At 72.1% G+C, this 56,484-nt stretch carries 50 protein-coding genes (1 of these 50 cut by a window edge); 33 read left to right on the top strand and 17 right to left on the bottom strand.

Features of this window, described 5'->3' with window-relative positions:
• From ACGF3I_RS05300 to ACGF3I_RS05280, 5 genes are all read left to right on the top strand, one after another.
• Positions 1–137: the 3' end of a 2,3-dihydro-2,3-dihydroxybenzoate dehydrogenase gene (locus ACGF3I_RS05300; RefSeq protein ID WP_393129238.1), read on the top strand. It extends 655 nt beyond the left edge of the window; the window shows 137 of its 792 coding nt (coding positions 656–792); the start codon falls outside the window, past its left edge; it ends in the stop codon at positions 135–137.
• Between the two features lie 125 nt (positions 138–262).
• On the top strand, positions 263–1,468 hold the full coding sequence (gene dhbC, locus ACGF3I_RS05295; RefSeq protein ID WP_393129237.1) for an isochorismate synthase DhbC: 1,206 nt from the start codon (positions 263–265) through the stop codon (positions 1,466–1,468).
• A complete protein-coding gene (locus ACGF3I_RS05290) occupies positions 1,465–3,087 on the top strand; it encodes a (2,3-dihydroxybenzoyl)adenylate synthase (protein ID WP_393129236.1) in 1,623 nt (540 codons plus the stop codon). Before dhbC ends, ACGF3I_RS05290 begins: the two co-directional genes overlap by 4 nt.
• Positions 3,088–3,184: 97 nt before the next feature.
• On the top strand, positions 3,185–3,817 hold the full coding sequence (locus ACGF3I_RS05285; protein ID WP_393129235.1) for an isochorismatase family protein: 633 nt from the start codon (positions 3,185–3,187) through the stop codon (positions 3,815–3,817).
• 3 nt (positions 3,818–3,820) lie between these two features.
• Positions 3,821–4,048, top strand: a complete 228-nt coding sequence (locus ACGF3I_RS05280; protein WP_393129234.1) for a phosphopantetheine-binding protein — start codon at positions 3,821–3,823, stop codon at positions 4,046–4,048.
• A 130-nt stretch (positions 4,049–4,178) separates the two neighbouring features.
• Here the strand turns inward: ACGF3I_RS05280 and ACGF3I_RS05275 are convergent, their stop codons facing one another.
• The gene (locus tag ACGF3I_RS05275) at positions 4,179–4,838 is read right to left on the bottom strand and encodes a class I SAM-dependent methyltransferase (protein ID WP_393129233.1); all 660 of its coding nucleotides are present in this window, start codon (positions 4,836–4,838) and stop codon (positions 4,179–4,181) included.
• Between the two features lie 340 nt (positions 4,839–5,178).
• Between ACGF3I_RS05275 and proP the strand changes: the two genes are divergently transcribed.
• Positions 5,179–6,735, top strand: a complete 1,557-nt coding sequence (gene proP / locus ACGF3I_RS05270; protein WP_393129232.1) for a glycine betaine/L-proline transporter ProP — start codon at positions 5,179–5,181, stop codon at positions 6,733–6,735.
• A gap of 56 nt (positions 6,736–6,791) precedes the next feature.
• Positions 6,792–7,982 carry an MFS transporter gene (locus ACGF3I_RS05265; RefSeq protein WP_393129231.1) on the top strand — a complete coding sequence of 397 codons (1,191 nt, stop codon included), beginning with the start codon at positions 6,792–6,794 and terminating at the stop codon, positions 7,980–7,982.
• Between the two features lie 62 nt (positions 7,983–8,044).
• Here the strand turns inward: ACGF3I_RS05265 and ACGF3I_RS05260 are convergent, their stop codons facing one another.
• Complete coding sequence (locus ACGF3I_RS05260; RefSeq protein ID WP_393129230.1) at positions 8,045–9,781, bottom strand: MFS transporter; 1,737 nt, start codon at positions 9,779–9,781, stop codon at positions 8,045–8,047.
• A gap of 219 nt (positions 9,782–10,000) precedes the next feature.
• Between ACGF3I_RS05260 and ACGF3I_RS05255 the strand changes: the two genes are divergently transcribed.
• Positions 10,001–11,158 (top strand): winged helix DNA-binding domain-containing protein, encoded by a 1,158-nt coding sequence (locus ACGF3I_RS05255; protein ID WP_393129229.1) that lies wholly within the window; start codon positions 10,001–10,003, stop codon positions 11,156–11,158.
• Positions 11,159–11,167: 9 nt separating this feature from the next.
• Here the strand turns inward: ACGF3I_RS05255 and ACGF3I_RS05250 are convergent, their stop codons facing one another.
• Positions 11,168–11,920, bottom strand: a complete 753-nt coding sequence (locus ACGF3I_RS05250; RefSeq protein ID WP_393129228.1) for a helix-turn-helix transcriptional regulator — start codon at positions 11,918–11,920, stop codon at positions 11,168–11,170.
• A gap of 117 nt (positions 11,921–12,037) precedes the next feature.
• Here ACGF3I_RS05250 and ACGF3I_RS05245 point away from each other — a divergent pair, with 117 nt between their 5' ends.
• The 3 genes from ACGF3I_RS05245 (at position 12,038) to ACGF3I_RS05235 (ending at position 16,382) form a co-directional block, all read left to right on the top strand.
• On the top strand, positions 12,038–12,919 hold the full coding sequence (locus ACGF3I_RS05245) for an NAD(P)H-binding protein (RefSeq protein ID WP_393129227.1): 882 nt from the start codon (positions 12,038–12,040) through the stop codon (positions 12,917–12,919).
• 722 nt (positions 12,920–13,641) lie between these two features.
• Entirely contained in the window at positions 13,642–14,922 is a 1,281-nt protein-coding gene (locus ACGF3I_RS05240) for a phosphatase PAP2 family protein (RefSeq protein ID WP_393129708.1), read from the top strand.
• A gap of 251 nt (positions 14,923–15,173) precedes the next feature.
• Positions 15,174–16,382 (top strand): serine hydrolase domain-containing protein, encoded by a 1,209-nt coding sequence (locus ACGF3I_RS05235; RefSeq protein ID WP_393129226.1) that lies wholly within the window; start codon positions 15,174–15,176, stop codon positions 16,380–16,382.
• Between the two features lie 82 nt (positions 16,383–16,464).
• Here ACGF3I_RS05235 and rph read toward each other — a convergent pair whose 3' ends face one another.
• On the bottom strand, positions 16,465–19,074 hold the full coding sequence (gene rph / locus ACGF3I_RS05230) for a rifamycin-inactivating phosphotransferase (protein ID WP_393129225.1): 2,610 nt from the start codon (positions 19,072–19,074) through the stop codon (positions 16,465–16,467).
• Between the two features lie 367 nt (positions 19,075–19,441).
• Between rph and ACGF3I_RS05225 the strand changes: the two genes are divergently transcribed.
• The 3 genes from ACGF3I_RS05225 to ACGF3I_RS05215 all read left to right on the top strand — a co-directional run bounded on the left by ACGF3I_RS05225 (position 19,442) and on the right by ACGF3I_RS05215 (position 20,866).
• Positions 19,442–19,615 (top strand): hypothetical protein, encoded by a 174-nt coding sequence (locus ACGF3I_RS05225; protein WP_393129224.1) that lies wholly within the window; start codon positions 19,442–19,444, stop codon positions 19,613–19,615.
• A 336-nt stretch (positions 19,616–19,951) separates the two neighbouring features.
• A complete protein-coding gene (locus ACGF3I_RS05220; RefSeq protein WP_393129223.1) occupies positions 19,952–20,218 on the top strand; it encodes a hypothetical protein in 267 nt (88 codons plus the stop codon).
• Positions 20,219–20,608: 390 nt separating this feature from the next.
• Complete coding sequence (locus ACGF3I_RS05215) at positions 20,609–20,866, top strand: hypothetical protein (protein WP_393129222.1); 258 nt, start codon at positions 20,609–20,611, stop codon at positions 20,864–20,866.
• Here ACGF3I_RS05215 and ACGF3I_RS05210 read toward each other — a convergent pair.
• Positions 20,863–21,561, bottom strand: a complete 699-nt coding sequence (locus ACGF3I_RS05210) for a TetR family transcriptional regulator C-terminal domain-containing protein (RefSeq protein ID WP_393129221.1) — start codon at positions 21,559–21,561, stop codon at positions 20,863–20,865. The genes ACGF3I_RS05215 and ACGF3I_RS05210 overlap by 4 nt on opposite strands.
• A gap of 89 nt (positions 21,562–21,650) precedes the next feature.
• On the opposite strand from ACGF3I_RS05210, the gene ACGF3I_RS05205 reads away from it, so the two are divergent.
• From ACGF3I_RS05205 to ACGF3I_RS05190, 4 genes are all read left to right on the top strand, one after another.
• A complete protein-coding gene (locus ACGF3I_RS05205; protein WP_393129220.1) occupies positions 21,651–22,115 on the top strand; it encodes an ester cyclase in 465 nt (154 codons plus the stop codon).
• Between the two features lie 17 nt (positions 22,116–22,132).
• The gene (locus ACGF3I_RS05200; RefSeq protein WP_393129219.1) at positions 22,133–22,609 is read left to right on the top strand and encodes a DUF3237 domain-containing protein; all 477 of its coding nucleotides are present in this window, start codon (positions 22,133–22,135) and stop codon (positions 22,607–22,609) included.
• Between the two features lie 156 nt (positions 22,610–22,765).
• A complete protein-coding gene (locus tag ACGF3I_RS05195) occupies positions 22,766–23,659 on the top strand; it encodes an NAD(P)H-binding protein (RefSeq protein ID WP_393129218.1) in 894 nt (297 codons plus the stop codon).
• Positions 23,660–23,739: 80 nt separating this feature from the next.
• Positions 23,740–24,105, top strand: coding sequence for a darcynin family protein (locus tag ACGF3I_RS05190; protein WP_393129217.1), 366 nt, complete (start codon positions 23,740–23,742; stop codon positions 24,103–24,105).
• 21 nt (positions 24,106–24,126) lie between these two features.
• Here the strand turns inward: ACGF3I_RS05190 and ACGF3I_RS05185 are convergent, their stop codons facing one another.
• From ACGF3I_RS05185 to ACGF3I_RS05170, 4 genes are all read right to left on the bottom strand, one after another.
• Positions 24,127–24,642 (bottom strand): hypothetical protein, encoded by a 516-nt coding sequence (locus tag ACGF3I_RS05185; RefSeq protein WP_393129216.1) that lies wholly within the window; start codon positions 24,640–24,642, stop codon positions 24,127–24,129.
• A gap of 77 nt (positions 24,643–24,719) precedes the next feature.
• Positions 24,720–25,760, bottom strand: a complete 1,041-nt coding sequence (locus ACGF3I_RS05180) for a hypothetical protein (protein ID WP_393129215.1) — start codon at positions 25,758–25,760, stop codon at positions 24,720–24,722.
• Between the two features lie 274 nt (positions 25,761–26,034).
• The gene (locus ACGF3I_RS05175) at positions 26,035–27,204 is read right to left on the bottom strand and encodes a macrolide family glycosyltransferase (RefSeq protein WP_393129707.1); all 1,170 of its coding nucleotides are present in this window, start codon (positions 27,202–27,204) and stop codon (positions 26,035–26,037) included.
• Positions 27,205–27,287: 83 nt separating this feature from the next.
• A complete protein-coding gene (locus ACGF3I_RS05170) occupies positions 27,288–27,941 on the bottom strand; it encodes a CatB-related O-acetyltransferase (protein WP_393129214.1) in 654 nt (217 codons plus the stop codon).
• Between the two features lie 98 nt (positions 27,942–28,039).
• Here ACGF3I_RS05170 and ACGF3I_RS05165 point away from each other — a divergent pair, with 98 nt between their 5' ends.
• Positions 28,040–28,666, top strand: coding sequence for a TetR/AcrR family transcriptional regulator (locus ACGF3I_RS05165; protein WP_393129213.1), 627 nt, complete (start codon positions 28,040–28,042; stop codon positions 28,664–28,666).
• Positions 28,667–28,703: 37 nt separating this feature from the next.
• Here the strand turns inward: ACGF3I_RS05165 and ACGF3I_RS05160 are convergent, their stop codons facing one another.
• Both ACGF3I_RS05160 and ACGF3I_RS05155 read right to left on the bottom strand, forming a co-directional pair.
• The gene (locus tag ACGF3I_RS05160; protein WP_393129212.1) at positions 28,704–31,649 is read right to left on the bottom strand and encodes an AAA family ATPase; all 2,946 of its coding nucleotides are present in this window, start codon (positions 31,647–31,649) and stop codon (positions 28,704–28,706) included.
• Positions 31,650–31,864: 215 nt separating this feature from the next.
• Positions 31,865–34,030, bottom strand: a complete 2,166-nt coding sequence (locus ACGF3I_RS05155) for a M4 family metallopeptidase (RefSeq protein ID WP_393129211.1) — start codon at positions 34,028–34,030, stop codon at positions 31,865–31,867.
• A 104-nt stretch (positions 34,031–34,134) separates the two neighbouring features.
• Here ACGF3I_RS05155 and ACGF3I_RS05150 point away from each other — a divergent pair, with 104 nt between their 5' ends.
• Entirely contained in the window at positions 34,135–34,392 is a 258-nt protein-coding gene (locus ACGF3I_RS05150; RefSeq protein ID WP_393129210.1) for a hypothetical protein, read from the top strand.
• A gap of 140 nt (positions 34,393–34,532) precedes the next feature.
• A complete protein-coding gene (locus tag ACGF3I_RS05145; RefSeq protein ID WP_393129209.1) occupies positions 34,533–35,390 on the top strand; it encodes an ANTAR domain-containing protein in 858 nt (285 codons plus the stop codon).
• Positions 35,391–35,574: 184 nt separating this feature from the next.
• Here the strand turns inward: ACGF3I_RS05145 and ACGF3I_RS05140 are convergent, their stop codons facing one another.
• Positions 35,575–36,024, bottom strand: a complete 450-nt coding sequence (locus ACGF3I_RS05140; RefSeq protein WP_393129208.1) for an SRPBCC family protein — start codon at positions 36,022–36,024, stop codon at positions 35,575–35,577.
• Positions 36,025–36,265: 241 nt separating this feature from the next.
• Between ACGF3I_RS05140 and ACGF3I_RS05135 the strand changes: the two genes are divergently transcribed.
• The 6 genes from ACGF3I_RS05135 (at position 36,266) to ACGF3I_RS05110 (ending at position 42,987) form a co-directional block, all read left to right on the top strand.
• The gene (locus ACGF3I_RS05135) at positions 36,266–36,685 is read left to right on the top strand and encodes a phage holin family protein (protein ID WP_393129207.1); all 420 of its coding nucleotides are present in this window, start codon (positions 36,266–36,268) and stop codon (positions 36,683–36,685) included.
• On the top strand, positions 36,682–37,056 hold the full coding sequence (locus ACGF3I_RS05130) for a DUF3618 domain-containing protein (RefSeq protein WP_393129206.1): 375 nt from the start codon (positions 36,682–36,684) through the stop codon (positions 37,054–37,056). The genes ACGF3I_RS05135 and ACGF3I_RS05130 overlap by 4 nt, the downstream gene beginning before the upstream one ends.
• Positions 37,053–37,319 (top strand): DUF4235 domain-containing protein, encoded by a 267-nt coding sequence (locus ACGF3I_RS05125; protein WP_393129205.1) that lies wholly within the window; start codon positions 37,053–37,055, stop codon positions 37,317–37,319. The genes ACGF3I_RS05130 and ACGF3I_RS05125 overlap by 4 nt, the downstream gene beginning before the upstream one ends.
• Before the next feature lie 191 nt (positions 37,320–37,510).
• Complete coding sequence (locus tag ACGF3I_RS05120) at positions 37,511–39,061, top strand: M23 family peptidase (protein ID WP_393129204.1); 1,551 nt, start codon at positions 37,511–37,513, stop codon at positions 39,059–39,061.
• 65 nt (positions 39,062–39,126) lie between these two features.
• The gene (locus ACGF3I_RS05115) at positions 39,127–40,788 is read left to right on the top strand and encodes a peptidase M23 (protein WP_393129203.1); all 1,662 of its coding nucleotides are present in this window, start codon (positions 39,127–39,129) and stop codon (positions 40,786–40,788) included.
• A 183-nt stretch (positions 40,789–40,971) separates the two neighbouring features.
• The gene (locus ACGF3I_RS05110) at positions 40,972–42,987 is read left to right on the top strand and encodes a glycosyl hydrolase family 32 (protein ID WP_393129202.1); all 2,016 of its coding nucleotides are present in this window, start codon (positions 40,972–40,974) and stop codon (positions 42,985–42,987) included.
• Positions 42,988–43,069: 82 nt separating this feature from the next.
• On the opposite strand, the gene ACGF3I_RS05105 is transcribed toward ACGF3I_RS05110, so the two are convergent.
• Positions 43,070–43,291, bottom strand: coding sequence for a hypothetical protein (locus ACGF3I_RS05105; protein WP_393129201.1), 222 nt, complete (start codon positions 43,289–43,291; stop codon positions 43,070–43,072).
• 134 nt (positions 43,292–43,425) lie between these two features.
• Positions 43,426–44,442 (bottom strand): hypothetical protein, encoded by a 1,017-nt coding sequence (locus tag ACGF3I_RS05100; protein WP_393129200.1) that lies wholly within the window; start codon positions 44,440–44,442, stop codon positions 43,426–43,428.
• Positions 44,443–45,264: 822 nt separating this feature from the next.
• Here ACGF3I_RS05100 and ACGF3I_RS05095 point away from each other — a divergent pair.
• Both ACGF3I_RS05095 and ACGF3I_RS05090 read left to right on the top strand, forming a co-directional pair.
• Positions 45,265–46,107, top strand: coding sequence for an SDR family oxidoreductase (locus tag ACGF3I_RS05095; protein WP_393129199.1), 843 nt, complete (start codon positions 45,265–45,267; stop codon positions 46,105–46,107).
• Between the two features lie 192 nt (positions 46,108–46,299).
• Positions 46,300–47,154, top strand: a complete 855-nt coding sequence (locus ACGF3I_RS05090) for a class I SAM-dependent methyltransferase (RefSeq protein WP_393129198.1) — start codon at positions 46,300–46,302, stop codon at positions 47,152–47,154.
• Positions 47,155–47,188: 34 nt separating this feature from the next.
• On the opposite strand, the gene ACGF3I_RS05085 is transcribed toward ACGF3I_RS05090, so the two are convergent.
• A complete protein-coding gene (locus ACGF3I_RS05085; protein WP_393129197.1) occupies positions 47,189–48,685 on the bottom strand; it encodes an IMP dehydrogenase in 1,497 nt (498 codons plus the stop codon).
• A 408-nt stretch (positions 48,686–49,093) separates the two neighbouring features.
• On the opposite strand from ACGF3I_RS05085, the gene ACGF3I_RS05080 reads away from it, so the two are divergent.
• Together ACGF3I_RS05080 and ACGF3I_RS05075 are read left to right on the top strand one after the other, a co-directional pair.
• A complete protein-coding gene (locus tag ACGF3I_RS05080) occupies positions 49,094–49,654 on the top strand; it encodes a hypothetical protein (RefSeq protein ID WP_393129196.1) in 561 nt (186 codons plus the stop codon).
• Positions 49,655–49,806: 152 nt separating this feature from the next.
• Positions 49,807–51,063 carry a DUF4241 domain-containing protein gene (locus ACGF3I_RS05075; RefSeq protein ID WP_393129195.1) on the top strand — a complete coding sequence of 419 codons (1,257 nt, stop codon included), beginning with the start codon at positions 49,807–49,809 and terminating at the stop codon, positions 51,061–51,063.
• A 38-nt stretch (positions 51,064–51,101) separates the two neighbouring features.
• Here ACGF3I_RS05075 and ACGF3I_RS05070 read toward each other — a convergent pair whose 3' ends face one another.
• Positions 51,102–51,548, bottom strand: a complete 447-nt coding sequence (locus tag ACGF3I_RS05070; RefSeq protein WP_393129194.1) for a MarR family winged helix-turn-helix transcriptional regulator — start codon at positions 51,546–51,548, stop codon at positions 51,102–51,104.
• A gap of 249 nt (positions 51,549–51,797) precedes the next feature.
• On the opposite strand from ACGF3I_RS05070, the gene ACGF3I_RS05065 reads away from it, so the two are divergent.
• Positions 51,798–55,241 (top strand): hypothetical protein, encoded by a 3,444-nt coding sequence (locus tag ACGF3I_RS05065; RefSeq protein WP_393129193.1) that lies wholly within the window; start codon positions 51,798–51,800, stop codon positions 55,239–55,241.
• Between the two features lie 177 nt (positions 55,242–55,418).
• Entirely contained in the window at positions 55,419–55,919 is a 501-nt protein-coding gene (locus ACGF3I_RS05060; protein WP_393129192.1) for a hypothetical protein, read from the top strand.
• Between the two features lie 57 nt (positions 55,920–55,976).
• Here ACGF3I_RS05060 and ACGF3I_RS05055 read toward each other — a convergent pair whose 3' ends face one another.
• The gene (locus ACGF3I_RS05055; RefSeq protein ID WP_393129191.1) at positions 55,977–56,354 is read right to left on the bottom strand and encodes a DUF2752 domain-containing protein; all 378 of its coding nucleotides are present in this window, start codon (positions 56,352–56,354) and stop codon (positions 55,977–55,979) included.
• Positions 56,355–56,484 lie beyond the last annotated feature (130 nt).

The raw sequence follows: 56,484 nt of genomic DNA, 5'->3' as shown, positions 1-56,484 counted from the left end.
ACCGCACCGGTATCCCGCTGCGCCGCATCGCCGAACCGCGCGACATCGCCGACGCCGTCGTCTTCCTGGCGTCGGACCGGGCCCGCCACATCACCATGCAGGAGCTCTACGTCGACGGCGGCGCCACCCTGCGCTGAGCCGCCGCTCCGCGTGCCGAGGCCCCGCCCCGCGCTCAGACCTCACCCCGGCCCACGCCTCCGCTCGCCCTCCCACCGCTCAACTCCACCGCATCCGCCTGGATCCATCGAGAATTGGAGCCCCCGTGCCGACGGCATCCGAAGTCGCCACGCACATCCCCACGGCCGAGCCGGCCCACCCCGCCGTAGGAGCCGCCACCTCGCTCCTGGACGCCTACACCCCCGGCGCCCGCTTCCTGGGGACCCCCACCCGCACCCTCGTCGGTCACGGCGTGGACCGCGAAGTCCCGCACGACGAACGGCCGTTGGCCGAACGCGTCGCGGCCACCCTCGCCGAGGCCAGGGCGGCGGGCCAGGCCGGCCCCGTCGTCATGGGCGCACTGCCCTTCGACCCGGCCGCGCCGGCCGCGCTGGCCGTCCCGGAGACCGTGCGCACCGCACCGCCGCTCTGCGCCGACCCGCTGATCGCGCTACCCCCGGACCGGCCCACCCCCACCGACTGGCAGATCCGCGCGGTGCCCTCGCCCGAGGCGTACGCCGCGGGCGTCGCCGCCTCCGTCGAGCGCATGTGGCAGGGCGAGTTCAGCAAGGTCGTGCTCGCGCGCACCCTCGAACTCACCTCGCCCGACCCGCTCGACGTCCCGCTGATGCTCCAGCGCCTGGCCCGCCGCGACCCCTCCGGCTACACCTTCGCGCTGCCCACCGGCACCGGCCGGACCCTGCTCGGCGCGAGCCCGGAACTCCTGGTGTCCCGGCACGGCAACCGCGTCGTCTCCAACCCGCTGGCCGGCTCCACGCCCCGCAGCGCCGACCTCGCCGAGGACGTGCGCCGGGCCGCCGCGCTCCTGGAGTCCGCCAAGGACCTGCACGAACACGCCGTCGTCGTGGACGCCGTGCACCAGGCGCTCGCCCCGTACTGCGTCGACATGGTCGTGCCCGGCAAGCCCACCCTGGTGCGCACCGCCACCATGTGGCACCTGTCCACCACGGTCACCGCCACTCTGGCCTCGCCCGCCACCTCGGCGATGGAACTCGCCTGCGCGCTCCAGCCGACCCCCGCCGTGTGCGGCACCCCCACCGCCGTCGCCCGCGACGTCATCCGCGAGACCGAGGGCTTCGACCGCGGCTTCTTCACCGGCATGGTCGGGTGGGGCGACGCCGACGGCAACGGCGAGTGGGTCGTCACCATCCGCTGCGCCGAGGCCGAGGAGCGCTCCCTGCGCCTGTACGCCGGCGCGGGCGTCGTCGCCGCGTCGGTCCCGGAGGCCGAGACCGCCGAGACCGCCGCGAAGTTCCGCACCTTCCTGCACGCCGTCGGAGCCGAGCTGTGACGGACCGTCAGGCGCCCACCTGGCCAGCGGAGTTCGCGGAGCGCTACCGCGCGGCAGGCTGGTGGCGCGGCGAGACCTTCGGCCGGATGCTGCGCGACCGGGCCACCGCCCACCCCGACCGCGTGGCCGTGGTGGACCCGGCGGCCGACCGCCGCTGGACGTACGCCGAACTGGACCACCGCGCCGACCGGCTCGCCGCCGGGATGGTCGCGCGCGGCATCGCCAAGGGCGACCGCGTCGTGGTCCAACTGCCCAACACCGCCGAGTTCTTCGAGGTGGTCTTCGCGCTCTTCCGCATCGGCGCCCTGCCGGTCTTCGCGCTGCCCGCGCACCGCGAGAGCGAGATCGGCTACTTCTGCGCGTTCACCGATGCCGTCGCCTACGTCATCGCCGCCGAACACGGCGGCTACGACTACCGCGTCCTCGCGGCCGAGGTGCGGGCCCAAGTACCCACCCTGCGCCATGTGTTCGTGACCGGGGGAGACCCCGGCGCGTTCGAGGCGCTGGCCGACGTGCCGGCCGAACCCGTCGACCTGGACGGCCCCGCCCCCGGCGACCTCGCCTTCCTCCAGCTGTCGGGCGGCAGCACGGGGGTGCCCAAACTCATCCCGCGCACCCACGACGACTACATCTACTCGCTGCGCGGCTCCAACGAGATCTGCGGCGTCACCGAGGACAGCGTCTACCTGGTCGCGCTGCCCGCGGCGCACAACTTCCCGCTGTCGTCGCCCGGTTCGCTCGGCGCGCTCTACGCGGGCGCCCGCGTGGTGCTCTGCCCGCAGCCCGCGCCCGAGACCGCGTTCGAGCTCATCGAGCGCGAACGGGTCACCCTCACCGGCCTCGTACCACCGCTCGCCCTGCTGTGGACGGACGCCGCCCCGAGCACCCCGTACGACCTCTCCAGCCTCGACGTCCTCCTGGTGGGCGGGGCCAAGTTCAGCGAGGAGGCGGCCCGCCGGGTGCGTCCGGCCCTGGGCTGCACCCTCCAGCAGGTCTTCGGCATGGCCGAGGGCCTGGTGAACTACACCCGCCTGGACGACCCCGAGGAGACCATCGTCACCACCCAGGGGCTGCCGATCTCCCCGGACGACGAGATCCGCGTGGTCGACGACCACGACACCGACCTCCCCGACGGCGAGACCGGCCACCTCCTCACCCGCGGCCCGTACACCATCCGCGGCTACTGGAAGGCGCCCGAGCACAACGCGCGGTCCTTCACCGCGGACGGCTTCTACCGCACCGGCGACGTCGTACGACGCACCCCGACCGGCCACCTCGTGGTCGAGGGACGGGCCAAGGACCAGATCAACCGGGGCGGCGAGAAGATCGCGGCGGAGGAGGTAGAGAACCACATCCTCGCCCACCCCTCGGTGCACGACGCCAACGTGGTGGGCGAACCGGACGACTACCTCGGCGAACGCACCTGCGCCTATGTGATCCTGCGCCGCGAGGCCGAACCCCTGAAGCCGGTCGCCATCAAGCGGTTCGTCCGCGAACGCGGGCTCGCCGCCTACAAGGTGCCCGACCGGGTCGAGTTCGTCACGGTCTTCCCGCAGACCGGCGTCGGCAAGATCTCCAAGAAGGACCTGCGGGCCGCGGCGGTCGCCCCCGCCGAGTAACCCCGCCCCGCCAGGCTCCGGCCCATCTCACCCCGCCCCACCTCGCCGCACCCCCCGCCCCACAAACCCCCCTTTCCCGAACGGAACGCCCCGCACCATGGCCCTGCCCGCCATCGCCTCCTATCCCATGCCGACCCCCGGGGACCTGCCCGGCAACCGGGTCGACTGGAAGGTCGAGCCCTCCCGCGCCGTGCTCCTCGTGCACGACCTGCAGAACTACTTCCTGGCGGCCTTCGACACCGAGGCCGCGCCGGTGCCCGAACTCCTCGCCAACGTGGCCCGGTTGAAGCGGGAGGCCGACCGTCTAGGCATCCCCGTCCTCTACACCGCGCAGCCCGGCGGCCAGAGCCCCGAGGAGCGCGGCCTCCAGCAGGACTTCTGGGGCCCGGGCCTGCCGGCCGACCCGCACGCCGAGGCCATCGCCGACGCGGTGGCCCCCGGCCCCGGCGACACCGTGCTGACCAAGTGGAAGTACAGCGGATTCGTCCGCACCGACCTGCTGGAGCGGCTGCGCGAGCAGGGCCGCGACCAGGTGGTCATCACCGGCGTCTACGCCCACATCGGCGTCCTGATGACCGCCTGCGACGCCTGGATGCGGGACATCCAGGCCTTCCTGGTCGCCGACGCCGTCGCCGACTTCTCGGCCGAGGACCACGCGATGGCGTTGCGCTGGGCGGCCGGCAAGTGCGCCGTCGTGACCACCACCGACACCGTCCTGGAAGGCAACTGACCCATGGCACTGACTCTGGAACAGCTGCGGGCCGATGTCGCCGACGTCCTCGGCGAGGACCCGGCCGACATCCCGCTCGACGAGAACCTCGTCGACTACGGCCTCGATTCGGTGCGCCTGATGACGCTCGTGGGCCGCTGGCGCGAGACCCACGGCGTGGACACGGCGTTCGCCGACCTCGCGGAGAAGCCCGCCCTTGAGGAGTGGGCAAGGCTCCTGGGCCTCGCCTGACCGCCCTGCACCACGAAGCGCCGTGCGACCGGCCCCCCCGACCGGCACGGCGCGCGCCGCATGCGACCGGCCCCCCCACCGTACGGCGCGCGCCGCATCCGGCCGGACGCCCCGGCTGCCGCCGTGCGGCTCAGCCGGCCCGACGCCAGACCAGCGTGTAGCGCCAGAAGAGCCGCCGCCGCAACCGGGCCCCCGGCAGCAGCCGGCGGGCCCCGTCGGCGATCTCGGCGAAGGTCATGTCCGCGGCCCGGGTGGGCGCGGTCATGGAGACCGGCCGAGGGGCCCTGCGGCCCCGGTTCTTGAGCCATGCCATCACCACGTTCATCACCATCGCCGCCAGGCCCAGCAGATGGTCCCCCGGGGTGCGGGCCCGGGCGAGCCCGACGACCACCAGGGTCCCGCCGGGCGCAAGCCGCCGGCGCATGCTCACCAGCGCCTCGGCGAACGGCAGGTGGTGCAGCGTGGCGACACAGGTGATGACGTCGAACGGGCCCGGCGGCAGGGCGCCCCGCGCGTCCCCCACGGTGAAGGTCACCGCCGACGCCGGCGGTGTGAGCGCCCGCGCCCGGGCCACGATCGAGGCATCCGCGTCCACAGCGCACACCGAGTCGGCCCGGTGGGCGAGCAGCCGGGCCAGGTCGCCGCTGCCCGAGCCGATGTCCAGGGCGCTCCCGAAGGAACGGGGCAGTTGACGCAGGATCCAGCGGTGGTAATGGGCGTTGTGGTCCCACGGGTGGGCCGCGTGGAAGCGGTCGAGCGCCGCGAAGAAGCGGTCCGTCGGTTTTGGCATGCCGATAGTTGACCATTCGCCCGTTCGGCCGAAGGCCGCCGGTTCGGGGCGGGCGGGGCGGGTGGGGTTACGGGGCCGCGGTACGGGAAGGCGGACCGGGGCAACACGCCGCGTTCGCGCTCGCGGTGCGCACAGGGCGCCCGCAGTGGAGAGTTGGGGTACGTATGCCACGTACCGGACATGCGTCCGTTGCGCGGAAGGTACTCCGTACCGCCCGCGCGACACGGTCCGGACCACCGACGACGACGCACAGGTGCCCATGAAATCAAGCAGGCGGGGGCCCACACCCCCGGGTCAGCAGGGTCGCGGGTTCGGCTCGGGAAGTCCGCAGACCGAGCGCATGGTGCGGACGTTGCTGCGCCGGCGCAAGAAGAGCCTGAGCGCGGACGACGTCATGGTGGCCGACAAGCCGGCCGTCCGCCGGGCCGTGTCCGCGGCGGCCCTCGGCAACACCATGGAGTGGTTCGACTTCGGTGTCTACGCCTATGTGGCCGCCACCCTCGGCAAGGTGTTCTTCCCGTCGAGTTCGCCCGGCGCCCAGGTCATCTCCACGTTCGCCACGTTCGCCGCGGCCTTCGTCGTGCGGCCGATCGGCGGGCTCGTGTTCGGGCCGCTCGGCGACCGGGTGGGACGCCAGAAGGTCCTCGCCGTCACCATGATCATGATGGCGGCCAGCACCTTCGCGGTGGGCTTCCTGCCGGGCTACAACTCGATCGGACTCGCCGCCCCGATCCTGCTCCTCGTCTGCCGTCTCGTGCAGGGCTTCTCCACGGGTGGCGAGTACGCGGGCGCCACCACGTACATCGCCGAGTACTCGCCCGACCGCATCCGCGGCTTCCTCGGCAGCTGGCTCGACTTCGGCACCTTCGTCGGGTACTCACTCGGCTCGGGACTCGTCACCGTCCTGACCGGCGTCCTGTCGGAGCAGCAGATGCTCGACTGGGGCTGGCGCATCCCGTTCTACATCGCCGGGCCCCTCGGGCTCATCGGCCTCTACATGCGGCTCAAGCTCGACGAGACGCCCGCGTTCCAGGAGGCCGAGGAACGAGGGCGGCAGGCGGCGGCGCGCGGCGGAGCCACGCCCGAGGAGGAAGAGCGCCTGGAGCAGGCCCGCATGTCCGGACGCGGACGCCTCAAGGAGGTCTTCACCCACCACTGGCAGGCCATGCTCGTGTGCATCGGCCTCGTCCTGCTCTACAACGTCACCAACTACATGGTGACGTCCTATCTGCCGACCTATATGAGCACCACCCTGGGCCAGTCCGAACTCACCGCCCAGCTCCTCGTGCTCGCCACCATGGTCCTCGTCGTCCTCACCATCACCGCGGTGGGCCGCTCCTCGGACCGGTACGGGCGCCGGCCGCTGTTCCTGTGGGGCGGGATCGCGATGGTGGTCCTCGCGGTGCCCGTCTTCCAGCTCATCCGGCAGGGCGGCATCGTCCTGCCCGCCATCGGCTGCGTCGTCCTCGGCCTGCTCCTGGTGTGCTTCGCGGGCACGAGCGCCGCCACCCTGCCCGCGCTCTTCCCCACCCATCTGCGCTACGGCGGACTCTCGCTCGCCTTCAACCTCTCCGTCTCCGTGTTCGGCGGCACGACCCCGCTCATCGCCTCCGCCCTGGTCAACTCGACCGGCAACGAACTCGTCCCCGCCTACTACCTGATGGTGGCCGGCGTGATCGGGGTGATCTCGGCGCTGTTCCTGCGCGAGACCGCGGGCAAACCGCTGCGCGGCTCGTCGGCGATGGTCGAGTCCGAGGAGGAGGCCCGCGAGATGGTGGCGCGCAGCCGCACCCACGCGGGCCGCAGGGCGCGGGACGTCTGGCTGCAACTGCGCCAGGGCCATCTGCCCCATCTGCACCACACCGACGAGCGGGACCGCAAGGACCGGCGGGACTGACATGACCCGCACCCGCGTCCCCGGTCCGCCCCGGGCGCGCCGTCACCGGCGGTGCCATGAACGGTGATCTCCGCCGATGGCGTCCCTGCCTGCTCGCCGGAGCGGTGTTCGCCGTCTGCATGGCGGGCACCACGCTGCCGACCCCGCTCTACGGCCTCTACCAGGACAAGTTCGGCTTCTCCGAGCTGATGGTCACGGTGGTGTACGCGGTGTACGCCTTCGGGGTCATCGGCGTCCTCCTGCTCGCCGGCAACGTGTCGGACACCGTGGGCCGTCGGCCCGTACTGCTGTGGGGACTCGGCTTCGCCGCCGCGAGCGCGGCCTGCTTCCTCGGCGCCTCCGCACTGGGCTGGCTGTACGCGGGCCGGCTGTTCTCCGGCCTGTCCGCCGGTCTGTTCACCGGGGCGGCCACGGCGTACGTGATGGATCTGGCGCCCCGCGGCGGCGCCGCGCGCGCCACGTTCGTGGCGACGGCCGCCAACATGGGCGGGCTCGGCTGCGGCCCGCTGCTCGCGGGGCTGCTCGCCCAGTACGCCGACTGGCCGCTGTACCTGCCGTTCATCGTGCACCTGGCGCTGGTGGCCTGCTCGGTCGCCGTCGTCCTGTGGCTGCCGGAGACCGTACGCGCACCACGCCCGCTGAGCTCCGTGCGGACCCAGCGGCCGGGGCTGCCCGCCCAGGTGCGCCCGGTGTTCGTGCCCGCGGCCATCGCGTCCTTCGTGTGCTTCGCGCTGTTCGGGGTCTTCACCTCGGTGAGCCCGGCCTTCCTCGCCGAGTCGCTCGACGTCCACAACCATGCCGCGAGCGGGCTCGTCGTCGCGCTCGCCTTCTTCGCCTCGACCGCCGGACAGCTGGCCGTCGGCCGGTTCGGGCTGCGCCGCTCGCTGCCGGTGGGCTGTGTCACCCTGCTCGGCGGTCTCGCGCTGCTCGCGGGCGCGCTGCGCTGGGATCTGCTGCCGCTGATCGTGCTGAGCGCGGTGGTCGGCGGCTGCGGGCAGGGGCTCACTTTCCGCGCGGCCCTGTCGGCGGTGGCCGAGGCGTCCCCGGAGGACCGGCGCGCGGCCGTCATCTCCACCCTGTTCGTGGTGGCCTACACCGGGATCTCGTTGCCGGTGATCGGGGTGGGCCTGCTGGTCGGGCCGCTCGGCCTGGAGGGGGCGGGGCTCGTGTTCATCGGCTGCATGGCCCTGCTCGCGTGCGGGGCGGCCGTCTATCTGGTGCGGCGGCCGGTGTCCGAGCGGCAGTGAGGCCCCGGGCGGCGCGGATCTCTCCGCGCCCCCGGGGCCTCACCTGTGCGCCGCCGTACGGCCTACAGGGCCGGCACCGGCAGAGCCAGATCCACCGTCACCGGGCCGTCGCCGCCGTGATGGGTGGCCGAGGACGCGAGCGGCGCGTGGCCGGCGGCCGTCGCGGCCAGCACATAGGCGCCGCCCCGCGGAACCGGCACCGCGTACCGGCCGCTCTCGTCGGTGTGGGCGGAACCCGCCTGCCGGCCGCGGTGGTCGATCAGGGTGACCTTGGCGTGGGCCACGGGCGCGCCGGACGCGCCGACGACCTGCCCGTGGAAGGCGGCCAGCGCCTCGGTGACCCGTTCCAGGACGGCGTCCTCCTCGCTGCTGGCCCGCAGTTGGGGCTTGGCGGAGGGACGGCCCTTGGGCAGGAACACGGCGAGCACGAGCCCGCCCGCCACGGCGGCCGTCGCGATCAGGAACGAGACGCGGAAGCCGTGCATGGTCGGCAGCGCCACCGGACCGAAGTCCTGCGAGGTGTTGGCCAGCACCATGCCGATGACGGCGCTCGACACGGACGTGCCGATGGAGCGCATCAAGGTGTTGAGCCCGTTGGCCGCGCCGGTCTCGGACGGGTCGACGGCGCCGATGATCAGCGCCGGCAGCGAGGAGTAGGCGAGGCCGATGCCCGCGCCGACCACGACCGAGATGACCACGGTCTGCCAGGCCGCGCTCATCAGGCCGAGCCCGGCCCCGTACCCGATGCCGATGATCAGCATGCCGAGGATGAGGGTGGTCTTCGGCCCGTACTTGGCCGAGAGGCGGGCGTAGACCGGGGCGGTCAGCATCATCGTCAGACCCAGCGGCGCCACGCACAGACCCGCGACCACCATCGACCGGCCGAGGCCGTAACCGGTGGCGGAGGGCAGCTGGAGCAGCTGGGGCAGGACGAGCGAGATGGCGTAGAAGGCGACGCCGACCATGGTGGAGGCGAGGTTGGTGAGCAGTACCTCGCGCCGGGCCGAGGTGCGCAGGTTGACCAGCGGCGCCTTGACGCGCAGCTCCATCACGCCCCACAGGGCGAGGACCAGGACGGAGGCGCCGAGCAGTCCGAGCGTGGTGGTCGAACCCCAGCCCCAGTCACTGCCCTTGGTGATCGGGAGCAGCAGCAGGACGAGGCCCGCGGAGAGGCCGAGCGCGCCGAGTACGTCAAAGGTGCCCTCCGCCTTGACCCTGCTCTCCGGGACGAACGCGAGCGTGAGCGCGATGGCCACCGCGCCCAGGCCCGCCGAGCCGAAGAACAGCGCGTGCCAGTCGGCGTGCTGGGCGACCAGGGCGGCGAGCGGGAGCGCGAGCCCGCCGCCCACGCCTATGGAGGAACTCATGAGGGCCATGGCCGAGCCGAGCTTCTCGCGGGGCAGCTCGTCGCGCATGAGGCCGATGCCCAGCGGGATGGCGCCCATCGCGAAGCCCTGGAGGGCGCGCCCGGCGATCATCACGACGAGGTCGCTGGTGAAGCCGGCGACCAGCGATCCGACGACCATGATGGCGAGGCTGGTCAGGAGCATGCGGCGCTTGCCGTACAGGTCGCCGAGGCGGCCCATGATCGGGGTGGCCACGGCGCCGGCCAGCAGCGTCGAGGTCATGACCCAGGTGGCGTTGGAGGGCGAGGTGCTGAGCAGCTCGGGCAGGTCCTTGATGACCGGCACGAGCAGGGTCTGCATCACCGCGACCGTGATACCGGCGAAGGCGAGGACGGGGACGACACCGCGGGTGCCGCGTGCTGCGGCCTGCTGGTCGGTCGTCGGCTGGGACATTACGGAGCCTCCGGAGGCGGGGTGGGGTCGGCGGCGGCACCTGGCGGTACGTGTGGCTTGAACCTGTTTCCCTGGGCGACTATTCCTGCGGATGCTTATGAATTCCGTATGTGCGCCAAACTTGACCTCGATGGCCAACGCTTGACCATCTCATTGCCCGCCGTGGCGACCGCGCGACGGTGCTGGCCGGGTGGGAGCGGCTGCGGCAGAATCCCGGCCATGAAGATCAGCGAGCGGGAGCTCAACCGTGCCACCCTGAGCCGTCAACTGCTCCTGGAGCGAGCCTCGTTGAGCCTGCCGGACGCCATGAGGCAGCTGGTCGCCCTCCAGGCGCAGCACCCGGCCTCCCCGTACATCGCGCTCTGGAACCGGCTTGAGGACTTCGACCCCGCGGCCCTGGACGAGGCCTTCGCCCGGCGCTCCGTCGTCAAGGCCACGCTGATGCGGATCACCCTGCACGCCGTGCTCGCCGAGGACTACCCGGGTTTTCGCGCGGCGCTGCGGCCCACGCTGTACGCCTCCCGCCTCGGGTACCGCTACGCCGCCGCCGGTCTGACACCGGCGGACGCCGACGAGCTGATCCCGGAACTCCTGGAGTTCGCCCAACAGCCGCGCACCATGGCCGAGATGAAGACCTGGATCGAGGGGCGGCTCGGCGCCGAGCGGCTGGAGGGCGGCTGGTGGGGGCTGCGGGCGTACGCGCCGCTGCACCACGCCCCGACCGGTGGGGCCTGGTCCTTCGGGTACCGCCCGTCCTTCATCGCGGCCACCGCCGACGACCCCCGGCCCGCGCCGGCCGGCCCCGAGCCGGACCTGGACGCGCTGCGGGCTCTGATCGTCCGGTATCTGACCGGGTTCGGGCCCGCGTCGGTGGCCGACATCGCCCAGTTCGCGATGGTGCGGCGAACCGCCGTGCGCGAGGCCCTGCGCGCTCTGGACGACACCGTCGAACACCTTCAAGGACCGGACGGGAGCGCCCTGTTGGACCTGCCCGGCGCGCCCCGCCCGTCCGCGGACACCCCGGCCCCGCCCCGGCTCATCGGCATGTGGGACAGCGTTCTGCTGGCCCACGCGGAGCGCGGCCGCGTGATTCCGGCCGCCCACCGCGCCACCGTGATCCGCACCAATGGTGATGTGCTGCCCACCCTCCTCGTGGACGGTTTCGTCGCCGGGGTGTGGCGCCCCACCGACAAGGGGATCGAGGTGACCGCCTTCGAGCGGCTTCCCCGGGCCACCTGGGACGCGCTCGCCGACGAGGCCCGCTCGCTGACCCACCTCCTCGCCGCCCGCGAGGCGATGCCCTACAGCCGGCACCACCACTGGTGGGCCAAGCTGCCCAAGGGCGGCACGGTACGGCTGCTGCCACCGGCGCGGTGAGCCGGCCGGTCAGGGTCCGCTGCGGCTGCCGTCCGGATCGGCGGCTGCCGTCCGGCCCCCGGGCGCGCGGCCGAAGTCCGTGGTCAGCCAGTGCTCGATGGAGGGGTCGGGGAAGTCGCGGGGCGGATGCGTGCCCGCCACCGCGGCGACGTCCGCCACGCGGTCGAGGCGGAACGCCCGCCAGTCGTCGCGGTCGACGTCGAAGGCGATGAGGTACCACCGTCCGGCCCGCAGGAAGTGGCGATACGGCTCCACCAGGCGCGTCGATGCCACCCCTGTGCGATCGGTGTAGCGGAACCGCAGCCTGCCGTCCGCGGCCACCGCGTCCGCGATCACGCCGACGGTCGCCGCGGTGAGCGTCGCCGCGGGCTGTTCCAGCACCTCCGTCGCCAAGTCGGTCGCGGCGGCACGCCGACGCAGTGGCCTGGGCAGGATCTGGTCGAGCTTGAGCAGCGCGCTCGACGCCACGTCCTCGTCGGGGGACCAGGCGCGGACGAGCCGCAGCCCCGCCACCATCGCGCTGATCTCGTCGGCGGTGAACAGGAGCGGCGGCACCCGCACGTCCGGGACCAGCCGGTAGACGCTGCCGGGCCCCGGCCGGGCCTCGACGGCGTAGCCGAGCCGCCGCAGCCGCCGCACATCGCGCCGAACCGTCCGCACGCTCGTGCCGAGCCGCTCGGCGAGCTCGCCGGCCGCCCACTCGCCACCGCCCCGCAGCAGGGTCAGCATGGTCAGGGTTCTGCTCGTCGGATCGGGATCCATGGGTCCCAGCGTGCCAGGAGAGGAGGACAGGAAGGGGCCGCGTCTGGTCCTAGCCTGGGGCAGCGGGGCACGGCCGCGGGCCCCGGCCCGGACACCGCACGGGAGGAAGAAGCAGCCATGAGGATCGCCGTCACCACCCCGACCGGCAATGTCGGCCGTCATGTCGTCGCCGCCCTGGTGCGCGCGGGGGTCCGACCCCGGGTCCTGCTGCGCGACCCCGGTCGGCTGGCGCCCGGTCTTCATGAAGAGGTGGACGCCGTGCGGGTCGACCAGTACGACGCCGACGCGGTCGCGGCCGCCACGCGCGACATCGACGCCCTGTACTGGGTGGACCCCAGCACCGCCAGTGCCGACCCGCTCGCCGACTACGCCCGGGCCACCGCCGCCGTCGTCCGCGCGGTCACCGAGAACCGGATCGGACGCGTCGTCTTCCAGAGCAGCGTCGGCGCGGAGAAACGCCACGGGGCCGGGGAGATCGACGGACTGGCCCACACGGAGACCGCCCTGGACGCCACCGGCGTCCACGTCACCCACCTGCGCTGCGGCTACTTCTTCACCAACCTCGACCTTCAGCTCGACGCCGTACGGGCCGGCCGCCTTCACGTGGTCCTGCCCCTCGACCAGCCCATGGCATGGGTGGCCCCGCGCGACATCGCGGAGGTGGCCGTCACCCGGCTCCTCTCGGACGCCTGGTCCGGGCGGTGCGTCCAAGCGGTGCACGGCCCGGCCGACCTCACCTGGCGCGAGGTCGCCGAGATCCTCACCGCCGCCACCGGTCGCCCGATCGACGTCGAGCGCATCACCGACGACGCGATGCACGCCCAACTCCGCGACGCGGGCATGCCCGACGGCATGGCCGACGCGGTCCTCGGCATGTCGACCGGCCTCCGCGAGGACTTCGTCCCCGAACAGCCGCGAACCGTCAGGACCACGACACCGACCACCCTCGCGGCCTGGGCCTACGACCATCTGCGTCCACTGATCGCCGACGGCGGCTGAAAGTTTCCTTTCGGGGTGGACGCTCTGTTCGGGTAATTCAATTCGTGTGGGCTGCTCATAATTCCCGGCGAATCGCGGCGCCGCATTGGGTGGTATTTCTCTGCCGAATGCCGGTCAGGGAAGGGTGAATAGCCGCGCGATGTGTTTCCGGGGCAGCGGCCTCTCCCGGAGCAGCGGACCGACATGACGCGCGGACCGCCAACCCCCGGGCAGCCCTGGCACGGCCCCGCCCCTCGATCCGCGCTCGACCACTTCCGCACCGGACTTCGGCAAAATCGTGCCTGCAATCGGTAGCCCTCTCCGCCGCGGTGCGCACGTCATCACAGGGCGTCGCGCGACGGGTGCGGTCCGAAATGCACGCCGGTCAACGCGATGTCCCCAGGGGCGTCAACTCGCCGATGGGCGGCCGGTGATGATCGCCGCGACGCGGGGGAGCGGGTCGGCGCGGCTCTCGGTGCCTCGCGCGTCCCGCGAGCGCGGGCCCGGTCGTCCCTGATGTACCCGTGCGCAGTGAACACACCCGCCTCACTCGGATAACATGATCGGCGCTGATGACGATCGTCCTCGGCGCCCGTCCTTCACCGGAGCCCCGCCATCCAGCACGAAGAGTGACCCGCCAACTGACATCTAGCACATCGGCCAAACAATTGACTTCCATATCATCGCGAACGCCTTCGCGAATAAACAATAAAATTCCGTCCGCGTGGCGCCGGCCACGGGTGCTGCTGTGGGCTGCGGTGGTCGTGGTGGCCCTCGGGTTCCTCATCGTGCTGGAAATCGCGGCGCGTCATTACGGCCAGCCGGGGCCGATCACCAATCAGGCGAAAGAGGTGATCTTCGCCCCGAAATCCGGACCGCTGCTGTACGCCAGCATGGCACTGATGATGGTGGTGCTCACCTGGCGACAGAGACTCATCGCCCTCGCCGCCGCGGTCGGCATCGACATCGTTTTCTTTCTGGTCCGCTGGGCCGTCGACGCCAAGATGATGTTCGGAAACGGCGCCCTGTGGGTCATTCTGGCCTGCGTCGTCATCGCTTTCACGCGTCGCGTCGGCCAGGAACGAGTGCTGCTCCTCAAGGGAATCGGTCTTGGTCTGCTGCTGGTCGCCGGCCGCAAGACCGGTGACACCTGGCTGCTCATCACGTCGAAGACCCGTCCGACCGTGCTCGACCAGTACGTGGCGACCGCCGATCACGCCCTGGGCAATCCGTCCTGGCTGGTGGGCCGGTTCGTCAGGTCCACCGGCACCGTCGGCGCGCACATCCTCGACTACGTCTACATCCAGCTCGCCGTGGCCGCGGTCATCGTCGCGCTCTACCAGCTGCGCCACGTGTCCACCGAACGGCGCTTCCCGGCCCACCACCTCGTGCGTACGTTCCTGGTGATCGGCCTCCTGGGGCCCGCGTTCTACATGATCTACCCGGTGGTCGGACCCATTTTCGCGTACGGTGCGGACGGCGGGCACTGGGCGGTGGCGAATGTGTGGCCGAACTCGGCCTCGATCAGCGTGCCGCACCACATGCCGTTCAACGAGTACACCCCGCGCAATTGCATGCCCAGTCTGCATACCGCCTGGGCGACCACGATCTTCATCCATTCCCGCAAGGGCCCGAGGCTGCTGCGCATCGCCGGTGCTTTCTGGCTGATCGCGACGCTGGGTGCGACGCTGGGATTCGGTTATCACTACGGCACGGACATCATCGCCGGAGTGGTCTTCGCGCTCACGATCGAGGCGGCACTGCGCGCGCTCGCGCGCGGCTGGGACCGGTCGGGAACGCAGCTGGTGGTTTACGGCTCGGTGGTCTTCACCGCCCTGCTGCTCTCCTATCGCTACCTTTCGATGACGATGGCCCAGCACCCGTGGGTGTTCGGACCGCTGTTGCTGCTCGCGACGCTTTCGGTCATCCATCTCTTCATCCGGACCACGAAGGCCTGGGAACCGCGGGCCGCGATCGTTCGGCAGCGCGAACCGCAGCCAGGGCCCCAGCCAGAACTCGTGTGAGTTCCGGCGCGGCGGACAAATCCGGCGGCAGGAAGAAAAGGCCGGGGCGCACCGCCCCGGCCTTTTCTCATGCCCTTTTCTCACCCTCCTTCCTGGCCTGCCCCCGCCCGTTCCCGTACGAGGCATGGAACCGAATGAGTGGACTCTCCGGAACACGGCTTCGCCAGGCCCCTCGCGGCGTCCCCGCGTGGTCATGCTCAGTCCGATCTTCACGACCGTGACTGAAAGACGTGACCGAAAGAGGCGTATCCATGCGTCGTACCCCCCGCCGCCGGCTGTTCGCCGCCACGCTTCTGGTGGCGTCCGTCCTGGCTCCGATGGCGCCCGCTTCCGCCGCCCCCGCGACCGCCGTCGGCACCATCGACGCCGTCCGGCACGACCAGGACGACCACGAGCACGGCGGACTCGGCCACCGGCTGACCGCCCGGTTGGACAAGGCGATCGAGGACGTCCGCCGGCAGGCGAACATCCCCGGCGTCGTCGTCGGGCTGTGGATGCCGGGCAAGGGAAGCTACGTCCGGGCCACCGGTGTGGCCAACACCGACACCGGCCGGCCGATGGCCACCGACTCCTTCGTCCGGATCGGCAGCGAGACCAAGACCTTCACGGTCACCGCACTGCTGCAACTCGTGGACGAGCACCGGGTCCGCCTCGACGACCCCATCGCCGAGTACATCCACGGTGTGCCGAACGGCAGGCAGATCACCCTGCGCCATCTCGCCGAAATGCGCAGCGGCCTGTTCCCCTACAGCTCGGACGCGGACTTCGTCCATGACCTGCTGAGCGACCCGCACCGCACCTTCACCCCGCACGAGGTGCTCGCGTACGGCTTCAAGCACGAGAACACCTTCGCGCCGGGCGAGGAGTTCCAGTACTCCAACTCCAACCTGATCCTGCTCGGTCTGGTCGTGGAGAAGGTCACCGGACACCGCCTCGCCGACGTGATCCACCACCGGATCGTGGACCCGGTCGGCCTGCGCGGCACCCTGATGCCGCACGGCGCGGAATTCCCCCAGCCGCACCCCCACGGCTACACCGACCAGACGCTCAGCGGCGAGACCGCCGACTCGACGCACTGGAACCCCAGTTGGGCCTGGGCGGCCGGCTCGATGATCTCCAACCTGGAGGACCTGCGGCGCTGGGCGAAGGTCGTCGCCACCGGTGAACTGCTCAGCCGCGAGACCCAGGCCCAGCGCCTCAAGACGCTGCCGACCGGCTTCCCCGGAACCAGCTACGGGCTGGGGATCCTCAACGCCAACGGATGGATCGGGCACAACGGGTCCATCCCGGGCTACGAGACCGTGACGGTCTACCTGCCCGCCGAGAAGGCCACGATGGTCATCATGATCAACACCGACTCGACCGCCGGCGGCGCGGAGCCGTCCACGCTGCTGGCCCGCGCGATCACCGGGATCATCACGCCCGACCACGTCTACGACGGCGCGGTCGTGACGCGCTAGGACCACAGGTGCTGTGCCCGGGCGCGGTGCACCCGGGCACAGCACGTCCTACGCCTCCTCGGCTCCTACGCCTCCTCGGCTCCTACGCCTCCTCGGCCAAAATCTCGATGAAGCCGTCCGTCCCGTGCACCCGGATCCGCTGCCCGTCCCGGATCAGCCGGGTGGCCCGTTCCACGCCCACGACGGCGGGCAGTCCGTACTCGCGGGCGATCACCGCGCCGTGCGTCATCAGCCCGCCCACCTCGGTCACCAGGCCCGCGATCCCCACGAACAACGGCGACCAGCTCGGGTCGGTGAACGTCGTGACCAGGATGTCGCCCGCCCCCAGGACCGCGTCCGCCATGTCCAGGATCACCCGGGCCCGCCCCTCGACGGTCCCGGCGGAGACGGGTAGTCCCACCAGGGCCCCGGCCGGCACGTCGTCGCGCCGGTAGGCACCGGTGAGCGCCTCGCCGTCCGAGGTGAGCACCCGGGGCGGGGTGAGCGTCTCGTACGTCCGGAACGTCTCCTTGCGCCGCTCGATGAGCCGTTCGTCCACCCGGCGGGACGCCACGACCTCGCGCAGTTCCGGGAACGTCAGGTGGAAGGCGTCCTCCGGCTCCGCCAACACCCCGTCCCGCACGAGGCGTTGGGCCTCCGCCATGAGGGCCTTCTTGTAGACGAAGTAACGGCTGACGATGTTGTACTTCGGATACTCCCGGTACCCGATGAAGGCGCGCACCTGGTCGATCATCCGCTGGGTGTCGGCCGCCCTGCGCTCACCGTCCGGCAGCGCCCGCAGCCGGGTGAGAACGTCCTGCTCCTTCTCTCGCGCCCTCCGCAGGCCCTGCTCGAACCGGCGCGCGGCGGCGCCCGGTTCGAAGTTCCGGACGTTGTCGAGGATCACCGGTACGAGAGTGCTGGGGCGTTCGCTCCAGCGTGGCCGGGTGATGTCGATCTCGCCGACGCAGCGCATCCCGTACCGGTCGAGATAGGCCTCGATGGCCGCGCGTGCCTGCGCGCCGCCCTTCACCTGCGTCAGCCCGTCGAGGAAGTCCTCGTCCTCGACGTTCTGGAGGTACGCCACCACCTCCGGGTGTGGACGGACCGCGTCCGCGACGTCGAGCAGCGCGAGCCCCATCTCCGAGGTGATGTTGTCGGGGGCGGAGAGCGTGAGGGTGTCCGCCACGTTCTTCTCGCCGAGCCACTCCTGCAGCCGGTCGTTGAGCCACCAGGTGGCGTCCATCCCGGCCATGATGGCCGGGAAGTTCGGCGGCGCGCTGACCACGCGCTTGTGCTCCTCGAAGGCGTCGAGCAGGAAGTCGAAGAGGGCGGGCCCGGTCTTGTCCCGGATGCCGCGCTCCAGTTCGGCGAGGGACGCCCGGCTGCGCTCGATCAGTTCGGCCACGATCGCCGGATCGGGTTGGGCCGGCAGGGCGGTGTCAGTGGGCGAGGGCTCGGAGGTCGTGTCCCGAGCCGGATCCGACGCGCCGAAGTCACCTCGACCGATGACGGTCTCCAGCGCGTCCCGGGTCAACGGGTCGCCCCTGCCCATGAGTTCGAGGAGACCGGCGCGGCTCTCCGGCTCGGCGAGGCGCGGGGTGACGTCGACGAACAGCCGCCCGCCGGCCTCGTGCATGGGCACCATGGCCGTGTGCTGCCACAGGGACACGCCGAGCGGCTTCATGGTGTCGGTCATCATCTGCTGATGGCCGACCGAGAGGTACACACGGTGGTCCTGGTCGTCGCGCTCGGGGACGGGGAACAGGGTCGTGATGGGCCGGCTCTGCACGATGTGGAAGCCGTCGCCCACCCGGCACCATTCGATGTCCTGCGGGCTGCCGAAGTGCGCCTCGATCCGCCGGCCGAGCCGCACGAGCCGTACGGCCTGATCATCCGTCAGGGACGGTCGCTCCCGCTGCTCGGGGTCGACCGCCACCTCCTCCGTGCCGCCCGACGGCAGGGCCCGGACCGCCCGTTCCTTGGCGGCGATCGTCCGTTCGATCACCTCGTCGCCCCGCACCCGGAAGACGTCCGGGTTCACCAGACCGGACACCAGCGCCTCACCGAGGCCGAATCCGGCGTCCACGGTGGCCACCGTGCGGTTGCCCGAGACGGGGTCGGCCGTGAACAGGATGCCGGACGCCTCCGGCAGCACCATGCGCTGCACGACCACCGCCATGTGGACCGTGCGGTGGTCGATGCCGTTGCGCTGCCGGTAGCTCACCGCCCGCTCGGTGAACAGCGAGGCCCAGCACCGGCCGATGTCCTTCAGAACGGCCGCCGTGCCCAGGACGTTCAAGTAGGTGTCCTGCTGTCCGGCGAAGGACGCCGTGGGCAGGTCCTCGGCGGTCGCGCTCGACCTGACGGCGTAGGCGGCGTCCTCGCCGTGCCGGCCGAGCGCTGCGGTGACGGCCACCGCGATGTCCTGCGGGACCTCGCTCTCCTCGATGGTCCGGCGAATCTCCGCGCTGAGCGTGCGCAGCCCTTCCCGGTCGTCCGGGCGCAGCCCCGCCAGCCGGTCGAGCAGTTCGCCGAGCGACGCCGCCCGCTCCACGACCCGGCGGAAGGCCGCCGTCGTCACACAGAAACCGCCGGGCACCTCCACACCCTCGATCCGGGAGAGCGCGCCCAGGTGGGCGGCCTTGCCTCCCACCATCGCGATCCGGCCCTCGTCGATCTCCTGCAGATCCCACACGTACTGCTCGTCCACTGCGATCCCTCCGAGGCGGCCGTCGGTCCGTACCGCGGTATGTGATCGAACCACCGGCGCCCCCGTCTCCGTCGAACCTCTTGCCGTGCGTGTCCTGGTCGCGGGCCCACCCCTGCCGTCCGTGGTTTGCGCAGGTGGGGGCCTCGGCCGACGATTGTGCGCCGTACCGGGGGCCTTGCCGCAAGCCCCCATGTGCGCTATACCTTGAGACAGGCGAGGAGATGGTTCTCCTCGCCTTTCGTGTTTCCGCGGCCCGTGCGAGCCGGGCAGGCCTTCCGCCGTCGGAGGGAAGTGGCCGGGACGGGCGGGGGTTCCCGCTGGTGAGCAGGGGGTACCCGCCGGGCATCAACCGGATAGGGGAGATGCCATGCTGGCCATAGGCGCGGCGGTACTGTTCGCGATCGCGTTCCTGATCAACGCCGCGGACATGTCGACCAATGATGTGTTCACTTCCACGAACGTCATGCTGATCGGGCTGGCGCTGCTGGCCCTGCACGTGGCGGGCATCGGCAGCGGCTGGGCGGGCCGCCGCCGGCGCTAGACGCCCGCGACCACCCCCGGTACGGCGCCCGCGGCCTGAACGCCCGCGGGCGCCGCGCTGTGCGGGCGAAATGGTGGCGGGGGGTCGAGGGTGCAGGGTGCTGAACGCAGGACCACTAATGTCATGTCCCCGACTTTGCCGTCGTTCCGGAATGGAACACCGTGCCACGGTGAACACGAAAGACGGGTCGCCTTTCTGGGGGCGCGCGTGGTTTAACTCGCAACTGGTTAATGCTCCCGCGCGCCCGACCGTCCCCCGTATTGCCTACGGGTATCGGTGATAAAACTGTCGTTGTCCAACCCGTAGGACAGTGGTGAAGAACAGAAAGGTGGAGTCATGATTGAAGGCGTCAAGCGTGCCGTCGCTCTCGGTGCTGCTACGGCCGCACTCGCCGCAGGAGTGGCTTTCTCCTCGGTCGGAGTCGCCGAGGCGGCGCCGCAGCACACGGTCGCTGCGGCCCACGGCGGCAAGCAGAAGTGCCACGTAGTGAAGGGGTACTGGACGAAGACCTGGCACAAGCCCACGCGCGACCGGCACGGCCGGGTCCACCCGGGGTACTGGACCAAGACGTGGCACAAGGCGCACAAGGTCTGCCACCGCTAAGCAGCCGGGAAGCCTCGCAAAAAGTTGGCGAGGCATCTCCCAAGAGGTCATAAAAAACGGCGCGGCGCTTTCTGTCGAAACCTGACGGAAGGCGCCGCGTCGTTCTTCTGTACGCCCCATCTGTGAATTACCTGTGGGGCGAGTGCGGGGTGGGTGTATTAGGGCGCGGGGGATGTAATTGAATTCGACATCCCAAAGGGGCACGCGGTCCCGTGCATGGCAGTGCTGTTTTGTCCGTTGCATGGCGACGTCGCAGGGCGACGAAGAAAACCGCGCACGGGCGCTCTTGAGGCGTAGCTCGACCGCGCGGCGGCCGGATTGTCAGTGCCTGCCTCTAGCGTCGGAGAGGTGGGACCGGAGCGGCCGGGGCCAGCAAGCGAGGGAGTGGTCATGGGCAACATCAGCATCGACAAGGACGCGCTCCCGCGGCTGCTCGCCGACGGCTCGACGCGTCACGGCTCCTCGTACCAGCAGGCCTTCGCCGAACTGGCCGACACCCACCGCGGCGAGGCCCCCGCCCGCATCGTGCCACTGCTGCGCCGCGCCGCCGATCGGGCGCTGCTCGGCTTCACACCGGCCGACCTGTACGAGCAGGCCGAAGCGATCAGCACCGGCCGGCCGTACGAGCTGAGGATCACGCTCACCTAGGAGCGCGGGCGACCCGCACGCACGGGCGTCAGGAAGCCGTCGATCACCCGGCGTGCCCGATCCACCGCACCGGCTTCGCCGAGGCGCAGCGCGGTGTTGGTCGCCGTCAGGACCGCGTCGATCTGGAAGGCGGTGAACTCCGGGTCCAGCGCGGCGATCTCGTGCGCCTCCGCCGCGTACCGCAGTTCGCCGGCGAGCAGGGCGAGCCATCCGCTGCGGTGGGCCAGGAGCGCGTCGCGCACCGCGCCGGGCCTGCTGTCGAAGTCGGGGAGGGCGGCCGCCCAGAAGCAGCCGCCGGGGAACAGGGGCGCCTCGGCGTAGGCGGTCCACAGGTCCGTCAGCGCGCGCAGCCGCGCCGCTCCCGGCCCGGCGGCCCGCGCCGGAAGGACGACGGCCTCGGCGAACGCCTCGCGGGCCGACTCCGCGACCGCGAGCTGGACTTTCTCCTTGGTCGTGAAGAGCGTCTGAATGCCGCTCTTGCTGAGCTCCAGATCGCTCGCGAGGCGGCCGATGCTCAGTCCGCTCAGCCCTTCGAGCGAGGCGATGTCGACGCCGCGCCGGGCGATCCTGCGCCGTGTGCGCAGACCGCGCAGCAGGCGCTGGTCCGTCACGTCCTCGACCGCTGCCGCCGGCCGTGCTGCTCCGGCGTCCGCCGCCGCGCCGCGTGAACTCCGTTGCCCTGTGCGCTCGTTCATCGACCCCATCCTCCCATGCCAAGCTCTTGCCCAAGAGTACGACCGATCGTATGTTTAGGTTCCTTGATGACTTCAGAGGAGGCTCTCCTATGGACGGACCACGCATGATGGAGCTGGCGCAGGCCCTCGCCGTGGCCAAGAGCAGACAGGACGTGCCCGCAGCCCTCAGGCTGCTGCACCCCGAATTCGTGCTGGAGGTACCGCCGTTCGGCACCACGGCGCGCGGCCCGGCCGAGAACGACCGGGCGTTACGACGGTTCTTCGCCTCGTTCCCGGACTACGAGGTCACCTTGGACGGCCATGCGAGCGACGGCGCCACCCTGGTTTCCTGGGGTACGGCCCGGATGACCATGACGGGCAGCCGGTTCGGGGTCCACCCACGAGGGGAGCGGGCCGAGGTCCCCGTGTTCATTCAGTTCACCTTCAAGGACGACCTGATCGCGGGAGAACGCTTCTTCTTCGATCTGGCCACCCTGTGCGCACAGTCGGGTGTCTCGACGGACGCGGTCCGGCGGACGCTCTTCCCCCTTCCCGCGAGCGGCGGCTCGGCATGACGGCGCCCTGCCCCCGAATGAACGCGTCCGGCGGGATCCGTACCGCGCACCTCTTCGACATGGCCGTCGATCTCTGCCCCCAACTGCCCTTCGGCAAAGGCCCGTTCGGCCGTCGTGTCCTGTTCGGCGCGGCGGGCGGCACCTTTCACGGGCCCGAGCTGCACGGCGAAGTCCTCCCCGGCGGCGGGGACTGGGCGCTGTTCGACGCCGAGGGAACCATGCGCCTCGATGTGCGCCTGACGCTGCGCACCCATGACGGCGCCCTCCTGCACATGACGTACGGGGGCCGCTGGGTCGCCCCGCGCCCGGTGCGCGAGGCGCTGGCCGACCCTTCGGAGCGGCACCGGATCGACCCCGCGCACTACTACTTCAGGACCACCCCCCTCTTCGAGACCGGCGCCGAGTCCTACGCGTGGCTCAACGGCATCGTCTGCGTCGGATCGGGGCGGCTGGTGGAGCGGGGCATCGCCTACACCGTCGATCAGGTCCTCTGACGGCACCGACCGGGGCGGCGGAAAAGGCAGACCGGAGCCTCTCACCAGCATAATTCCACTTCGAGCAATGATGTCGTGCCAAAGTTTCCCTTGTGGTCACACGGGTGCGCTCCACAGGATGAGTGCGTACCGAACCGTGCGACCTACGAGGTTTTCATGATCGTCATTACCGCTCCGACCGGGAACATCGGTCGTCATCTGCTCACCCGCCTCCTGGAGTCCGAGCCCGGCACGGGCGAGGAACTCCGGGTGATCGCGCGTGACCCCGCCCGGCTCACGCAGGAGGTGCGGGAGCGGGTGGACGTCGTCACCGGCTCGCACGGCGACCCGGAGGTGCTCGACCGGGCCTTCGCCGGGGCGGACGCCGTGTTCTGGCTGGTGCCGCCGGACGCGTCCCTGACCCCGCACGACGGGTTCAGCGGTTTCACGCTCCCCGCCGTGCGGGCGTTCGCCACCCACGGCGTGCGCCATGTCGTGGGCGTCTCCGCCCTCGGCCGTGGCACGCCGCTCGCCGACGAGGCCGGCCTCGTCACCGCGTCCCTGAAGATGGACGACCTGATCGCAGGCAGCGGCGTCGCCTACCGGGCCCTGGCCAACCCGTCGTTCTTCGAGAACCTCCTCGAAGAGGTCGAGTCCATCCGGGACAAGGGCGTCTTCGTGGACGTGGTCGAACCGGACCGCAAGGGCCCGCTCGTGTCCGTCGCCGACATCGCGGCCGTCGCCGCTGGCCTGCTCGTCAACCGCTCCTGGACCGGCGTCGACAGCGTCCCCGTACTCGGCCCGCAGGACCTCTCGCCGAACGACGTCGCCCGCATCATGACCGAGCAGCTCGGCCGCCCGGTCCGCTACGAGCGCCAGCCGTTCGACGAGCTCTACACGACCCTCATCGGCTACGGCCTCGACGACACGTTCGTCCAGGGCATCGTCGACATGAAGCGCGCCAAGGACGCGGGCCTCGACGCCGGTGTCACCCGTACCCGCGCCACCGCGTCGCCCACCAGCTTCGAGCAGTGGTGCGCCCGGGTCCTCAAGCCCGCGGTCCTCGGCTGAGCCTCGCCCGCCAGGGGCCGGACCGGATACCGGTCGCCGCCTCAACACCCCTCACGATCAGCACACTTGGAGGCACACCCATGCCCGCCGACACGGCCCAACCGCCCGTCACCGCGTTCATGCTCGTCAAGACCACCCCCGAGTGGCTCGCCCTGAGCGTCCCCGAACGCATCGAGGCCTTCACCACCCAGGTTCTCCCCGCGATCAAGTCCAGGACCAGCGGCGTCCGTTCACGCTTCTACGACACCGAGTTCTACTCGGCGCGCGTCACCGATGTGTGGGTGTGGGAGGCGGACGACCATCAGGCGTACCAGCTCCTCATCGACGCCCTGCGCGAAACCCCGTTCTGGGACCGGTACTTCGAGGTCGTCGACCTTCTCGTCGGCACCGAGAACGGCTACGCCCGCACCTATGGGGTCGAGGCCGTCGCCACGATCGAGACCTGAGGGCCGGGGCCCGGCGCCCGCTCATGCGTCCAGGATCCCCAGGTCCTCCCGCATCAGCGTGCGCATCGCCACCAGACGTGGCTCGGCCTGCCGGACCGTGATGAGCAGCTGCTCGGGGCTCTCCCCGTCGCGCCCGAGACCGCGGTCCACGCGCTTGGCCCCGGCGTCGACCTCCGCGAGAACCCTGTTGAGTGCCCGGGACGCCTCCATGACGCGCAGCGGAACGATCATCTGGGCCGCCGCGTAGCGGTCGCGGTACTCCCTGCGGGACTCTTCGAGCCGGGTCCGGTCCTCGTCGGTGTACACGCCGTCGCGCATGCGGTGCAGGGCGTCCTTGAGGAGCGTGTGGAACTGCTCCGAGGACCGGTTCATCGCGGTGTACGCCTCGCGGCGCTCCTCGAACGACCGTCTGCGCTCGGTGAGTTCGGCCTCGGCGGCGCGTTCGCGGGCGTTGAAGCGCTGCGGAAGCACCGCGCCGAGCAGTGCCCCGCCGAGGCCCGCCGCAGCGGTGATGGCCGTGGCCAGCGCGTCCGACATGCGGGGACCCTATCGTGCCGCGCTCGGCGCAACGCCCGGGCGTCCGGCACCCGGAGGGCGCCCGGGCGGGCGCCGTCTCACTCGATCTCGAAACGGGGGCGCGCCGGAACGGCCGGATCCTGCACCGGAGTCGGGGCCGAAACCGGTGCCGGTACGGGCGCCTTGCGGTGGTTGTGCCAGATCTCCTCGTCGGACTCGGAGTCCGTCTCGCTGTCGCTGTTGTCGCTCGCCTTGATCGCGGGACCCTTGCGGTCGACCTTCTGCCGGTCGTTGAACTGCTTGATCTTGTCCTGCAGCAGATTCGGGTTCTCCAGGATCGGCAGACCCACGCCCGGGGCCTCAAGACCCGTGGCCGCCTTGTACAGGCCGCGGGCGAAACTCGTGCAGTTGAAGCTCAACAGGTTGTACGCATGGGAGCTGTTGGCGCTCGCGTACCTCTTGACCGCCTCGGCCTGCGCCTCCGTGAGCCCGATCGGGTCCAGCTTGGCGCTCGCGCGGTCGGGCTTGTCGTGGTCCACCAGCACGGTGCCGGGGACCGTTTTGAGGGCTTCGAGACCGTTGGGGGTCGTGGCCGGGAAGAAGCCGTACGTGGTGCACTGCGCCTTGCGGCCCGGCTGCTTCGAGTACAGGGCCACCCAGGCGTGTCCGAAGCCGCCCGCGGAGAAGTCGGCCCGATGGGACCGGCTGGATTTCGACACCTGGATCTGCAGGAGGTACTTGGGCCCGGTGGCCTCCGTGGCCTCACCCAGCTCCGGCGGGACGCCGGCCTCGGTCTGGGGCGCGTCCTCGGTCCGAGGGGCCGCGCCCGGCTGCTGGGCCGGGGCGGCGGGCGCGGCCGGGCCCGCCGGTACGACCTGCGCGGCCGGGATCGGAGCGGCCACCTGCCCGTCCGCCGCCTCGCCCTCAACCACCCGCTGCACGGCCGGAGTTGACGTGGCCCGAGGCTGGGCCCAGGCGTGGCCGGTGGTCCGGAGCGTCTGGATGACGGCGGTGTTTCCGGCGCCGGCCTGCAGGGCGAGGAGTCCGGGCGCACCGCCCCGGCCGGTCGGACGGGACGGGGCCGCGGTGGGCCGAGGCGCCTTGCCGTTGACGGCGCGGGCTCGTTCGTCGGCGTGCATCGGGTCCTTTCACGGGCTGCCTCGTACGGCATCGGGTCCAGGTGCCGAACGCCGTTCGCCACGGTGTGGCCCGGCCATTGGCCACGGTACCGGGGTGATCGTTTCAGGCCGCGCTAACGTTCGCCTAACCGCCGTCGGCGCAAGGGGCGAAATCCGGACCGGGCACCGGTTCCCGAGGCGTGAGGCGCTCGGGCAGGCGGCATGCGGGGCAGGTGGTGCAGGAGCGCGCGGCCGTGCCGGCGTCGCCGAGCGGGGTGGAGATGCGGCGCCGGCCTCAGAGCCCGGGGTCTTCGGCGGCGGTCAGGACGGCCTCGATCAGGTCGGCGGCGCGCTGGGTGCCGCCCTCGGCCCGGGCCGCGGCCCGCAACTGCTCGGACCGGTTGACGCGTTCCGGATCCGTGACCAGGTCGTCCAGAGCCGCGCGGAGGGTCTCCGCCGTGGCGTCCGCGGTGTCCACACGGCGGGCGACGCCGAGTTCCACGAGCCGGTCGGCGTTCATGAACTGCTCGGCTCCCTGCGGGACGGCGATCATCGGAACGCCGGCGAGGAGCCCTTCGCCGCAGCCGCCCATGCCGGCGTGGGTGACGAAGGCGTCGGCCTGTTCCAGGATCGACCGCTGCGGGACCCAGGAGTGCACTTCGACGTTGGGCGGGACGGCGCCGAGTTCCGCGGGGTCGGTGTACTTGCCTATTTGCAGAACGACGTGCCAGCCGGGCAGGCCGCCGAAGGCGGCGATGCACTGGCGGTAGAACGCGGGTCGGTTCGTGTATGCCGAACCGAGCGAGACGAGCAGTACCTTGTCCGCGCCGGCCGGGCGTGTCCAGCCGCCCGTGTCCGCCCGGGTGTCGAAGCAGGGTCCGACGAAGGTCACCGTGTCGGCGTCGACCCGGTCGGCGTGCGGCTGCATCGCGCGCGGGATCAGGGCGAGGGTCCGGGAGGGCGGGCCGCAGAACGCGTCCACGTCCGTGGTGGTCGCACCGCAGTCGGCGAGCCACCGCGTGAACCTGTCCCGGTACGCGTCGGCGCCCGGCAGCTTGCGCAGCTGGGCGCCGACCTCCTCCTGATAGCCGTCCCAGCCGACGAACGTCGGGGACAGCTGCACGAGGGGACGGCCCTGGGCCTCGGCGAGGGCCCGTCCGGCATGGGCGCCGATGTCGTAGAGGTACAGGTCGGCCGGATCGTCGTCGTAGGCGGCGCGCAGCTGGGGCAGCGCCTGGACGGCGTCGTCGAGGAAGAGGCTCGCCGCGGCGATGGGATCGGCGGGCCAGTTGTTGTCCGCGACGGGCAGCGTGGAGGTGCAGGGCACCAGCTCCGCGCCGGCGGACTCGATCCGGTCCGCCACGAACGGGTCGTTGGCGTAGGTGACCCGGTGTCCGCGGGCCACCAGCTCCCGGATGAGCGCGAGACCGGGCAGGACGTGGCTGACGATGGGGACGCCGACCATCGCGATGTGGGCGGGGCGACGGGACAAGGGCGATCACTCGATTCTGGCGCGGGACGGGCGGGCGGGAAGGCGAGGTCTCGGGATCAGGGCCGCTCGGTCTGCGCGGCGGCCTCCTCCAGTTCGGCGACGGTTCCCGACATGATCGTCCGCACGTGCCTGGTGATGTGCCGCACGGGCCAGTCCCACCACGCCACGTCGAGGAGCCGGGCGATGTCCGCCGCGTCGTAGCGGGTGCGGATGAGCCGGGCCGGGTTGCCGCCGACGATGCCGTAGTCGGGAACGTCACCGGTGACCACGGCGCCGGCGGCGACGATCGCGCCGTGACCGATGCGCACACCGGGCATGACCGTGGCGCCGTGGCCGAACCACACGTCGTTGCCGACGACCGTGTCGCCCCGGCCGGGCAGGTCGGTGATCAGGTCGAAGTGCTCCGTCCAGGGCCCTCCCATGGTGGGGAACGGGAAGGTGGACGGGCCGTCCATGCGGTGGTTGGCGCCGTTCATGAGGAACCGGGTGCCCGTCCCCAGCGCACAGTACTTGCCGATGACGAGCCGCTCCGGACCGTAGTGGTACAGGACGTTGCGCGTCTCGAAGGCGGTCGGGTCGTCCGGATCGTCGTAGTAGGAGAAGTCACCGACCTCGATCAGCGGCGACTTCACGAGCGGCTTGAGCAGCACCACGCGCGGGTGCTCGGGCATCGGGTGGAGCACGGTGGGATCAGCGGGCACGGGCGGCATCGAGGAGGCGGTTCCTCTCCAGTGAGTCCAGAGCGACAACTGTCGCGTTAAGATGCTGGCACAGCCTTGGCCCCTGATCAACCGGATACCGAATGCCGATGACAGACCCCCATGACACGACGCCGGACCGCCGTCCGGGTGGGCGCACCGCCCGGGTCCGCGCCCAGGTCCTCGACGCGGTACGCGCCGAACTCGCCGAACGCGGTCACGAAGGACTCACGATGGAGGGCGTCGCGACGAGGGCCGGCGTACACCGCGCCACGGTCTACCGGCGCTGGCGCGATGTCGGCGGCCTGCTCGTCGACGTCATTTCCGCCGCCGGGGAGATCGACTGGCAGCCGCCGGACACCGGCTCGCTGCGCGGCGATCTGACGGCCCTCAACGGGGAGATCCAGGAGTCACTGGTCGTACGGCCGTCGCTCGCCGTCGCCCTGATGGCCGCCTCCTTCCACTCCGAACAGGCCGCACGGGCCCAGACGCAGCTGTGGGCGGACCGGTACGCCCAGTGCGAGATCCTCGTCGAGCGCGCCGTCGAGCGCGGCGAACTCCCCGCACCGCACCCGGACGCGCGGAGCCTGCTGATCGCGGCCACGGCTCCGCTCTACCACCAGCTGGTGCTCCTGCGCGCCGACCCGGACCCGCGGCTGCCGGAACGAGCCGCCGAGGCAGCGGTGCTGGCGGCCGCCGGGGGTGCCTTCCGCGTCCGGCGGGAGGAGGGCGTGTGATCCCGTACCGCCAACTCGGGGGAGGGGGACGGGCGTTCTATGCCGTGGGTCGCGCCATCATCACCATGCGGGTGATCTCCACCCGCGACTTCGCGCCCAGCTTGCGATAGGCCCGGGTCAGGGCCGCCTCCACGGTCTTCACGCTGACGACGAGGCCCGCCGCGATCTCGCGGTTGCTGGCGCCCTGCGCAACGCGGGCGACCACGCTGCGCTCGGTCGACGTCAGACGGTCCGACCAGGAACCGCCGTCCGGCAGGCCTGCCGGACCGTCCTGGACGCGGTCGCGTTCGGCGCGGGTCATGGCGATCCAGGGGCGGGCGTCCGCCTTGGTGAAGAGGCGCAACGCCCCGGCGTAGGCGGACCGGGCGGCCTCCTCGTCGCCGAGCAGGCGCCGCACCCGGCCGAGCGCCACCCGGCTGCGCGCCTCCTCCAGGAGGTGCCCCGTCGCCCGTAGCCGTACGGTGGAGCCTTCCAACTTCCTTACTGCGAGGGCCAGTTCGCCCCGCTCGACGTCGACCGCCGCACTCGCGCGGTCCAATGTGGCGAGGATGCCGAGCCGGCCGAGGCGCTCCGCCTGACGCCGGGCCGCGGCGATGACCGCAGCCGCCTCGTCCGGCGCGCCGTCGGCCGCCAGGGCCTCCGCGAGGTCGGCGTGCCAGCGCCGCGTCGCCGGGTCGCCCTGGCCCTGGGCGGTCTCCAACTCGGCAACTCGAGCGAGGAGTTCGACCGCCTGGGAGCTCTGCCCGCTGAACAGCCTGACCCGGCCCGCCGCGTGCAGTGCCCGGGGCAGGAAGAGCCGGTCGTCGTCGTCCTCGCTGTACCGGCGGGCCGTCTCCGCCGCGCTCAGCGCCTGACGGAGGCTGCCGCCGGCCGTCTCCGCGAGCGAGACCGCGTACCAGGCGGGGCCCTGGCTGAGACCTGCCTCCTCGACGATGCGCAGGCTCTGCCGGGCGATGTGCAGGGCAGGTCGGCAGCGTCCGCGCTGGATCTCGACCTGGGCCAGCCCGATCAGGCACTGGCTCAGACTGTCGGCCGAGCCCCGCTGGCGCAGCCGGTAGACGAGGGTGCGCAACTCGGCCCGCGCGGCGTCGAGTTCGTCCCGTACCAGATGGAAGCGGTACTTGAGGTAGACGGGCCCGTTGTGATGCGTCATGGCGTGTACGTCGTGCGGCGCCGCGAGGGCCGCGGCCAGGGTCGACTCGGCCCGCGGGTTCCCCAGGAAGAGTTCGAGGGCCGCCTGCTGGGTGAGCGCCATGAGCTCGGTCCTGCGGTCGCCGGTGCGGGCGGCGAGTTCGGCGGCGTGGGCCGCGTGGGCGTGGGCGCGCGCGGCGGAACCGCCCACCATCCAGGCGCGCCAGCTCATCCGGTAGTGCAGCTGGGCCAGCAGTTCGGGGTCGCCCGCCGCGTCCCGCACCGCCTCGGGGAACACATCGGCGATCTCGGCCATGGCCTGGCCGCAGGAGTCGATGACGACGTTCCAGGCGCGCACCCGGTCGGCGGGCAGGTCGGCCGCGCCGAGCACCTCGTGCGCGAGCTGCCGGGCGAAGTCGAGGTCGCCGGCCTCGATCCCGTCCTCGGCGGCGGTGAGCCGGCGGTCGGTGTCGACGGCGGCCTGACCGGCCGGCGTGTACTCGGCGGCCAGCCGCCCCAGCCGCGCCGCCGTTCCGGGCGCACCCCGGCGGCGGGCCGCCGAGGCGGCCGCGGCCAGCCGGGTCGCCACCACCGGATCGGGGCCCGCCGCGAGCCGGGCCAGGTGATGGGCACGCTCCACGGCGTCGTCGCTCGCCCCGGCGAGTGCCCGGTGCGCCTCCATCAGACGGTCGTACGCGGTCGCCGAGCGCAGCACCAGCGGCGTGAGCGGATCGAGGAACGCAACGGTGCCGTGGTCCGAGGCCGACAGGACGCGGACGATGCCGCGCCGGGCGCAGAGGTCCAGATCGGACGCGGCCTCTTCTCGGCCGGCCCGGCGCAGCAGCTCCACGGTGGGCCGCGCGGCGGCGCCGGCCAGGACCAGCGTGTGCCGGGCGCCGGGCGGCAGCGCGTCGAGCCGGTCGAGGACGGGGCGGCGCAGTGACTCGGGCAGCGGGAGGGGTTCGTCCGGGCCGGGCGGTCCGGCGCCCTCCGTCCGTACGCGTTCGTCGAGTGCGGCGCTGAGCTCCAGGGCGATGCGGGGGTTGCCGCCGCTCGCCTGGTGCAGGCGGGCCATCAGCGGGCGGGGCCAGGAAGGATGGTCGTGGCGCTCCAGGAGTTCGGCGAGCTCGTGGGCGGTGAGCGGGGGCACCAGGATCCGGCGGGCCGGGCGCGGGCACAGGTCAAGGGCGTCGCCGTGGGCGCCGGTCAGGCCGATCGGCGCTCCCGCCCCGTCGCCCGTACGCAGCGCGGCGAGTACGGCGAGCCCCGGATCGGCGCGCCGGGCGAGGTGGTCGAGGACCTGGGCCGTGGGGCGGTCGAGCCACTGCGCGTCGTCCACGACCAGCAGGACGGGAGCGTCGCGGCGCAGCAGGGCGAGCACCTTGCGCACGGCGATCCGCAAGACGAGCGCGTCACGCCCGGCGGCGCCACCGGGCCCGCCGAGCGGGTCCGCGCCGAAGGGGCACGGACCGCGGAGCAGGGCGGCATCGAGGACGGCCCGCTCGTGGACGGCCAGGGCGGCGAAGGTGTCGTCGGACACGCCGGTCAGCAGGTCGATGAGCCCGAGGAAGGGGCTGTCGCGGTCGGCTGGGGAGGGTGCGCAGCGCAGGATCCGGTGGCCTCGGGCACCGAGGTCCGCGGTGAGCCGGGAGATCACCGTCGTCCTGCCGATGCCGGCGGGGCCGGTGAGCAGGACGCCGCCGGGGCCGCTGAGGTGGTCGCGGACGGTGTCGCACAGGGCGCCGCGCTCGACGGGCCCGGGTCCGGTCGGCGTCGTGGGCCAGGGCGGGGCGGGCGGGCACGAAGGCGTGGGCGGCCGGGTGCCGGACGGCACGGTGGTCGGCTCGATCATCGCAAGCCCCTTACGCCACAGCCTCGTTCACGTGTCAGACGTCCAGCACGAACCCGCCATTCATGGTGCCGCGCCGAATGTAGGACCGCTCTCGGGCAAAGGTCAAGACCAATCGAGCAGGGCCGCCACTGGCCCCGGGAACGCGGACCGGGCCGTCGGTCGAGTGACCAACGGCCCGGCGGCGCGGGGAAGTTGCTGTGATCAAGCGGGAAGGATCAGCAGGCGCCACCGTCCTTCCAGACCGCCCAGGACCCGGGCGCACCCGGAGTGGCACCGGTGGAGTACCAGGTCGAGGACCACGTGTGGCCGTTGTACGCCACCTGGTCACCCGGCACGTAGCTGGTGGACGCGTTCCAGGCGGGGATGTCGCCGCAGCCCTGCGGCGGGTTGCCGCCGCCGGTGATCGTCCAGGTGAAGGACGTCGTCCCGGTGGCGTTGTCGGTGTTCTTCGCGGTCACCGTCACGCTGGACGTGCCGGCGGTGGTGGGGGTGCCGCTGATGAGGCCGGTGGCCGAGTTGATCGACAGGCCGGCGGGCAGCCCGGTCGCGCTGTAGGTGAGGGTCTCGCCCCCGGGGTCGCTCGCCTGGATCTGGAGGGAGGCGGCCGTGCCCACGGTGCCGTTCTGGTTGCCGGGGTTGGTCACCGAGGGCGCGCCCGGCTGGCTGTTGCAGCTGCCGGGGACGGGGTCGGTGCCGGTGACGCTGACGGCGGCCCAGGCGGCGTCGATGGTGTTGTACTCGGTGCAGTGGGCGCCGTAGAGGTCGGCGGCGGCACGCAGCGAGTCGGTGCGGGCCTGGTGGTAGTTCTCGCTGCTGTTGGCGTACGAGGCCAGCGCCTTGTACCAGATCTTGGCGGCCTTGTCGTTGCCGATGCCGGTGACCGTGGAGTTGTTGCACGTGGGGCTGTTGCCGTAGCCGTGGTCACCGCTGCCGACGGCGGCGAGGAAGAACCAGTGGTTCAGCGGGCCCATCGAGTAGTGCGGGTCGAGGCCGCCGTTGCTGCTGTTCCAGCAGTTCGGGGACGAGCCGTCGAGGGAGGGGTTGTACATGTAGCGCAGCGGGCGGTTGTCACCGCTGATGTTGATGAGCTCGCCCATCGTGTAGTCGGGCTTGTCGACCGGGTTGTTGGCGTAGAACTCCACCATCGTGCCGAAGATGTCGCTGGTGCCCTCGTTCATGCCGCCGGTCTCGCCGGTCTCGTCCCAGCCGGTGAGCGCGCCGCTCACGCCGTGGCTCATCTCGTGCCCTGCCACGTCGAGTTCGACGAGCGGGCGCTGGTTGCTCTGGCCGTCGCCGTACGTCATCTGGGTGCCGTCCCAGAAGGCGTTCACATACGCGTTGCCGTAGTGGGTGCGCGAGGGCACGCCCCGGCCGTCGCCGAAGATGCCGTTGCGGCCCTGCACGTTCTTGTAGTAGTCGAACGTCTCCGCCGCGCCGTAGTGCGCGTCGGCGCCGGCGGAGGCGGGGTCGCTGGTGGAGCCGTTCCCGAAGGTGCCGCTCGAACTCGTGAAGACCGAACCGGTGCCGCTGGTGGCGTGGTTGAGGTTGGTCGTGTACCCGTTCCCGTGCGACGGGTCCTGCAGGGAGTAACCGCTGCCGCTCTGCGTGACGTCGAGGGTGACCCGGCCGCTGTAGATGGACTGACCGGTTCCGGCGACCGTCGGTGCGGCGGCCCTCGCCGCCGCACCGACCTTCGAGGCGGAGGCGTTCGCGGCCCCCTCGGCGGCGAACGTGCTCACCTCGTCTTGGGTCCGTACGACCGTGCCGGTACGGGCGTCCACCAGGACGTGCAGGCGGCTCGGGGTCTGGTCGGCGCGGGTGCCGCTCACGACGGTCTCCCACACCAGCGCGGCGTCGGCGCCTTCCATCTGCACCGCGAGCCGGGGCGTCGAAGCCGCGTCGACGTGGCCCTTGAACGCGCCCCGTGACACCTTCGCGGCGTCGGCGGCGGCCAGTCGGGGCACGGTGGAGACGGCCCCCGAGGTCTGGGACCCGGTGGCCAGCGACTGGTAGGCGCCGTCCTTCCTCAGCCGCACCACGACGTCGCCGCCGTAGGCCGCGAGACCCTTGTACGTGCGGTCGAAGCGGACGGTGGCGGAGCCGTCCCGGTCGACCACCAGGTTGCGGACGGAGAAGGCGTCCCCGTCCGCCGTGTGGGCGGCACTCGCGTGGGCCTTGAGTGCCTTTTGCGCGGCGTCCACCACGCGGCTGCGGACGGCGGGTGCGGGATCGGCCGTGTACGGCGCCGCGGCGAACGCGCCGGGGCCCGTCGGCGAGGGGGACGGTGCCGGTGCGGCCGTGGCGGCGGGCAGCGCCATCGCGGATGCGGACACACAGGCCAGCGCGATCGTGAGGACTCTCGCGGCTCTTGGTATCTCCATAGGAGTGGGGGTTCCTTTCGCTTCGGACGTGCGGGCGTCCGCCGATGACGCACGGGGAAGGCGGGGAGCGGCGGACAGGTGCGGGTGGGCCGGCGGCGCGGCTCGTGGCGGGAACCGCACCGACGCACGAGTGTCCGCAGCACCCGGACACGGGCACCAGGCACTGGGCGAAGGGCGAGGGATTTCCCTATGCGGGGCGGGGGAGTTGGGCTGCGAAACCGGCGCTGCTCCTCATCGACGACCACGAGGACAGCCCCCTCGCGCTCGGCCACGCCCTGGCCCCGCTCGGCCGCCGGCTCGATCGGACCCGCGACGTGCCGGTGCTCCTGATCACCGGCACGGGACGCGACGACCGGGTGTAGGAATCGTGACCGGGGGCAGCAGGAAACGTGTCCAGACCACGCCTGCCGGAGGTTCCCCCAAGGAGACCTGTGGTGCGCGGGCTCGACAGAACAGTTGGGATGCGGCCGGCCCGCGCCGGCCATCATTCGGAAGGACCCGCATGACGGACAACCCCGCTCCCGTGCCCCGGGAAGTGGCCGTCCTGAGAGAGGAACTCGCGCGGCTGCGCGAGGAGGCCCACCACTTGCGGGCCCAGGTCCGCACCCGGCCCTTGATCTCCCACGCCCAGGGGATCCTGGAGGAGCGTTACCGCCTGCCCGACGCCGAGGCGGCCTTCGCCCTGCTGAGACTGGCCTCACAGCACTACAACGTCAAACTCCGGGTGCTGGCCGAGGCGGTGACCCGGGCGCCAAGACCCGAGGGCCGCGGCAGCCACTGGCTGCCGGGTCCCTCGCCCCAGGCGCCGCCTCCGCTCGACTCCATCGGCCTCGACGCGTCCGGCCAGGCCGACCGCACCGACGTGCTGCGCGACACCCTCACCCAGACGCTGGCCGTCGTCGGCGCCGGAATGGGGAACGTCCAGATCGCCGACCCTGCCGTGCAGGAGCTGCGCATCGTGCGGCACACCGGGCTCGACGCGCGTTTCGTGGCCCACTTCGCCGTCGTCGGCGCGGGCAGCACCTCATGCGGCCGGGCGGCCGAGGCGCTCGAACTGGTCACCGTGCACGACGTGGCCGACGCCCCCGTCTTCAACGACCGGGACCGCCGGGCCATCCTGCTCGCCGGCAGCCGGGCCTGTCACAGCGTCCCGCTCGTGGACGAGGAGGGCATCTGCCGGGGTGTCGTGTCGGCCCACTTGGAGTGCCCCACCAAGGACTTGCATCCGGCCCAGGTCAAGGCGCTCGAAGCGGTCGGCCAGGAGGTCGGCCGGTGGCTCGGGTGGCAGGAGCGCGGGGTGGTCCGGCAGGCGCTGGAACATCTGCACCTGCTGGGACGCCAGAGCCAGGACGGCGCCTGAAGCGCTCCCGAACGGCGCCCGCGGCGAAGGCCGCGCGTGCCGGGGGCGGGGCTGCCGGGGTCGGACGCGAGTTCCCGCCGCCAGGGACGGGTCGGCAGATGACCTCCCACCGCCGTCGGAAGATGACCTCCCACCGCCGGGGCCGGGGCCGGGAGATGCGCCCCCCGGCCCGGCCCCGCCCGGCTCACACCTGACCGCGCCAGCCACCGGTCTCCGCGCCCCGGCCCTCGATGTACGACTTGAAGCGCTTGAGGTCCTGGGTGACCTGGCGCTTGACCACGCCGAGCATCTCCGCCGTCTTCTCGGCGGCCCCATGGGGCTCGTGCTCCATCTGCAGCATCACCTTGGTGGTCCGGTCGTCCAGCCGGTGGAAGGTGACCACGCCGGCCTGACGGACCTCGCCGTCCACCGTCGTCCAGGCCACCCGCTCGTCCGGGATCTGCTCGACGACCTGCGCGTCGAACTCCCGGGACACCCCGTCGACCTTCGTCACCCAGTGCGTCAGCGTCGGCGTCCGCTGTTCGATGCGCTCCACGCCGCCCATGAACCGCGGGAACTCCTCGAACTGGGTCCACTGGTTGTAGGCGACGCTGACCGGGACGGCGACCTCGATGGATTCCTCGACCTTGGACATGTCTGCGATTCCTTTCGCCGTGTTCGTCTGCGGTGTCCGGCCCGCGTACCCGAGCCACCGGTGCGTACACGTCGGGTTCGGGCCGGGCGGCGCGCGGGCGTCGCATCCCGGCCGCGCGACCCGCCCCGCCCGGCGGAGGGGACGGGTCCGGAAGCGCGATCGCACGGCACCGGGCGGGATGGCATCGCCGCAGCCGGGTACCCGCGCCGCGCAGGGCCGAGGAATCAGGAGGCGACACACCATGACCACCCCAGCGTCCCGGCACGGCACGGGCAGCCCGTCCGAACCGGTCAACGAACTCGTCCAGCGTGCCTCGCATCAGCTCACCGAGCTGGTGCGGGCCGAAATGCGGCTCGCCCAGGCCGAGTTGAAGGAGAAGGGCAAACGGTACGGAAAAGGGGGCGGCCTGTTCGGCGGCGCGGGACTGACGGGGTTCCTGACGCTCCAGGCGCTGGTCATCACGGCCATCTGCGCCCTGGCCGTACCGCTGCCCGCCTGGTGCGCGGCGCTCATCGTGACCGCCGTACTCGGACTCGTCACCGCCCTCCTCGCCCTGAGCGGCAAGAAGGAGGTGTCCCGGGGTGGGCCGCCCGCGCCCCGGGAGACCGTCGAAAGCGTCAAGTCGGACGTGGCGGAGATCAAGGAGAGTGCACGGCGATGAACCAGTCCCCCGACGAGGGTTCCCCCGCACCCAGCCGCGAAGAGCTGGGCCACGACGTCGAGCAGGCACGTCACGAACTCGGCCGCACCGTCGAGGCGTTGGCCGCCAAGACCGACGTCAAGGCACGCGTGCACGACCGGGCGGGCGAACTCAAGGAGCAGGTCGAAACGCGCGTGGCCGAACTGTCCGGCGAGGTGAGGGCGGTGGCTCAGGCGGTGCAGGAGAAGCTGCCGGAACCGGTGAAGCACCAGGCCGTCGTGGCCGGGGGGCAGCTGCGCTCCACGGCCGGCCGGCGCGTGGCGGCGCTGGTCGTCGTCGGCGGCACCACCGCGTGGCTGCTGCTGCGCCGTCGGAACCGGAGGCGCGCATGAACGCGGTGAAGATCGTCTACAAGCCGGTCGGCCTCACGCTCGGCTTCGCCGGCGGCATCCTGGCCCAGCAGCTCTTCAAGCGCGTCTGGCGCCGGATCGACGACGACGGCGACGCGCCGGAGGCCACCGACGAGGACCGCACCTGGCAGGCGGTGCTGCTCGCGGCGGCCCTGCAGGGCGCGATCCTCGCGGGTGTACGTGCGGCCGTCGACCGGGCGGGTGCCACGGCCACGCGCCGCGTGACCGGAACGTGGCCCGGCTGAGAACCGCCGCACCACCCGGCCCCTCGTCGGGCCGTGTCGCGCCGGGCCCCGGATGACCTCCGCGGCCCGGCGCGACGCGTGTGCGCCCGCGCCGCTGCCCGACGCCTCTCGGCCGGCCAGCTCTCCTTCGATTCCATCGGCATTTCATCGGCACTCCCTACCGTCGGTCGGCGACGAACGGGGAGGTTTCGATGACGCTTTTGAGATCGTGGCTCGGCAGGTGTCTGCTGCTGTTGTTGGCGGGCGTGGTCACGGCGGGCGTGACCACGCCCGCGGCCGCGCGCACGGCCGAGTCCTCCGACCGCGGCGGACCGATCACCCGGAGCGAGGTGATCTGGCGGGCCCAGGCGTGGGTGGACCTGGCGCCCCGGTACGACCAGCACGGTTCTGCCCCCGGGCCCGGCGGCGACTACGACTACCGCACCGACTGCTCGGGCTACGTCGCCATGGCCTGGCACCTCGACGCCAACCCCAACACCCAGGGGCTGCCCGGCTTCTCCCATGAGATCCGACGCGACGAGCTGCGCGCCGGCGACGTCCTGAACTCGTTCTACGACCACGTGCTGATCTTCCACGAATGGCTGGACGACCAGGGCGGCTTCTCGTACTACAGCTTCGGCGGTGGCAGCAGCACCATCGACCCTCCCGGCCACTTCCGCACCAACATCAACAACGCGACACTCGACGGCCACCCCAACGGTGACTATCAGGCGCTCCGCTACAACAACATCACCGAGGAGTCGTCGGCTCCCCGACCGCATCCGTACGGGTCGGGTCGTGTGGTGTCGGGGCGTTCTGCGGATGGTCGGTTGGAGAGTTTCGCGGCGGGTGCTGATGGTGTGTATCACGCGTGGCAGACGTCGGTGAATGGTGGTTGGTCGGGGTGGCGGTTCGAGGGTGGGCCGCGCAATGCGCAGTTGGCGGTGGCGTCGAATGCGGATGGCCGGTTGGAGTTGTTCGCTCTGTCGGATGCGACGTTGGACCATATGTGGCAGACGGGTCCGAGTGCGGGTTGGTCGGGTTGGGAGAATTTCGGTACGGGTGGGTATCGGTTGGCGGCGGGGAGTAATGCCGATGGGCGGATCGAGGTGTTCGCTTCGAATGCGTCGGGTGTGTTCCATCGGTGGCAGTCGGCGCCCAGTGGTGGGTGGGCCGGTTGGGAGGGTGTGGCGGGTGGTCCTGCCAATTCCCGTTTGGCGATGGAGAATGCGGCGGACGGCCGTCTTGAGGTGTTCGCGTTGTCGGACAGCACGTTCGGGCATCTGTGGCAGACCGGTGTCAACGGCGGCTGGTCGACCTGGGACGAATTCGGCACGGGCGGCCATGATCTGACGGCCAATCACAACACCGACGGGCGGCTCGAAGTGTTCGCGTCGAACGCCACGGGCGTGTTCCACCGCTGGCAGACCGGACCGTCCAGCTGGTCGGCCTGGCAGGAGACGAACGGCCCGGCGAACTCCGAGCTGACCTCGGACCGCTCGGTCGACGGCCGCGTCGAGGTCTTCGCCATCAACGCCACCACCGCCGCCCACACCTGGCAGACCGACCCGAACGCGCCCTACGCGGCCTGGGAGAACTTCGGCACCGGCGGCACCGAGATCAGCGCCGGCCACAACGCCGACGGCCGCATCGAGGTCATCGCGACCAACAGCACCGGAGTCTTCCACCGCTGGCAGACGGGCTTCGCCGACTGGTCCGCCTGGGGCTGGCTCGGGGATTCCGCCGGACCCGGCATCGGATGACATCCGCTTCCCCTCCTGTCCCCTTTCCCCACACCAAGTCCCCCTCCACACCAGAGAGTTCCGCCATGTTCAGAAGACGTTTACGCCGTGCATTCGGCAAGATGGCCCTCGCGACCGGAATCGGAGCGTCGGTCGTCGGGCTGACGGCCACGATGGCGCTCGCCGCGCCCTCGCCCGTCCCGCCGCCCGGCCCCGACCGGGCCGGTGTCTCCCACTACTTCAGCGGTCCCCAGGGCTTCGCGATCCCCACCGTGCCCTGCGACCCGGCCGGCCCCTCGGCCGCCGACGGCATCATGGCCGACCAGCTCAACCCGCAGCTGCACGCCAAGATGGCCGGCTATCTCGACGCGTACAAGATCTCCTGCGCGCGCATGGTGACCCAGGCCGTCAAGGACCGCGGGCTCAACCCCCGCGCCGCGGCCATCTCCCTCGCCACGATCATCGTGGAGAGCAGCATGAACAACTACGCACAGGCCGTGGACTACACCAGCCTCGGTCTCTTCCAGCAGCAGGACTGGTGGGGCACCCGCGAGGAGCGCCTGAACCCGGCCCACGCCACCAACGCCTTCCTCGACCGCATGGAACAGCTCTACCCGGGCGGCGCGTGGAACAACGAGGAGATCGGCGAGGTGTGCTGGCACATCCAGCAACCGCGCGAGGACCTGCGCGGCCTGTACGCGATCGAGGCCGACGACGCGGCCCTCATCGCCAACGCCCTCTGGAACGGCATGACGGCAGGGCCCCCGCATCCGTACGGGTCGGGTCGTGTGGTGTCGGGGCGTTCTGCGGATGGTCGGTTGGAGAGTTTCGCGGCGGGTGCTGATGGTGTGTATCACGCGTGGCAGACGTCGGTGAATGGTGGTTGGTCGGGGTGGCGGTTCGAGGGTGGGCCGCGCAATGCGCAGTTGGCGGTGGCGTCGAATGCGGATGGCCGGTTGGAGTTGTTCGCTCTGTCGGATGCGACGTTGGACCATATGTGGCAGACGGGTCCGAGTGCGGGTTGGTCGGGTTGGGAGAATTTCGGTACGGGTGGGTATCGGTTGGCGGCGGGGAGTAATGCCGATGGGCGGATCGAGGTGTTCGCTTCGAATGCGTCGGGTGTGTTTCATCGGTGGCAGTCGGCGCCCAGTGGTGGGTGGGCCGGTTGGGAGGGTGTGGCGGGTGGTCCTGCCAACTCCCGTTTGGCGATGGAGAATGCGGCGGACGGCCGTCTTGAGGTGTTCGCGTTGTCGGACAGCACGTTCGGGCATCTGTGGCAGACCGGTGTCAACGGCGGCTGGTCGACCTGGGACGAATTCGGCACGGGCGGTCACGACGTGGCCGTCAGTCACAACCAGGACGGCCGTCTTGAGGTCTTCGCCTCCAACGCCTCCGGTGTGTTCCACCGCTGGCAGACCGGTCCCACCACATGGTCGCAGTGGACGGGCACCGGCGGCATCACCAACGCCGAGCTGACCACCTCGCGTTCGATCGACGGCCGGGTCGAGGTGTTCGCCATCAACGCGGACACCGCGAGCCACGCCTGGCAGACCCGTCCGAACGCGGAGTACGCGGCCTGGGAGAACTTCGGCACCGGCGGCACCGAGATCGGCGCGAGCAACAACGCCGACGGCCGCATCGAGCTGTTCGGCACCAGCCATGCCGGGGTCTACCACCGGTGGCAGACCGGCTTCAGCACCTGGTCGGAATGGGGCTACCTCAACGACTCGGGTCCGGCCGTCAACTAGGCACGTCCCGCAGGCCTTTCGCGGCTGACCCGCATGCACGGGACGGCCCGCGAAAGGCCCGCGGCGGCACCGAACCAGGCGACCGGACACGGGTGCGGACCGGTCGTCCCGCCGCGCAACACCGCGGGCAGTCGATTTCCCGCCGCGGGCGCCCCGCGGCCGACACGGAAACGGATGACGCACGTGCGAAGTCGCCAACCGATGGGGGCGCGGGTCCTGTTCGCCGTCGTCGTCCTGCTGCTGGGGTTCGCCCTGCCCGCGACCGGCCCGGCCCTCGCCACGACACGCCCCGCCGTCACCCCGCCCGGCGCGTCCCCCACCTCACCCGGTCCCGGCACCGTCGCGGCCGGCCCGCCGCGGGTGGGTGCCGCGCCGTTCGTGCGGGTCTACGACCCGAGCGTGGGGGAGTCGGCCCCGTGGTACCTCAACGACCACACGTTCATCCAGGACGCCCAGGGCCTCTGGCACCTGTTCGGCATCACCCACGCGGAACCCGCCGACGACCAGGACGAGACCACCTTCGCCCATGCAACCGCCCCCGACCTGCTCGGCCCGTGGACCAAGCGCCCCGTGGCGCTGACCGCTGACCCGGGCGCGGGCGAGACCCATCTGTGGGCCCCGCACGTGATCAAGGACGGCTCGACGTACTACATGTTCTACGCGGGCGGCGGCCCCGACTCCGCCAACTCCGCGATCAGTCTGGCGACTTCGACGGACCTCTTCACCTGGACCCGGCACCCGGGCGGCCCGCTGTTCCGGGACGGGTACGAGGCCCGCGACCCCATGGTGGCCCGGGTCGGCGACCAGTGGGTCATGTACTACACGGCCACCTCGGCGCCCGGCGGGGGCAACCACGTGGTCGCCTACCGCACCAGCGCCGACCTCGTGCACTGGAGCGCACGGGCGATCGCCTTCACCGATCCGACGAGCGGGCGCGGCGCGGGCAACACCGAGTCGCCGTTCGTGGTCCGGGCCGACGGCGTCTGGCACCTCTTCCTCGGACCGCGCGGAGGCTATGCCGGCACCGACGTGTTCTGCGGCCCCGACCCCCTGCACTTCTCCGCCGACCAGCTCTGCGGGCACGTGTTCAGCCATGCGGCCGAGGTGATCAACACCGGCGGCCGGTGGTGGATCAGCGCCGCGGGCTGGGGGCGGCGCGGCGTGTGGCTCGCGGGCCTCGACTTCGCCACGGGAAGCCGGCAGTACGCGGAGGAGGCCGCGTCGGACCCCGCCGAGCGGGTGGTGATCGTCTCCGGTGCGGACGGCCGACAGGAGGCCTTCGCCGCCGGACCCGACCAGGTGTGGGGGCGCTACCAGACCGGCGTCAACGGCCCGTGGTCCGACTGGTATCCGTTCGGAGGGCCCCGGTCGGCGACGCTGTCCGCGGCCCGCGACGTCGACGGTCGGCTCGAACTGTTCGCGTCCGGGGAGGGCCGGGTCGACCACCGGGCCCAGTCCGCGCCCGACGTGTGGCAGGACTGGGAGAACTTCGGCACCGCCGCGCACGACCTCACCGTGGCCCAGAACGCCGACGGCCGCCTGGAGGTCTTCGCCAGTGGATCCCAGGGCGTCTTCCACCGCTGGCAGACCGCGCCGGGCGGCGCCTGGGCCGGCTGGGAGGCATTCGGCGGCCCGGCCGACGCGGTGATCGCCACCGGCCGTGACGCGAGCGGCCGCATCGAAGTCCTGGCCGCCGCGCACGACACGGTCCACCGCCGCCACCAGGCCGTGCCGAGCGGCGGCTGGGCGGACGGGTTCACGCAGTTCGGGACGGTCCCGGGCGTCCAGCACCTGGCACTCGGCCGGCGCCCGGACGGCTCGCTCGACCTGCTCGCCGCCGGCTCGGCGGGGCTGTCGCGACGCGTGCAGAGCGGCACCGCCGGGGACTGGTCCGCGTGGTCCGCCTTCGGCGGGCCGTCCAACGCGCGGGTCCATCTGGGCCGCAACGCCGACGGAAGGATGGAGGCCTTCGCGACGACCCCCACCTCGATGGCACACCGCTGGGAGAACGGCGCGGGGTGGTCGGCGTGGGAGGACTTCGGGCCCGGCGCGTCCGGATCCGCCTTCGGCACCAACGCCGACGGCCGCACCGAGGTCGTCGCCGGCGCCCCGGCCGGCCCGCTCAGCGGGCGCTACCAGGTGGTGCCGAGCGGCAGTTGGTCCGCGTGGACGGCGATCGGGGGGCCGTCAGTGGGGTGACCCCGGCGGCCCCGCGGAACCGTTCGTCGGCCCGGTGACGCGCGGCCGGTACCACCGGGGCCACGGGCGGGAGCCCGGCGCGTCAGGACGATCCGTACTGGTGGGCCGGAGCGCCCTGCCACTCGATCTCGGGAGAGTCGCCGTCGACCATGGCCTCGGCGTCGGTCTCGTCGATGCCCGACTGCCGCAGGAACTCGATGACGTCCATGTCGGAGTACGCGACGCCGATGTCCTGGCCGAGTGCGGTGACATGGCGGCCACCGCGCCCCAGGGGCCGGTGCACGATGATGGGCGGCTCGATCATGGCTCCACCCTCGCCCGGCCGCGGGGCCGGCGCACGTCGGCCGAGCGAGGGGAGGGGGGTGTCCGACGGGACGTCGAAGGGGCCCGGACACGAGGTTCGTGTCCGGGCCCCTTCCGACAGCGGCGACCGCTGGGTCAGACCTTGTCGGCCGCCCGCTGGGCGGGCTTGCGCAGCAGCGCCACGCCCGCCAGTGCGGCGGCGACGACGGCACACAGCACGACGACCGTGGTCGCGCCCGCGAACGAGCTGCCCAGACTGTCCCTGAGCACATGCACGGACTTCAGGCCCACGCCCACCGAATGCAGGCCCGCGGTGGCGACGGCCGCCGCCGCACCGAGTGCCCAGGTCCACACTGCGTCGTGCAGGGGCAGCAGGCACGCCAGGGTCAGACACGCGGCGGCGATGACCATGGAGGCGGCCGAAGCCGTGCTCCCGGACCGTACGGCCACGATGTCGGTCGGCAGATGGATCACGCCGATCAACAGCAGGGCCGCGGCGGCGGGCCACCGCAGGACCGACCGCAGGGCCGGCATCCTCGGCGCCACCGCGGCCGGGTCACCGGCGGGCGCGGGGGCGCCCTCGGTGGTGCCGGTGACCGCGGCGGCCGTGGCTTCCGCGGCCGGGGCTCCCGCCGCACCCGCGACCTCCGCCCCGGTCACGGGCTCCGCCTCGGCCGGGACGGCCGGGCCTTCCGCGGGAGTCGCCGGGACCGGGGCCGGCGGCGCGAAGGGCGGCGGCGCCATGGCACCCGAGGGCGCCGACAGCGCCAGCGCGGGCATGGCCTGGTCAAGGGCCGTGTCCGGGGCCGTGTCCGGGGCCGGCGGCGCCAGGGCCGCCGGGCCGAACGGGAGCAGGGACGTTTCCTGGGCCGGCCGGGGTTCGGCCGGGGGGACGTTCCCTTCCGGGCGGAAGTCGGCGATCAGAGCCGCCACCTCCGCGATCGGACGCTCCGTCGCGGCGGCGCGCAGCGCGGTGTCGGCTTCCTCGTCCGTGTGCGGCGGTTTCTTGAGGAGGGAGATGAGCTGGCGCACCTCGTCCAGAGGCCGGGAGACGGCGGCCATGTGCAGCGCCTCGTCGCCGGGCCGCGGACGTTCACCGGTCTGGTTCAGCAGGTGCGCCAGAGAGGCGACCTCGTCCAGAGGCCGGTTCATGGCCGCTGTTCGGAGCAGAGTGAGATGGGTTGCGTCGCCCGAGTGTTCCGGAGTCACTTCGTCCGGTATGGGGCTGGGGTCAGTTGCCATGAAGTTTTCCTTTGCCGAAGCTGCTTGAGAGACCACTGCGGCAGTCCGTGTGTGCTGTCTCTGATGCACACATCCGGTCCCATAACAGCCGAGCCACGACACCCCCGCCATTCCGGCCGGGGCGTCGTAGCGGGTGCGACCGCTCCTCGCGGCCCCGCGGTCCGCCGACTTTCCGGCCGTTCTCCCCGTTCTCCGGCCCTCCGAGCGGCGGTTGAGGTCCTGCGCCGAACGGGTGGCGAGGAGGGCGGGGCCACCGGGCGCGGGTCCGTGCCGGGGCGAGCGGTGCCCGGTATGCGGGCGTGCGCGCCGGATGTGCGACCGCGCGCCCGGGCGTGCCCCCGCACGAGGGGTGACGGTGGGCGAGCGGCTCGGCGACGATGAACTGCCGCCACCACCCGAGCGGCCGTGAGCACGGCGGCCGCACCCGTACAGTTACGCCCACCGTCGCCACGACCCCGTGCCGGTCGCACGGGGCACGGGCCGAGGATCTCCTGGCACCGGCACGGAACGCCTGCGCCGCACACGGCCACCCACCGCGCGCGACGCCCCCGCCCGCCTGCCGACCCCCTTGCCGCCCGGGTCCGCGCCATGCCCTGCCACGCGGCACCCGGCGATGCCGCGCTGCCGCGCGGTGCCCGACCACACCACCACCATCGGACCCGACCGCACCGCGACCATCGGGCCGGCCCACACCACGGACATCCGGAACGACTCGGCCTTCACGGGGGAACCATGGGACGACGCTGGCTGCTGACCGGATGTTCCTCAGGCCTGGGGCACGCCCTGGCCACGGCCGCAGCGGCGGCCGGCGACGAACTGGCCGTCACGGCCCGCAAGACCGCCGATCTGGAGGAGCTGGCCGCCGGATGGCCCGGCCGCGTCATTCCCGTCCCGCTCGAACTGCGGGACGCGGCGTCCTGCGACGAGGCCGTGCGCATCGCGGCCGAACGGCTCGGCGGCATAGACGTTCTGGTGAACAACGCGGGCGTCGGCCTCTTCGGCGCGGTCGAAGAGGTCTCGGACGCCGAACTGCGCGACCAACTGGAGACGTTGGTCGTGGGTCCCTGGCGACTGATCCGCCGCGTCCTGCCCGTGATGCGCGCCCAGGGGCACGGCCACATCCTCAACGTCTCCTCCGTCGTCGGCCGGATGGCGCTGCCCGGCATGGGCGCGTACGTCGCCGGAAAGCACGCACTCGAAGGGATGAGCCAGGCCCTCGCCATCGAGGCCGCCCCGCACAACATCCGGGTCACCGTGCTGGAACCGGGCACGTACGCCACGCGGTACGGCACGGCCATGACCGAGGCGCGCCACCGCGTTCCCGCGTACGACGGAACCAACCGCGAGATGCTCGAAGGCACCCGCGGCCTGGTGGACAACCCCGAGATCGGTCGCCCCGAGGACTTCGCGGCGCGGGTCCTGGCCATCGTCGCCGCCGAGGGCCCCACGCCGCTGCGCATCCCGATCGGCGACGACGCGTACGGATACCTGGAGGCCGCCGACCTCGCGTCCCGCGAGGAGCTCGCCGCGGCCCGCGCCCTCACCCAGGGTCACCAGGCCGCGCCGCCTGCCTGACCCGCGCCGCCGCCTCGACCCGCCCGGTCGGCCTCACCCGCGCCGCCTGCCTGAGGTACCCCCAACCCGGCCGCGTCACGTCCCGGGCGCCCGCGCCGCGCCGATAGCCTTGCACGGAAGGCGAGTTGAGCCCGTCCGCCCCGCGCAGTTCGCGGCGGGGCGGACGGGCTCCACGACACGGAGGTGGCGCGGATGACACACGGTTCCGGGACGGGGCGGCCCACCATGACGCCCGCCGTGCAGGAGGCCTACGGTCCCTCCGATCTGGGCTCCATGCCGCTGTTCGGCGGCGGCTTCATCAACTTCGGCTACTGGCAGGGCATCGACCTCGACCGGCCCCTGAGCGAGGAGGACCGCGTCAGGAGCCAGCAGGCCATGTACCGCCATGTGCTGGCGCCGTTGGCATCCGTGGCCGAAGGGCCCCGTGCCGTGGAGGTGGGGTGCGGTCTGGGCGCCGGCGCCGCGGTGGCGGTGCGGGAGTGCGGTTTCGCGCACGTCACCGGGATGGACATCCACCCCGAGCAACTCGCGCGTGCCGCGCGGCGCAACGCCGACCTGCTGAGCCACCACCCGGAACGGCTGCGGTTCGAGCGCGGTGCCGCCGAGTCCATGCCGTTCGAGGACGGCGCGTTCGACTGCCTCTACAGCGTCGAGGCCGCCCAGCACTTCCGCGATCTGCCCGCCTTCACCCGGGAGGCCGCGCGAGTTCTGCGCCCCGGCGGACGCGCCGTCATCGCGAGCTTCTTCGTCCCCGACGGCGACCCGGGCCGGGCCGGCCGGCTCCGCGGGCTGCTCGACACGTACGCCAGCGGCCTGGATGTCGCCCACAGCGTGCCCGCACTCGTCGGCGGCCTGGAGGACGCGGGCCTGACCGAGGTGCGGGTCACCTCGATCGGGGCATCGGTGTGGCCCGGCTGGGACCGCTGGCTGGCCACGATGTGGGAGCCGGGCACCTGGCCCCGCAACTTCCTGCGCGCCTTCGACGAGGGCAGCCTCGACTACTACACCGTGACGGCCCAACGTCCCGCGCACGCAACGGAGTTGTGACGGCCACCTACCCGGCGCCCCGTGACGCTCGGGATCAGGCGACGGTCGCCGGGGTGTCCCGCAGGGTGACGTTGGCGTGGCTCTCCTGGAAGCTCTGGTCGGAGACCAGGGTCAGGCGGGCCGTGGACTGGAACTCGGCGAGCGTGGCCGAGCCGCAGGAGACCATGGTGGTCCTGAGCTTGGCGGTGGTCAGGGCGAGCCCCTCGTCGAGGTCTCCGGCGTACGGCACGTAACCGTCCACGCCCTCCTCGAAGATCAGGCCCTGGCCGCCCTGGCCGTAGCGCTGCCAGTTGCGGGCCCGGTTCGAGCCCTCGCCCCAGTACTCCTTCACGAAGCCGTCCCGGGTGGGCAGCTTGGCGCCCGCCGCCTGGTCGAAGCGGGCGAAGTAGCGGCCCATCATCACGAAATCGGCTCCCATCGCGAGCGCCAGGGCCACGTGGTAGTCGTGCACCAGACCGCCGTCGGAGCAGATCGGCACGTACTGACCGGTGCGCTCGCGGAAGGCGTCCCGCGCCGCGGCGACATCGAGGAGGGCGCTGGCCTGGCCGCGGCCGATGCCCTTCTGGTCGCGGGTGATGCAGATGGAGCCGCCGCCCACGCCGACCTTGACGAAGTCGGCGCCGGCCTCGGCGAGGAAGGTGAACGCCCGGCCGTCGACCACGTTCCCGCCCCCGACCGGGATCTCGGGATGGTGCTTCTTCACCCAGGTCAGGGCCTGCGCCTGCCAGTCGCTGTAGCCGTCGGACGAGTCGAAGCAGAGGGCGTCCGCGCCCGCGGCGAGGAGGGCGGGCACGCGTTCCTGGTAGTCGTGGGTGTTGACGCCGGCGCCCACGCGCAGCCGCTTGGCGGAGTCGACGGCCTGGTGCGGGAAGCGCTTGTTGTCCGCGTAGTCGGACCGGAACACCAGGTGCTGGAGTCGGCCTTCGGTGTCCAGGACGGGAAGACAGTCGAGGCGCTGGTCCCACAGCCGCGCGTTGGCCTCGGACAGAGTGATGTCGCCCGGTGCGTACGGCAGTTGGGCGACGGGGGTCATGCGCCCGCTCACCGGCCCGTCCAGGTCGTGGCGCTGGGGGTGGAAGTCCCGCGAGGTGACCAGGCCGAGGAGCCGGCCCGTAGCGCTGCCGTCCTCGGTGACGGCGGCGGTGCTGTGACCGGTGCGGCGCATCACGGCGGTGAGGTGGCTCAGGCTGTCGTCCGGGCGGACGTTGGTGTCGCTGGTGACGAACCCGGCCTTGAAGTTCTTCACCTGGCGCACGGCAGCGGCCTGGTCCTGGATCGACTGGTTGTGGTGCAGGAAACTGAGACCGCCGTTGCGGGCCAGCGCGATGGCGAGTTCCGGGGTGCTGACCGCCTGCATGATCGCGGAGGTGAAGGGCGAACCGAGCTCGATCGCCGACCGTTCGCCCACGACGTGCCGCACCAGCGGGGTCCGCAGATCGACCGTCGCGGGCGTGCAGTCGGTCCTGGTCCTGTTCGGCAGCAGCAGGAACTCGTTGAACGTCCGGGATACCTCGGCGATGATCTGTGCCACTCGTTCCTCCTGACCGGTCGGCAGGGCCCGTCCGGCCCGCCGTGAAGAACGCCCCCGTGTTCCTGGCCCTCGGGCAGACAGAGTCGGCATACCGGCCGTGGTGGTGCCACGCGCCGCGGCAGAGCCCTGACCAGCCCCTGGGTCGAACAGGTGCGGTCGTGACCAGGCACCTTAGCGACTGCCTCGACCCGCCTGCGAATCGGGTGGCCCGGGTCCGGGCCGGGCAGGAGCGTGCACGCCATGGTCCGGAACTCCTGAACTCCGGTACGGAGATGGCTTCCGGTACGGTCCTGCCATGCCAACCGACAACCGTTTCCCCGCGGGCGGGAGGGAACTCGTCGGCACGAGGGACCTCGCCGCACCGCTGCCGGGCAGCCGCCGCCGGCACACCGAAGACGACGTGCCGGCATGAGCGCTCTTGAGCAGGCCGTTCCGGTCGGCATGCCCGAACTCGCCTGGTGGCTCAGCGATCCCGGGCTGTGGGAGCTGTTGGAGTGCGACGAGCGTCACGACAGCGATGGCCTCCCCGTAGACCCGAGTTCAAAGGACCGCGCACAGCTCCTCGACGATCTGATCCGCCTCCCGGAACCCGTCGACCTCGACTTCGCCCGGTTCTTGCTGGTGCAGGAGACGCGATGGCACGGTCACTCCTGGGGTTTCAGCCACAGCATCGAACTCGCAGCTCTTCTCGTCGCCGAGCACCGCCAAGTCCAGGACATCTGGCTCCTCTGGGAAGCGGTCGCCAGGAGCTTCGACACCTGGTGCGGCTTCCAGCCGCACACCCTGCTGTTCGCCGCTGGGACCGCTCGCACCGTCGAGTACATCGGCACGTGCGACCACGCGCAGCGGAGCGGTCTTCTGGAGCACCTTCACGAGATCCCCGAACCCTCCGAGGAAGCGGTCATCGCGCATCTGACAGGCCGGCGCCGCTACTACGTCGAGATCCTCGACGAACTCGATACGCCGTAACGCGCCATCGCCCAACGACGGCGCAGCGTGGTGCACATGGCCGTCCGTACCCGCCCGCGCCGACCCACCAACCCTCTGTGTCACACCTCGATGGCAGACTGGCGGCACGAGGAAGTTGCGGACGGGCAGGGCGTTGCGACAGGGGGCATCCGTTGCGCGCCATCGTCCGGCGGGGGTGGCTGGTGCCACGGGGGAGAGGTGCGGCTGTGATCTTCGACAGTCTTGATGTGTCGTACGGCGAAATGTGGGGCTCCTATCGGGGGATGACACATCCGGACCCGATGTCGCGGGCGCTCGCCGCACGCAAGCATGCTGCGGGGAAGGATTACGCGGTGCTGCTGTCCGCGCGGGAGCGACCGCTGGCCCTGATCGAATACTGGCCGCGCCGGATGTGGCGTGTGTACCTGTTCGACGACAGGTCCTGGTGCATGCAGATGATCGACTTCAAGCCGCACGGCACGGGGACGCTGCTGGCTCAGCAGAACGTCCGCTGGCAGTTCTCCGACGAGCACGGGTTTGCGTCCGGTGCGTGGATCGCTCAGGAAACCACGACCGTCTCGGCCGACGGGCAGGTCGAGGTGAGATCCGAGTTCGCTGCAGCGCGGGGAGAGTCGGCGGGGCCGTCGCAGGCTCGAACGACCGGCCCGTCGAGCGACCCGGTGCGGCGTTTCCCGGCGCCCGTCGAGGACTTCCTCTGCCCCGCACCGGAATTCGGCGACTGGCAGGTGTTCGCCCCGTTCCTCGCCCAGCAGGGCCACGAGCCGGCCACGACCGTAGTCCTGCGGGACGTGTCGGTGGCGGAGGGGTCGGGGCCGCTGCGCGCCACGGACATCGAGGAGCTGTTCGTTCCGGGTGCGTGCGACACCCCGGAGGGGCCGGCCGTCGTAGAGCCCGCCGACGCCGGACTGCTGCGGATCACGTCGGGGCAGTTGGTGGTCTCGGACCCCGGCTGGATCACGGAGACGCCGCGGACCGTAACCGTGCCACCGGGTGAGTTCCCGGTCACGCTGTCCCTGTTGCGCACGCCGCGCGGAACCAGTGTCGCCGCGGCCGGGGTGAGGTTCCTGGACGTCCCGCCCAGCGAGTGGGACATGCTCCTTCAGCCCGACGAAGACCTGGAGCTGCTCGGCGAGGGCCAGTTCTACGGGGTGGGCGTGGATACGGGCACAGTGGCTTTCCTGGATGCGACGCGGACGGTGCTGGAAGACCAGCTGGACGAGGACCTGTTCGAACCCCTCGACAAGCGGCTCAGCGTCGAACTGCCCGGCACGGAGACCGAACCGAACCTCATCGCCTTCAGGGCCGGGCAGGGCGACGGAACCTATCCCGTCTGGGTCGGCCGCACCGCTGACGGCCAGGTTGGTTGCGTCGTCGTCGACTTCCAGCTCCGTTCTTCCCCACGTACCTGACGGAGCGTCAAAAGCATTGCCGGGTGCGGGCGGACGCGCTACGGGGTGAACGGGCCGTCCGTGACGAAGCGGCGCAGCTGGCGGGCGAAGGTCGCCGCCTCGCCGGGCTCCCACGAGGCGAGGCCCGCCTCGATGTGCTCCGACAGACGCCGGCGCAGGGTGTCGACCGTGCGCTCGCCCTCCTCGGTGAGGGCGAGCAGTGTCGCGCGCCGGTCGTGCGGATCGGGCTCGCGCCGCAGCAGTCCCGCCGCCTCCAATTGGGAGGCGCGGCGGGTGACCCCGGAGCGGTCGAGGCCGACCTCGGGGGCGAGGTCGGCCGCGCTGCGGGGCCCGCTGCGGGCCAGCCCGCTGAGGACCGGATACGTCAGCTCGTCCACGGCCTCGCCCAGGCCGGAGGTGAGGGTCCGGTACAGCGTGCTGCGCGTGCTGCGCTTGAGGAGCACGCCGAGGGCCTCGGCGATCTCATGTCCTGTGCTGGTGTCCACCGTTTCAGGGTAGCGTGCGCGGTGCACGTATATGTGCGGACCTATCCGTGCGGACGTATCTGTGCCGCGCGCGAGCAGTCGTGTATGCCCACGGTCCCGTACGCCGACCGGCCGACCGACCAACCGGGCGCACCGCACCCGCACCCGCACCGCTCGGCGTCCGCCAGGGCGGGTGCGTCGCGACCGCCGGACCGGGGCCGTCGCATTAACCCGTGGGGAGAAAACGCCTCATCGGACACAATGGCCGCAATGATCTCTTCAGCCGACGAGCTGCTCGTCGTCCTCGACCCGCTGCCGCACGCCGCCCGGCTCCGCCGCACCGCCCTCACCGCTCACCGTCTGGCGGCCCGGGGCGAGCTGTCACCCCTGCTCGCCGCCCTGGACGCGCGCGGCCCCTACGAACGCCGTCTCGGTGCTCTCGCCGCCCTGGCCGCAGGGGAGTTGAGCCACTTGGCCGCGCGCCTCGGCGACCCCGATCCGGTGGTACGCCGCTACGCGCTGCGAGCGGCCCGGCGTCCGGAGGTGCCGGACGCCGCGATCGAGGCCGCGTACGACGACGCGCCCGCCGTGGTCCGCGCCGGCCTCGCACGGCTGCTGCGCGACGGCGGCCGGCCCGCACTCGCCGAGCGGCTGGTGGTGCGGGTGGCCACCGAGTACGGAGTGCCGGACGCGGCCCGGCTGTTGGCGGGCTGCTCGGCGGACTTCGCCGCGGAACGCATCGACGCCTTCGCGGAAGGTCTCACTCCCGAAGACCTCCTGGCGCTCGCCCGCCGCCACCCCGCCGCCGTGCTCGACCACGCGGAACGCACCCTGGCGGGCCTTGGCGGGCAGGCACGCGACGCGTGGTGGAGACGGCACTCCAGCGCGCTGGCCGCCGCTCTGCCCGCCGCGCCGGCGCACGTCCTCGACCTCCTGGAGCGGTACGGCCCCGACGGCCTGCCCGACCCGGTGCACGACCGGCTGACCAGCCTCGTCGCGGTGGACGCCGAGCGCGTCGCGCGCTGGCTCGCCGACCCGGAACGAGCGGCCGCACGGTGGGAGCGCACTCCCGGGCGGGCGGCCATGCGGATGCTGGTGGCCGCGGATCCGCCGTCACTGCCCCGGCTCGGTGCCAAGTGGTGCAACCGGCAGGCCTTCACCGACCTCCTGCGCTCGATGCCGTTGGCGCGCCGGGCCGGATTCCTGGACGCCTCCACCGCCGAGATGGGCCCGTACGAGCGGAAGCGCGTGGCCGCCGGGGCGCTCGCGCTGCTCCCGCGCGACGAGCGGCACAGCCGCGCGAGGGCCGCGGTGGCAGAGGTCCGGGCCGAACAAGGCACGCACTGGGAGGTGTGGGAACTGCTCGCCCTGCTGCCGTCGGCCGAGGCCCGTCCCGAACTCAGCGCCGCCCTCGCCAACGGGGACGCCGATGAGCGCGGGACCATCTGGGACCGGCTGATCGTCAACGCCGCCCTGACCCGGGAGCCGACCGAGGTCGCCGCCGTGCTCGCGCTGGCCGCGGCCCGGCTGACCAACGAACGCGACCCCGTACGCGAGGAGGCGTTGAGCGCCATCGTCGCCGTGCCGGTGCCGTTGCTGAGAGAAAGCCTCGCAACTGACGTGTCAGGCGCGGGAGTTACTGGTGCGCACGCCCTGCGGCGCCTGTGTGAGGACGGCCTGAGAGCCCGGGACTGCTCGCCTGCGACCCGGCTCAGGCTCCGCACCCTGGCGGTGCGGCTGCTCGCCGCCGGAACCAACCCGCCGCAGGGCGCGCAGGCAGCGGCGACCGTGGAGGAGATCGCGCTCCGGAGCGCGGCGCACCTCATCGAGGCCCTGACCGCGCACACCGGCACGGTGGAACTCGGCCCGCCGGGCAGCCTGCGCGGGCCCGCCGTGCACACCGTGCTCAACGTCCTCGGACCCTGGCTCGACCGGGCCGCCGAGCGACGGGACACCACCCCGCTGCTCGCCCTGCTCGCGGCCTGCGGGTCCGGTGCCCGCCGCATACCGCAACTCCAGGAACGTCTGGAACAGGCCCTGCTCACCTGCCCGGACAACGCCTTCGACGAGATCGCCGCCGTCTGGCTCGCCGACCCCGCGACCCGCGGCGAGCGCGTCGTCGAGCTTCTGAGGCGCGAACCGAGCGCGGCCTTCGTGCCGTCCGTGCTGACCGTCATCGCCGCCGAGCGCACCGATCTGCTGGACCACGCACTGCCTCACGTCCCGCCCGCGGGCGGTCGATTCCCCGCCACGGGCGCCCCGCGGCCACTGCCCCCCTTCCGGTGCGCCGACCGCTGGCTGCCCCGTCAGCAGCAGGCCGCGGTACGGCTCGCGGCGGCCGTCGTGGACGATGCCGGGCGCGGCCTCGACGAGCGCGCCGCGCTGCTCCGCGCGGTGGCCCCGGTCCCGGAGCACGGCCGAGCCCTGCTCCGGCAGTACACCGCCGCCTCGTTCGACGGGGACCCGGCGCTCACGGCGGCGGCGCTCGACGCCTTCGCCCACACCGACGAACCCACCGAGGTGCTCGGCGGCCTCCTCGACCACGCCGGCGACGACCGGGCCGCGGCGGTCTGGTCCGCGGCCGGCCGGGCCGTCGCCCATGCGCGCCCCACCCGGGTCGCCCCGCTGATCCGCGATGTCCTCGTTCGCGAGAGCGGGGTCAAGGTCACCGTACGCAAGGCGGCCGTACGGCTCGCCGCGCACCACCTCCCGCCGGCCACCGCCCGCGCACTCCTGTCCACGGCCGGCCGCGCCCCGGACGTCCATCCCGATGTGGCAGCCACCGTGGTCTCCGCCGCGGCGGCCCTGCTGCCTGCCGAGGACATGTGGGCCCTGCTCGAATCGGCGGCCGTGGACGGGCCGGACGAGGCCCGGCGCGCGCTCCTCGACCTGAGCCCGTCCCGCCTCGCCCCCGCCCTCCGGCCGCGCTACGGGGAACTGCTGAGTCGGCTCCCCGCGCTGGGGAGCGTGGAGACGGCGCACCAGGCCCTGTACACCCTCAAGGACTGGGGCAGGTACGCCCCCGAAGCCGGCAGGGCCCTCGCGGAGGTCTACACCGACCTCGCCTCGCCGCTCGAAGTGAGGCGGGCGGGGTACGGTCTGAGGGAGCTCGCCGCGTCCGAACTGCCGCACCCCGTCGGAGGGGTACGGCCCGGCAGCCTCATGCACGGCGTCGTGGACCGGCTGTTGGCCCGGGTGGCCGCCGGTGACGAGGGGGGCGAGCCCGGCGCGGACCTTCCGGCGCGCCGGCGACTGCACTCCCTCGTCGCGTCGGCGATCACGGATCCCCGCCTCTGCGCGGACCTGGCCCGCCAGTTGGCCGCCGAACCCGCCCTCGCCCGCACGCGTACCGCCCTCCTGGTGCGGGCGATCGATCTGCGGTCGTCGGTGGATCAACTGCACCACGCCTGCGCGGAGTTGACGAAGGCGATCGAAGGGCGGCCGGTCCTGGCGACCAGGGTGGCCGAGGACGTGGAGGATGCGCACCGGTACGGAAGCGCGCCGCTCGATCCCGCCGCGGGCCTCGCCGTGGCCGGAACGCTGGGCGCGCAGGGCGGCCTCGTGGAGGGGCTGCTCGCCGTCGCCCTCGTCACCGCCCTCGGTCTGCGGACGAGCTGGCCTCCCGTCTGCCGGGCGGCGATCCTCGCCCTGCGCCGCCACCCGGAGCATGAGGTCCGCGAGGCCGCCTACGTCACGGATCTCAGCGCCGACTGACGACGGTGACAGCCGCGGCCCCTCTCGCGGCTGTGCGCCCGAGACCCGCTCACGCGCTGGGACGTTGTGCCGCTGTGACCGATTTGCGACATTGGCCGGGCCCGCGGACGGGCACGTGTGACCTGACCATGTGTGCGGCGGCCCCGGTGGCCGTCCTTCAGGATCGGAGTACGCGTGATGCGTATCGTCGGGAACATCACCGCCCTTGCTGTCGCCACCGTGCTGGTGGGGGCGGTGGGCGGGGGAGTGGCGCAGGCGGCACCGTCCGGGGGTGGAGCGCCCTCCGCGTGTCGTCCGGCGAACCATCTCGCGAAGATCAGCGCGGCCCCGGCCTCGTCGGGGCACCGCCACTACCGGGTCACCCTGACGGCGGCGCCGGGGTACGCCGCGTGCGAGCTGGCCGGGTCGCCGGTCGACGTCCGGTTCTCGCATCACGGCGCGGTGGGCGCGGTCACCGCCGGGCGGTACGGCTCGCAGAGCGCGGTGGTGCGGTTCGGCCCGGGGCACCCGGTCCACTTCGACATCCAGGTTCCCAGCGGCCCTCGCGCGATCCCTGCCGACGAGGCGACCTTCACGCTGTCGGCGCCGGGCGGTGTGATCCCGGGGGAGTCGACGGCCCACGGCGCACTCGCCGTCGCGCCGGGCACGGTCGTCGGGCCGGTGCGGGCCGGCGCCTGATCGCGCGCCGCCCGGTCCTCCTGGCGCGGTTCGCCCGTCGCCGAGTTCCGCCGGTTGTCAGCGGCCCAGGACGTTGCGCACGACGGTCCACGCGAGCGCCGTACCCAGGATGAGACCGATCGCACCACGGCCGAGCCGCAGTCGGTATCGCTGCCCGCGCAGCCCCGCCAGGGCCCAACGGCCGTACGGATAAGCGGCCATGGGGAGGGCGGCGCACAGCACGGGGTTCATCCGAAGGGCAGTCCGCGCATCGCCGTGCAGCAACGCGTACGTCATTCGAGTCCCGCCGCAGGCAGGGCAGTTGAGGCCGGTCGCCCAGTGGAACGGGCAGCGCGGCAGCAACTGCGCGGGCTCGTAGGGACTGTGGCCGTACAGGTAGCACAGGCCCGCGAGGGCGGCGAGAGCCGCGGCGACCGGAGGCAGCGCCGCAGACAAGCGCGAGTGGGGGGGGGGGGGGGGGGGGGGGGGGGGGGGGGGGGGCGGGGCGGGGGGGGGCGGGGCCGGGGGGCCGGGGGGGGGCCCGCCGGTAGGGTTGGGCGAAGGGGGATACTGGAGGGGTAAGAAG

This window comes from Streptomyces sp. NPDC048111 (assembly GCF_043202815.1).
In the GTDB taxonomy this organism is placed as follows: Bacteria; Actinomycetota; Actinomycetes; order Streptomycetales; family Streptomycetaceae; genus Streptomyces.
Note: the sequence above shows the minus strand (reverse complement) of the source record. Positions and strands in the feature narration are given on the sequence as shown.

Excerpts from the sequence above, each read along its gene's own strand:
- ACGF3I_RS05245 (WP_393129227.1), top strand. The coding sequence starts at position 12,038 with ATGAGGATCGCCGTCACCACCCCGACCGGCAATGTCGGCCGTCATGTC.
- ACGF3I_RS05115 (WP_393129203.1), top strand. The coding sequence starts at position 39,127 with ATGTTCAGAAGACGTTTACGCCGTGCATTCGGCAAGATGGCCCTCGCG.
- ACGF3I_RS05145 (WP_393129209.1), top strand. The coding sequence starts at position 34,533 with ATGACGGACAACCCCGCTCCCGTGCCCCGGGAAGTGGCCGTCCTGAGA.
- ACGF3I_RS05195 (WP_393129218.1), top strand. The coding sequence starts at position 22,766 with ATGATCGTCATTACCGCTCCGACCGGGAACATCGGTCGTCATCTGCTC.
- ACGF3I_RS05260 (WP_393129230.1), bottom strand. The coding sequence starts at position 9,781 with ATGTCCCAGCCGACGACCGACCAGCAGGCCGCAGCACGCGGCACCCGC.
- ACGF3I_RS05215 (WP_393129222.1), top strand. The coding sequence starts at position 20,609 with ATGGGCAACATCAGCATCGACAAGGACGCGCTCCCGCGGCTGCTCGCC.
- ACGF3I_RS05250 (WP_393129228.1), bottom strand. The coding sequence starts at position 11,920 with ATGGATCCCGATCCGACGAGCAGAACCCTGACCATGCTGACCCTGCTG.
- ACGF3I_RS05280 (WP_393129234.1), top strand. The coding sequence starts at position 3,821 with ATGGCACTGACTCTGGAACAGCTGCGGGCCGATGTCGCCGACGTCCTC.
- ACGF3I_RS05090 (WP_393129198.1), top strand. The coding sequence starts at position 46,300 with ATGACACACGGTTCCGGGACGGGGCGGCCCACCATGACGCCCGCCGTG.
- ACGF3I_RS05255 (WP_393129229.1), top strand. The coding sequence starts at position 10,001 with ATGAAGATCAGCGAGCGGGAGCTCAACCGTGCCACCCTGAGCCGTCAA.
- ACGF3I_RS05175 (WP_393129707.1), bottom strand. The coding sequence starts at position 27,204 with ATGGTCGGCGTCCCCATCGTCAGCCACGTCCTGCCCGGTCTCGCGCTC.
- ACGF3I_RS05095 (WP_393129199.1), top strand. The coding sequence starts at position 45,265 with ATGGGACGACGCTGGCTGCTGACCGGATGTTCCTCAGGCCTGGGGCAC.
- ACGF3I_RS05220 (WP_393129223.1), top strand. The coding sequence starts at position 19,952 with ATGATTGAAGGCGTCAAGCGTGCCGTCGCTCTCGGTGCTGCTACGGCC.
- ACGF3I_RS05125 (WP_393129205.1), top strand. The coding sequence starts at position 37,053 with ATGAACGCGGTGAAGATCGTCTACAAGCCGGTCGGCCTCACGCTCGGC.
- ACGF3I_RS05265 (WP_393129231.1), top strand. The coding sequence starts at position 6,792 with ATGAACGGTGATCTCCGCCGATGGCGTCCCTGCCTGCTCGCCGGAGCG.
- ACGF3I_RS05140 (WP_393129208.1), bottom strand. The coding sequence starts at position 36,024 with ATGTCCAAGGTCGAGGAATCCATCGAGGTCGCCGTCCCGGTCAGCGTC.
- ACGF3I_RS05155 (WP_393129211.1), bottom strand. The coding sequence starts at position 34,030 with ATGGAGATACCAAGAGCCGCGAGAGTCCTCACGATCGCGCTGGCCTGT.
- ACGF3I_RS05180 (WP_393129215.1), bottom strand. The coding sequence starts at position 25,760 with ATGCACGCCGACGAACGAGCCCGCGCCGTCAACGGCAAGGCGCCTCGG.
- ACGF3I_RS05120 (WP_393129204.1), top strand. The coding sequence starts at position 37,511 with ATGACGCTTTTGAGATCGTGGCTCGGCAGGTGTCTGCTGCTGTTGTTG.
- ACGF3I_RS05200 (WP_393129219.1), top strand. The coding sequence starts at position 22,133 with ATGAACGCGTCCGGCGGGATCCGTACCGCGCACCTCTTCGACATGGCC.
- ACGF3I_RS05060 (WP_393129192.1), top strand. The coding sequence starts at position 55,419 with ATGCGTATCGTCGGGAACATCACCGCCCTTGCTGTCGCCACCGTGCTG.
- ACGF3I_RS05100 (WP_393129200.1), bottom strand. The coding sequence starts at position 44,442 with ATGAACCGGCCTCTGGACGAGGTCGCCTCTCTGGCGCACCTGCTGAAC.
- ACGF3I_RS05080 (WP_393129196.1), top strand. The coding sequence starts at position 49,094 with ATGAGCGCTCTTGAGCAGGCCGTTCCGGTCGGCATGCCCGAACTCGCC.
- ACGF3I_RS05135 (WP_393129207.1), top strand. The coding sequence starts at position 36,266 with ATGACCACCCCAGCGTCCCGGCACGGCACGGGCAGCCCGTCCGAACCG.
- ACGF3I_RS05235 (WP_393129226.1), top strand. The coding sequence starts at position 15,174 with ATGCGTCGTACCCCCCGCCGCCGGCTGTTCGCCGCCACGCTTCTGGTG.
- ACGF3I_RS05275 (WP_393129233.1), bottom strand. The coding sequence starts at position 4,838 with ATGCCAAAACCGACGGACCGCTTCTTCGCGGCGCTCGACCGCTTCCAC.
- ACGF3I_RS05285 (WP_393129235.1), top strand. The coding sequence starts at position 3,185 with ATGGCCCTGCCCGCCATCGCCTCCTATCCCATGCCGACCCCCGGGGAC.
- proP (WP_393129232.1), top strand. The coding sequence starts at position 5,179 with ATGGTGCGGACGTTGCTGCGCCGGCGCAAGAAGAGCCTGAGCGCGGAC.
- ACGF3I_RS05210 (WP_393129221.1), bottom strand. The coding sequence starts at position 21,561 with ATGAACGAGCGCACAGGGCAACGGAGTTCACGCGGCGCGGCGGCGGAC.
- ACGF3I_RS05225 (WP_393129224.1), top strand. The coding sequence starts at position 19,442 with ATGCTGGCCATAGGCGCGGCGGTACTGTTCGCGATCGCGTTCCTGATC.
- ACGF3I_RS05105 (WP_393129201.1), bottom strand. The coding sequence starts at position 43,291 with ATGATCGAGCCGCCCATCATCGTGCACCGGCCCCTGGGGCGCGGTGGC.
- ACGF3I_RS05185 (WP_393129216.1), bottom strand. The coding sequence starts at position 24,642 with ATGTCGGACGCGCTGGCCACGGCCATCACCGCTGCGGCGGGCCTCGGC.
- ACGF3I_RS05065 (WP_393129193.1), top strand. The coding sequence starts at position 51,798 with ATGATCTCTTCAGCCGACGAGCTGCTCGTCGTCCTCGACCCGCTGCCG.
- ACGF3I_RS05190 (WP_393129217.1), top strand. The coding sequence starts at position 23,740 with ATGCCCGCCGACACGGCCCAACCGCCCGTCACCGCGTTCATGCTCGTC.
- ACGF3I_RS05205 (WP_393129220.1), top strand. The coding sequence starts at position 21,651 with ATGGACGGACCACGCATGATGGAGCTGGCGCAGGCCCTCGCCGTGGCC.
- ACGF3I_RS05160 (WP_393129212.1), bottom strand. The coding sequence starts at position 31,649 with ATGATCGAGCCGACCACCGTGCCGTCCGGCACCCGGCCGCCCACGCCT.
- ACGF3I_RS05165 (WP_393129213.1), top strand. The coding sequence starts at position 28,040 with ATGACAGACCCCCATGACACGACGCCGGACCGCCGTCCGGGTGGGCGC.
- ACGF3I_RS05170 (WP_393129214.1), bottom strand. The coding sequence starts at position 27,941 with ATGCCGCCCGTGCCCGCTGATCCCACCGTGCTCCACCCGATGCCCGAG.
- ACGF3I_RS05130 (WP_393129206.1), top strand. The coding sequence starts at position 36,682 with ATGAACCAGTCCCCCGACGAGGGTTCCCCCGCACCCAGCCGCGAAGAG.